Annotated in this window: 53 protein-coding genes and 2 pseudogenes (2 of these 55 only partly in view); 18 read left to right on the plus strand and 37 right to left on the minus strand. The window is 73.7% G+C overall.

What is annotated here, in order from left to right:
* Positions 1 to 795 carry the 3' portion of a TolB family protein gene (locus B073_RS0108695; protein WP_018537698.1) on the plus strand. It extends 228 nt beyond the left edge of the window, so only the last 795 of its 1,023 coding nucleotides appear in the window; its start codon lies off the left edge, out of view; it ends in the stop codon at positions 793 to 795.
* Between the two features lie 45 nt (positions 796 to 840).
* On the opposite strand, the gene B073_RS0108700 is transcribed toward B073_RS0108695, so the two are convergent.
* Positions 841 to 1,734 carry a DMT family transporter gene (locus B073_RS0108700; RefSeq protein ID WP_018537699.1) on the minus strand — a complete coding sequence of 298 codons (894 nt, stop codon included), beginning with the start codon at positions 1,732 to 1,734 and terminating at the stop codon, positions 841 to 843.
* 159 nt (positions 1,735 to 1,893) lie between these two features.
* Between B073_RS0108700 and B073_RS0108705 the strand changes: the two genes are divergently transcribed.
* A complete protein-coding gene (locus B073_RS0108705; RefSeq protein ID WP_018537700.1) occupies positions 1,894 to 2,082 on the plus strand; it encodes a hypothetical protein in 189 nt (62 codons plus the stop codon).
* A gap of 528 nt (positions 2,083 to 2,610) precedes the next feature.
* Here B073_RS0108705 and B073_RS0108710 read toward each other — a convergent pair.
* Together B073_RS0108710 and B073_RS0108715 are read right to left on the minus strand one after the other, a co-directional pair.
* Complete coding sequence (locus B073_RS0108710) at positions 2,611 to 3,519, minus strand: SDR family oxidoreductase (RefSeq protein ID WP_018537701.1); 909 nt, start codon at positions 3,517 to 3,519, stop codon at positions 2,611 to 2,613.
* A gap of 1 nt (position 3,520) precedes the next feature.
* On the minus strand, positions 3,521 to 4,309 hold the full coding sequence (locus B073_RS0108715) for an SDR family oxidoreductase (protein WP_018537702.1): 789 nt from the start codon (positions 4,307 to 4,309) through the stop codon (positions 3,521 to 3,523).
* A 79-nt stretch (positions 4,310 to 4,388) separates the two neighbouring features.
* Here B073_RS0108715 and B073_RS0108720 point away from each other — a divergent pair, with 79 nt between their 5' ends.
* From B073_RS0108720 to B073_RS47640, 5 genes are read left to right on the plus strand one after another with little or no spacing between them, the layout of a single operon-like run.
* The gene (locus B073_RS0108720; protein WP_018537703.1) at positions 4,389 to 5,168 is read left to right on the plus strand and encodes an enoyl-CoA hydratase family protein; all 780 of its coding nucleotides are present in this window, start codon (positions 4,389 to 4,391) and stop codon (positions 5,166 to 5,168) included.
* Positions 5,165 to 6,004: a CoA transferase subunit A gene (locus tag B073_RS0108725; protein ID WP_018537704.1), complete on the plus strand. Its 840-nt coding sequence runs from the start codon at positions 5,165 to 5,167 to the stop codon at positions 6,002 to 6,004. Before B073_RS0108720 ends, B073_RS0108725 begins: the two co-directional genes overlap by 4 nt.
* Complete coding sequence (locus B073_RS0108730) at positions 6,001 to 6,729, plus strand: CoA-transferase subunit beta (protein ID WP_018537705.1); 729 nt, start codon at positions 6,001 to 6,003, stop codon at positions 6,727 to 6,729. Before B073_RS0108725 ends, B073_RS0108730 begins: the two co-directional genes overlap by 4 nt.
* A 56-nt stretch (positions 6,730 to 6,785) precedes the next feature.
* Positions 6,786 to 7,829 carry an NAD(P)H-dependent flavin oxidoreductase gene (locus B073_RS0108735; RefSeq protein ID WP_026247200.1) on the plus strand — a complete coding sequence of 348 codons (1,044 nt, stop codon included), beginning with the start codon at positions 6,786 to 6,788 and terminating at the stop codon, positions 7,827 to 7,829.
* A 17-nt stretch (positions 7,830 to 7,846) separates the two neighbouring features.
* Positions 7,847 to 7,978, plus strand: a complete 132-nt coding sequence (locus B073_RS47640) for a tyrosine-protein phosphatase (protein ID WP_267881384.1) — start codon at positions 7,847 to 7,849, stop codon at positions 7,976 to 7,978.
* A 35-nt stretch (positions 7,979 to 8,013) separates the two neighbouring features.
* On the opposite strand, the gene B073_RS0108740 is transcribed toward B073_RS47640, so the two are convergent.
* The 4 genes and pseudogenes from B073_RS0108740 to B073_RS0108755 all read right to left on the minus strand — a co-directional run bounded on the left by B073_RS0108740 (position 8,014) and on the right by B073_RS0108755 (position 11,303).
* Positions 8,014 to 9,171: an acetyl-CoA C-acetyltransferase gene (locus B073_RS0108740; protein WP_018537707.1), complete on the minus strand. Its 1,158-nt coding sequence runs from the start codon at positions 9,169 to 9,171 to the stop codon at positions 8,014 to 8,016.
* Between the two features lie 43 nt (positions 9,172 to 9,214).
* Positions 9,215 to 9,319, minus strand: a pseudogene (locus B073_RS47645) (TetR family transcriptional regulator); the annotation flags it as partial.
* A 20-nt stretch (positions 9,320 to 9,339) separates the two neighbouring features.
* The gene (locus B073_RS0108750; protein ID WP_018537708.1) at positions 9,340 to 10,122 is read right to left on the minus strand and encodes an SDR family oxidoreductase; all 783 of its coding nucleotides are present in this window, start codon (positions 10,120 to 10,122) and stop codon (positions 9,340 to 9,342) included.
* Positions 10,119 to 11,303, minus strand: coding sequence for an acyl-CoA dehydrogenase family protein (locus tag B073_RS0108755; protein ID WP_018537709.1), 1,185 nt, complete (start codon positions 11,301 to 11,303; stop codon positions 10,119 to 10,121). Before B073_RS0108755 ends, B073_RS0108750 begins: the two co-directional genes overlap by 4 nt.
* Before the next feature lie 47 nt (positions 11,304 to 11,350).
* Between B073_RS0108755 and B073_RS0108760 the strand changes: the two genes are divergently transcribed.
* Genes B073_RS0108760 through B073_RS0108770 form a run of 3 tightly spaced genes read left to right on the plus strand, consistent with a single transcriptional unit; the run spans position 11,351 to position 14,452 of the window.
* Positions 11,351 to 12,202, plus strand: a complete 852-nt coding sequence (locus B073_RS0108760; protein ID WP_018537710.1) for an enoyl-CoA hydratase — start codon at positions 11,351 to 11,353, stop codon at positions 12,200 to 12,202.
* Positions 12,202 to 13,410 (plus strand): acyl-CoA dehydrogenase family protein, encoded by a 1,209-nt coding sequence (locus B073_RS0108765; protein WP_018537711.1) that lies wholly within the window; start codon positions 12,202 to 12,204, stop codon positions 13,408 to 13,410. The genes B073_RS0108760 and B073_RS0108765 overlap by 1 nt, the downstream gene beginning before the upstream one ends.
* A 58-nt stretch (positions 13,411 to 13,468) precedes the next feature.
* Positions 13,469 to 14,452 (plus strand): acyl-CoA dehydrogenase family protein, encoded by a 984-nt coding sequence (locus B073_RS0108770; RefSeq protein ID WP_018537712.1) that lies wholly within the window; start codon positions 13,469 to 13,471, stop codon positions 14,450 to 14,452.
* Positions 14,453 to 14,587: 135 nt separating this feature from the next.
* Here the strand turns inward: B073_RS0108770 and B073_RS0108775 are convergent, their stop codons facing one another.
* Both B073_RS0108775 and B073_RS39450 read right to left on the minus strand, forming a co-directional pair.
* Complete coding sequence (locus B073_RS0108775; RefSeq protein WP_018537713.1) at positions 14,588 to 15,658, minus strand: acyl-CoA dehydrogenase family protein; 1,071 nt, start codon at positions 15,656 to 15,658, stop codon at positions 14,588 to 14,590.
* Complete coding sequence (locus tag B073_RS39450) at positions 15,655 to 16,047, minus strand: AMP-binding enzyme (protein ID WP_018537714.1); 393 nt, start codon at positions 16,045 to 16,047, stop codon at positions 15,655 to 15,657. Before B073_RS39450 ends, B073_RS0108775 begins: the two co-directional genes overlap by 4 nt.
* A gap of 173 nt (positions 16,048 to 16,220) precedes the next feature.
* On the opposite strand from B073_RS39450, the gene B073_RS0108785 reads away from it, so the two are divergent.
* The 4 genes and pseudogenes from B073_RS0108785 to B073_RS47650 all read left to right on the plus strand — a co-directional run.
* Entirely contained in the window at positions 16,221 to 16,514 is a 294-nt protein-coding gene (locus tag B073_RS0108785; RefSeq protein WP_037811269.1) for a hypothetical protein, read from the plus strand.
* Between the two features lie 140 nt (positions 16,515 to 16,654).
* Complete coding sequence (locus B073_RS0108790; RefSeq protein WP_018537716.1) at positions 16,655 to 17,605, plus strand: META domain-containing protein; 951 nt, start codon at positions 16,655 to 16,657, stop codon at positions 17,603 to 17,605.
* Between the two features lie 331 nt (positions 17,606 to 17,936).
* Positions 17,937 to 19,712 carry a M4 family metallopeptidase gene (locus B073_RS0108795; RefSeq protein WP_026247201.1) on the plus strand — a complete coding sequence of 592 codons (1,776 nt, stop codon included), beginning with the start codon at positions 17,937 to 17,939 and terminating at the stop codon, positions 19,710 to 19,712.
* Between the two features lie 113 nt (positions 19,713 to 19,825).
* Positions 19,826 to 20,014: pseudogene (locus B073_RS47650) on the plus strand (MFS transporter); the annotation flags it as partial.
* 658 nt (positions 20,015 to 20,672) lie between these two features.
* Here B073_RS47650 and B073_RS0108805 read toward each other — a convergent pair.
* Positions 20,673 to 21,992 (minus strand): MFS transporter, encoded by a 1,320-nt coding sequence (locus B073_RS0108805; RefSeq protein WP_018537719.1) that lies wholly within the window; start codon positions 21,990 to 21,992, stop codon positions 20,673 to 20,675.
* A gap of 96 nt (positions 21,993 to 22,088) precedes the next feature.
* Entirely contained in the window at positions 22,089 to 24,821 is a 2,733-nt protein-coding gene (locus B073_RS0108810; RefSeq protein WP_037811236.1) for a SpoIIE family protein phosphatase/ATP-binding protein, read from the minus strand.
* A 330-nt stretch (positions 24,822 to 25,151) separates the two neighbouring features.
* Between B073_RS0108810 and B073_RS0108815 the strand changes: the two genes are divergently transcribed.
* Positions 25,152 to 25,493, plus strand: a complete 342-nt coding sequence (locus B073_RS0108815) for a hypothetical protein (RefSeq protein WP_026247202.1) — start codon at positions 25,152 to 25,154, stop codon at positions 25,491 to 25,493.
* A 13-nt stretch (positions 25,494 to 25,506) separates the two neighbouring features.
* On the opposite strand, the gene B073_RS0108820 is transcribed toward B073_RS0108815, so the two are convergent.
* The gene (locus tag B073_RS0108820; RefSeq protein ID WP_018537722.1) at positions 25,507 to 26,949 is read right to left on the minus strand and encodes an APC family permease; all 1,443 of its coding nucleotides are present in this window, start codon (positions 26,947 to 26,949) and stop codon (positions 25,507 to 25,509) included.
* A gap of 306 nt (positions 26,950 to 27,255) precedes the next feature.
* A complete protein-coding gene (locus B073_RS0108825; protein WP_018537723.1) occupies positions 27,256 to 29,334 on the minus strand; it encodes a SpoIIE family protein phosphatase in 2,079 nt (692 codons plus the stop codon).
* 368 nt (positions 29,335 to 29,702) lie between these two features.
* On the opposite strand from B073_RS0108825, the gene B073_RS0108830 reads away from it, so the two are divergent.
* Positions 29,703 to 31,247 (plus strand): AMP-binding protein, encoded by a 1,545-nt coding sequence (locus B073_RS0108830; RefSeq protein WP_018537724.1) that lies wholly within the window; start codon positions 29,703 to 29,705, stop codon positions 31,245 to 31,247.
* 85 nt (positions 31,248 to 31,332) lie between these two features.
* On the opposite strand, the gene B073_RS39455 is transcribed toward B073_RS0108830, so the two are convergent.
* Positions 31,333 to 31,671, minus strand: a complete 339-nt coding sequence (locus B073_RS39455; protein ID WP_051093955.1) for a hypothetical protein — start codon at positions 31,669 to 31,671, stop codon at positions 31,333 to 31,335.
* Positions 31,672 to 31,796: 125 nt separating this feature from the next.
* A complete protein-coding gene (gene ligD / locus B073_RS0108840; protein ID WP_199788119.1) occupies positions 31,797 to 32,810 on the minus strand; it encodes a non-homologous end-joining DNA ligase in 1,014 nt (337 codons plus the stop codon).
* Between the two features lie 107 nt (positions 32,811 to 32,917).
* Between ligD and B073_RS0108845 the strand changes: the two genes are divergently transcribed.
* On the plus strand, positions 32,918 to 33,985 hold the full coding sequence (locus tag B073_RS0108845; protein WP_018537726.1) for an ATP-dependent DNA ligase: 1,068 nt from the start codon (positions 32,918 to 32,920) through the stop codon (positions 33,983 to 33,985).
* Between the two features lie 16 nt (positions 33,986 to 34,001).
* On the opposite strand, the gene B073_RS0108850 is transcribed toward B073_RS0108845, so the two are convergent.
* From B073_RS0108850 to B073_RS0108870, 5 genes are all read right to left on the minus strand, one after another.
* Positions 34,002 to 34,979, minus strand: a complete 978-nt coding sequence (locus B073_RS0108850; RefSeq protein ID WP_018537727.1) for an MASE1 domain-containing protein — start codon at positions 34,977 to 34,979, stop codon at positions 34,002 to 34,004.
* 63 nt (positions 34,980 to 35,042) lie between these two features.
* A complete protein-coding gene (locus B073_RS0108855) occupies positions 35,043 to 35,876 on the minus strand; it encodes a PP2C family protein-serine/threonine phosphatase (protein WP_018537728.1) in 834 nt (277 codons plus the stop codon).
* Positions 35,877 to 35,945: 69 nt separating this feature from the next.
* Positions 35,946 to 37,505 carry an APC family permease gene (locus tag B073_RS0108860; RefSeq protein WP_018537729.1) on the minus strand — a complete coding sequence of 520 codons (1,560 nt, stop codon included), beginning with the start codon at positions 37,503 to 37,505 and terminating at the stop codon, positions 35,946 to 35,948.
* 438 nt (positions 37,506 to 37,943) lie between these two features.
* Complete coding sequence (locus B073_RS0108865; RefSeq protein WP_018537730.1) at positions 37,944 to 38,198, minus strand: hypothetical protein; 255 nt, start codon at positions 38,196 to 38,198, stop codon at positions 37,944 to 37,946.
* A 105-nt stretch (positions 38,199 to 38,303) separates the two neighbouring features.
* Positions 38,304 to 38,540, minus strand: a complete 237-nt coding sequence (locus tag B073_RS0108870; protein WP_106731805.1) for an acyl-CoA carboxylase subunit epsilon — start codon at positions 38,538 to 38,540, stop codon at positions 38,304 to 38,306.
* 195 nt (positions 38,541 to 38,735) lie between these two features.
* Here B073_RS0108870 and B073_RS0108875 point away from each other — a divergent pair, with 195 nt between their 5' ends.
* The gene (locus B073_RS0108875; protein WP_018537732.1) at positions 38,736 to 40,016 is read left to right on the plus strand and encodes a Dyp-type peroxidase; all 1,281 of its coding nucleotides are present in this window, start codon (positions 38,736 to 38,738) and stop codon (positions 40,014 to 40,016) included.
* Between the two features lie 29 nt (positions 40,017 to 40,045).
* On the opposite strand, the gene B073_RS0108880 is transcribed toward B073_RS0108875, so the two are convergent.
* The 17 genes from B073_RS0108880 to B073_RS0108960 form a co-directional block, all read right to left on the minus strand.
* Positions 40,046 to 40,804 (minus strand): chitinase, encoded by a 759-nt coding sequence (locus tag B073_RS0108880; protein WP_018537733.1) that lies wholly within the window; start codon positions 40,802 to 40,804, stop codon positions 40,046 to 40,048.
* Positions 40,805 to 41,060: 256 nt separating this feature from the next.
* A complete protein-coding gene (locus B073_RS0108885) occupies positions 41,061 to 42,221 on the minus strand; it encodes a lipase family protein (protein ID WP_018537734.1) in 1,161 nt (386 codons plus the stop codon).
* An 84-nt stretch (positions 42,222 to 42,305) separates the two neighbouring features.
* Positions 42,306 to 43,379 carry an AraC family transcriptional regulator gene (locus B073_RS0108890; protein ID WP_037811238.1) on the minus strand — a complete coding sequence of 358 codons (1,074 nt, stop codon included), beginning with the start codon at positions 43,377 to 43,379 and terminating at the stop codon, positions 42,306 to 42,308.
* Between the two features lie 92 nt (positions 43,380 to 43,471).
* The gene (gene hypE / locus B073_RS0108895; protein ID WP_078507939.1) at positions 43,472 to 44,569 is read right to left on the minus strand and encodes a hydrogenase expression/formation protein HypE; all 1,098 of its coding nucleotides are present in this window, start codon (positions 44,567 to 44,569) and stop codon (positions 43,472 to 43,474) included.
* A 1-nt stretch (position 44,570) separates the two neighbouring features.
* On the minus strand, positions 44,571 to 45,695 hold the full coding sequence (gene hypD / locus B073_RS0108900) for a hydrogenase formation protein HypD (protein WP_018537737.1): 1,125 nt from the start codon (positions 45,693 to 45,695) through the stop codon (positions 44,571 to 44,573).
* Positions 45,692 to 45,991: a HypC/HybG/HupF family hydrogenase formation chaperone gene (locus B073_RS0108905; RefSeq protein ID WP_018537738.1), complete on the minus strand. Its 300-nt coding sequence runs from the start codon at positions 45,989 to 45,991 to the stop codon at positions 45,692 to 45,694. The genes hypD and B073_RS0108905 overlap by 4 nt, the downstream gene beginning before the upstream one ends.
* A 39-nt stretch (positions 45,992 to 46,030) precedes the next feature.
* Positions 46,031 to 48,463, minus strand: a complete 2,433-nt coding sequence (gene hypF / locus B073_RS0108910) for a carbamoyltransferase HypF (RefSeq protein WP_018537739.1) — start codon at positions 48,461 to 48,463, stop codon at positions 46,031 to 46,033.
* On the minus strand, positions 48,460 to 49,218 hold the full coding sequence (gene hypB / locus B073_RS0108915; RefSeq protein WP_018537740.1) for a hydrogenase nickel incorporation protein HypB: 759 nt from the start codon (positions 49,216 to 49,218) through the stop codon (positions 48,460 to 48,462). The genes hypF and hypB overlap by 4 nt, the downstream gene beginning before the upstream one ends.
* Before the next feature lie 4 nt (positions 49,219 to 49,222).
* The gene (locus B073_RS0108920; protein WP_018537741.1) at positions 49,223 to 49,606 is read right to left on the minus strand and encodes a hydrogenase maturation nickel metallochaperone HypA; all 384 of its coding nucleotides are present in this window, start codon (positions 49,604 to 49,606) and stop codon (positions 49,223 to 49,225) included.
* A gap of 145 nt (positions 49,607 to 49,751) precedes the next feature.
* On the minus strand, positions 49,752 to 49,853 hold the full coding sequence (locus B073_RS49255) for a DUF6893 family small protein (RefSeq protein WP_018537742.1): 102 nt from the start codon (positions 49,851 to 49,853) through the stop codon (positions 49,752 to 49,754).
* Entirely contained in the window at positions 49,847 to 50,407 is a 561-nt protein-coding gene (locus B073_RS0108930) for a hydrogenase maturation protease (RefSeq protein WP_037811279.1), read from the minus strand. Before B073_RS0108930 ends, B073_RS49255 begins: the two co-directional genes overlap by 7 nt.
* 71 nt (positions 50,408 to 50,478) lie before the next feature.
* Complete coding sequence (locus B073_RS0108935) at positions 50,479 to 51,870, minus strand: hypothetical protein (protein ID WP_018537744.1); 1,392 nt, start codon at positions 51,868 to 51,870, stop codon at positions 50,479 to 50,481.
* Positions 51,867 to 52,565, minus strand: a complete 699-nt coding sequence (locus tag B073_RS0108940) for a DUF6084 family protein (RefSeq protein ID WP_018537745.1) — start codon at positions 52,563 to 52,565, stop codon at positions 51,867 to 51,869. Before B073_RS0108940 ends, B073_RS0108935 begins: the two co-directional genes overlap by 4 nt.
* Positions 52,562 to 53,206, minus strand: a complete 645-nt coding sequence (locus tag B073_RS0108945) for a DUF5947 family protein (protein ID WP_026247204.1) — start codon at positions 53,204 to 53,206, stop codon at positions 52,562 to 52,564. Before B073_RS0108945 ends, B073_RS0108940 begins: the two co-directional genes overlap by 4 nt.
* Entirely contained in the window at positions 53,203 to 53,751 is a 549-nt protein-coding gene (locus B073_RS0108950; RefSeq protein ID WP_018537747.1) for a hypothetical protein, read from the minus strand. Before B073_RS0108950 ends, B073_RS0108945 begins: the two co-directional genes overlap by 4 nt.
* Entirely contained in the window at positions 53,748 to 55,529 is a 1,782-nt protein-coding gene (locus B073_RS0108955; RefSeq protein ID WP_018537748.1) for a nickel-dependent hydrogenase large subunit, read from the minus strand. The genes B073_RS0108950 and B073_RS0108955 overlap by 4 nt, the downstream gene beginning before the upstream one ends.
* Before the next feature lie 67 nt (positions 55,530 to 55,596).
* Positions 55,597 to 55,954, minus strand: the final stretch of a protein-coding gene (locus B073_RS0108960; RefSeq protein WP_018537749.1) for a hydrogenase expression protein HypE. It continues 725 nt past the right edge of the window; the window shows 358 of its 1,083 coding nt (coding positions 726-1,083); the start codon falls outside the window, past its right edge; the stop codon is at positions 55,597 to 55,599.

Genomic DNA, 55,954 nt, shown 5'->3' on the forward strand with positions numbered 1-55,954 from the left:
GTCCCGGCCGGACACCCCGACGCACCGCGCACCGCCTCCGGTGTGAAATGCCTGCGCTTCCACGCCGCCGCCGGCACCGCCATCTGCCTCCAGGCCGAGCGCGGCACACTCACCGACACCTACCGGGCGGTGGTGCTCGACTCCCACCTCCACATACGCCACAGCTTCCCGGCACCCGGCATCCCGACCCGGTCCCGGGTCTCCCCCTCCGGCCACCTGGTCGCCTGGACCGTCTTCGTCAGCGGCGACTCGTACGCCGGCACCGCCTTCTCCACCCGCACGGCGATCGCCGACATCCGCACCGGGGCGCTGGACGACAACCTGGAGGAGTACGCCGTCACCAAGGACGGCCACCCGTACCACGCCTCCGACCTCAACATCTGGGGCGTCACCTTCGCCGACGACACCCACTTCTACGCCACCCTCGCCACCGGCGGCCGCACCTACCTCGTCCGCGGCGACCGCACCACCCGCACCCTCACCACCCTCCACGGCAACGTCGAATGCCCCTCGCTCTCCCCCGACGGCACCCGTATCGCCTACAAGAAACGCGTCCCCGGCGCCTCCCCGGACGCCCCCTGGCGGCTCTACGTCCTCGACCTCGCCACCATGAAGGAGACCGCCACCGCCGAGCACCGCAACATCGACGACCAGGCCCTCTGGTCCGGCAGCGGCACCCTGGTCTACGCGATGCCCGGCGACTACGGCTCGGACCTGTGGACGGTCCCCGCCGACGGCTCCGGCACCGCCCACCGCCTGATGACGTCGGCGGTCGCCCCCGCCTATACGGGCTGACGCCCGGCCACCGCAACGACCGGCCCGGGTGTGCTGTCCGATGGATCAGGACCGTGCCGGCCGCTCACCGGTCTGACCCGTCGCCAGATCCTGGGCGAGCGAGACCCGGGACATCAGGACCGCGCCCCACAGGACCAGGCCGACGCCCAGCGCCTCGGGCAGCAGCCACCACCCGGCCCGGACCCGCTCGTCGAACAGCGTCACCCCCAGCGACAGACTGATCAGCGCGTCACCGAGGGTGAGCACCGGCTGAGAGGCGGTCAACGGGCCGGACTGCATGGCGTTCTCCATCATGAACAGCGCCAGGGCCCCGGTCAGCGCGAAACCATATGCCTGCCAGGAGGTGAAGAACTCGGCCGGGCCGCCGCTCGCCCAGGCATGCGTGGCGTCCTTGAGCAGGGCGGCGGTGAGCGCATAGCCGATCGCGGTCGCCGCGCCGAAACAGGCGGCGCGGACACTGCCGGCCCCGCGCCGCAGCCCGGCGCCGACCACCGTGGCGATCACCGAGTAGCACACGATCAGCGCGGGGATCCAGCGGCTCAACGGAGCGTGGTCGCGCCCGGCGGTGGGCGCGGCGGCGCCCAGCGCGGTGCCCAGCCCGACGACCAGCAGCCCCACCCCGGCCCAGCCGCGCCCGGAGACCCGCCTGCCCAGCACCGCTCGCGCCATGAGCAGGGCCAGCGGCAACTCCAGCACGAACAGCGGCTGGACCACCGACAGCGGGCCCATCAGCAGCGCCAGTGCCTGGAACGCGGCGGCCGGCAGCACCATCAGCATCCCGGCGAGCCACGCCGCACGGTGCAGCAGGTCGGCGATCAGCCCGATCCGCAGCCGGCCGGAGACCGGCACGGTGCGCGCGGCACGGCGCTGCAGCACTGTGGACAGCGCGTTGCTCGCCGCCGCGAGCACCGCGAACACGACGGCCGCCCAGATGGCCACGCGCCCACCTCTCCGTCGCCGGACCCCGCCCCGACGCTAACCGCAGCCCGCCCGAGCCGCCCGGCACGGTCGTACAGGAGGGTCCGCCGCTGTCGTTCTTCCGCGTGACACCCCGGCGCGTCGCTTGGCCAGCCGGCGGACCTCCCGCACGGTGAGACGGTGCGCCGCTTCGCTCCCTTCCTCGCCACCACGCTGGCCGCCGCGGCCTTGGCTGCGGCCGGCTGTGCGGTCGTTCTGACGTCCGGGCCCGACGCCGTCTCGCCGGGGGCCGGCGGGACCGCCCCCCGTACGGTGGCTCCGGGGCCGCCGGGCCTGTTCGCCCGCACGTTGTCGGCGTTCCCGCCGTAGGGTTCGCCTTTCTTGCGCCCGGCGGCGCTCGCCTTTGCGCCTGACGGCGCGTTTGCCGGCCCGCTTCGCGGGCGTTGTTGGTCCGCTGCGCGGGCTTGTTCTCCGCTGCGCGGGGCTGTCGGGTGCGGTGGCGGGTCTGCGGGGTAGGGGTGTGCCGGACTGCTTCGCTTTACGTCCGGCACACCCCTACCCCGCAGCCCCGCCACCTCCCGTTGAGGGTTGGATTTCAGGCCGGTTGAAGCTCATGCCCGGTGGGCCAGTACAGGCCCCGGACTGAGGGGTGACCGTCGATGATCAGCGACCCGCACGGGACCACTCACGCCAGCCCCACCCACCGTCTTCCATGACTACCCACGGGAGGGGACGGGTCGGAGGGGCAGGGGGTGTGTCCGGACGTAAAGCGAAGCAGTCCGGACACACCCCCTGCCCCGCAGACCCGGCACCGCGGCCGAACAGCCCCGCGCAGCGGACCCGCGCCGCCAGGCGCAAAAAGGCGAACCCCCGCGGCGGGGAAACCGGGAGCGGCGATCAGCTGACGCCGTACACCAACCGCATCGGCTCCGCCGCTGCAAGCAACTCGCGGGCCACGGCGCCCGCCTCCGCGGGATCCCAGCGGGCGCCCTTGTCGCGCGTCGGTCCGGGCCGCCACCCTTCCATCACCGTGATGCGGCCTCCCTCGGCCTCGAAGACCCGGCCGGTGACGCCGGCGCTGTCCGCCGCGGCGAGCCAGACGACGAGCGGGGAGACGTTCTCCGGGGCCATGGCGTCGAAGGCACCCTCCACGGGGGCCATCGCCGACGCGAACGCCCGCTCCGTCATCCGGGTGCGGGCCGCCGGGGCGAGGGCGTTGACCTGGACGCCGTAGCGGGCCAGTTCGGCGGCGGCGACGAGGGTCAGGCCGAGGATGCCGGCCTTGGCTGCCGAGTAGTTGGCCTGGCCGACGCTGCCCAGCAGGCCGGCGCCGGAGCTGGTGTTGACGACCCGGGCGTCGGGCGTCCGCCCGGCCTTGGTCTCGGCCCGCCAGTGCGCGGCGGCGTGCTTGAGGGGCAGGAAGTGGCCCTTGAGATGGACCCGCAGCACCGCGTCCCAGTCGTCCTCGCCGAGGTTGACCAGCATCCGGTCGCGCAGGAACCCGGCGTTGTTGACCAGCGCGTCCAGGCGGCCGAAGGTGTCCAGGGCGGCGGTGACGAGGGAGCGGGCGCCGTCGTCGGTGGTGATGTCGCCGGTGTGTGCGACGGCCCGGCCGCCGTGTGCCCGGATCTCGTCGACGACCTGCTGGGCGGGCCCGGTGGAGCCGCCGGTGCCGTCGGCCGCCACACCGAGGTCGTTGACGACGACGACGGCGCCCTCGGCGGCTAGCGCGAGGGCGTGGGCGCGGCCCAGGCCCCGGCCGGCCCCGGTGACGGCGGCGACGCGTCCGGTGCAGATTCCGGTCATCTCATGACTCCTCGGGGTGGTTGACGGTGGCGGCGTCGAGGAAGGCGGGGCGTTCCCCGCCGCCGTGGACGAGCAGGCTGGCGCCGCTGACGTAGCCGGCGCGGACGGAGGCGAGGAAGACGCAGGCGGCGCCGATCTCGGCGGGTTCGGCGAGCCGGCCGAGCGGGACGGTGGCGGCGACCGCGGCGACGCCGGCCTCGTCGCCGTAGTGGAGGGCGCTCCGTTCGGTGCGGACCATGCCGGGGACGACGGTGTTGACGCGGACGTGCGGCGCCCACTCGACGGCCATCGAGCGGGCGAGGTGGTCCAGGCCGGCCTTGGCGGCGCCGTAGGCGGCGGTGCCGGGCGAGGGCCGGGTGCCGCTGACACTGCCGATCATGATCACCGAGCCGCCGTCCGGCTGGCCGCGCATCACCTCGTAGGCTGCGAGCGAGGCGGTCATCGGGGCGGTCAGATTGAGTTCGACGACCCGGGCGTGGCGTTCCGCCGCGGTCGCGCCGAGCAGCCGGTAGGGGGTGCCGCCGGCGTTGTTGACCAGGCAGTCCAGGCGGCCGTGGTCGGCCGCGACGGCGCCGAAGAAGTTCCGGACGTCAGCGGGTTGGCGCAGGTCGAGGGGGTGGAAGCGGGCGGTGCGGCCGTCCGCGGCGACGGGGGTGTCCGGGGGGCGTCGGGCGCAGACGACGACCTCCGCGCCGGCCTGGAGGAAGGCGCGGGCGATGCCGGCGCCGACGCCCCGGGTGCCGCCGGTGACGACGGCGACCCGTCCGGACAGATCGAGGTTCAGGGACAACTGGTACCTCCCGCGGCGGGCGATCCGCTGCTAACTTCCTACCTAACAAACGCTTGGTGGAAAGGTAGCTGATCTGCTCATGGGTGTCTCCACCTCCGCACCCGACCAGGGCGTCACGGTCGTCACCGTGGACTTCCCCCCGGTCAACGCCCTCCCCGTACAGGGCTGGTACGACCTCGCCGACGCGGTACGGACCGCCGGCCGCGCTCCCGAGGTCCGCTGTGTGGTGCTCACCGCCGCGGGCCGCGGGTTCAACGCCGGCGTCGACATCAAGGAGATGCAGCGGGACACCGCGGCCGGCGGCCACGGGGCACTGATCGGCGCCAACCACGGCTGCGCCGAGGCGTTCACCGCGGTCTACGAGTGCGAGGTGCCGGTGGTCGCCGCCGTGCACGGCCACTGCCTGGGCGGCGGGATCGGCCTGGTGGGCAACGCGGACGCGATCGTGGCGAGCGACGACGCCACCTTCGGCCTGCCGGAACTGGACCGCGGCGCGCTCGGCGCCGCCACCCATCTGGCCCGGCTGGTCCCCCAGCACCTGATGCGGGCGCTGTACTACACCTCGCGGACCGCCACCGCACGGGAGCTGCATGCGCACGGCTCGGTGTGGAGAGTGGTACCGCGCGATGAACTGGAGGGTGTGGCAAGGGAGTTGGGGCGCGAGATCGCGCGCAAGGACGGCTCCCTCCTGCGGCTCGCCAAGGCTGCCCTCAACGGTATCGACCCGGTCGACGTGCGCCGCAGCTACCGCTTCGAGCAGGGCTTCACCTTCGAGGCCAATCTCAGCGGGGTCGCGGACCGGGTCCGCGACACCTTCGGGAGCCGGAACGCCGGGGACGGCAAGGAGGAGCGATCGTGACCGACAAGACCATGACTCCGGACGAGGTCGTCGCGCGGCTGCGCAGCGGGATGACCCTGGGCATCGGCGGCTGGGGCTCCCGCCGCAAGCCGATGGCACTGGTGCGGGCGCTGCTCCGCTCCGACGTCACCGACCTGACCGTGGTCTCCTACGGCGGCCCGGACGTGGGACTGCTGGCCGCCGCCGGGAAGATCCGCGAACTGGTCACCGCGTTCGTCACCCTCGACTCGATCCCCCTGGAGCCGCACTTCCGGACGGCCCGCCAGTCGGGCGGATTCGAGCTGAGCGAGATCGACGAGGCGATGTTCATGTGGGGGTTGCGGGCCGCCGCCAACCGGCTGCCGTTCCTCCCGGTCCGGGCCGGTCTGGGCTCGGACGTGATGCGGGTCAACCCCGGGCTGCGGACGGTCACCTCGCCGTACGAGGACGGGGAGACCTTCGTCGCGATGCCGGCGCTGCGGATGGACGCGGCGCTGGTCCACGTCAACCGCGCCGACCGGCTCGGCAACGGCCAGTACCTGGGCCCCGACCCGTACTTCGACGACCTGTTCTGCGAGGCCGCGGAGCGCGCGTATGTCTCGTGCGAGGAGTTGGTGGACGGCTTCGGGGCCGCCGTCCCGCAGACCCTGCTGGTCAAGCGCCATACGGTGACCGGCGTGGTGGAGACGCCGCGCGGTGCGCACTTCACCTCGTGCGTCCCGGACTACGACCGCGACGAGGCGTTCCAGAAGCTCTATGCGACCACGCCCTGGCCGGAGTTCGCCGCGCGGTTCCTGCACGGGGACGAGAAGAGCTACCAGTCGGCCGTCCAGACCTGGCACGAGGAGATGCGATGACCAGCCGCGCCGAATACTGCGTGCTCGCCTGCGCCGACACCTGGCGCGACAGCGGCGAGGTGCTCGCCAGCCCGATGGGCACCGTGCCGTCCCTCGGCGCCCGGCTAGCCAAGCGCACCTTCTCCCCCGATCTGCTGCTCACCGACGGCGAGGCGCTGCTGGTCGGCCTCGACGGGCGGGCCGAGGGCTGGCTTCCCTACCGTCAGCACCTGGCCATGGTCACCGGCGGCCGGCGGCATGTGATGATGGGCGCCAGTCAGCTCGACCGCTTCGGCAACCAGAACATCTCCTGCATCGGTGACTGGCAGCGGCCCGCCAGGCAGCTGCTCGGCGTGCGCGGCGCGCCCGTCAACACCCTGAACAATCCGACGAGTTACTGGGTTCCGCGGCACTCCCGGCGGGTCTTCGTCGAGAAGGTCGACATGGTCTGCGGGGTCGGCTACGACAACGCGGCCGCCGCCGGCCCGTCCGCCACCCGCTACCACCGCATTCCGCGGGTGGTCAGCAACCTCGGCGTCCTCGACTTCGCCACCCCGGACCACACCATGCGGCTGGTCTCGCGGCACCCGGGCGTCACCGTCGAGGAGGTGCAGGACGCCACCGGCTTCCCGCTGGCCCGCGCCGACGAGGTCCCGTACACCCGGGAACCCACCGACGAGGAGCTGCGGTTGATCCGCGAGGTGCTCGATCCGCAGGGGCTGCGCGACCGCGAGGTGCCGTCGTGAGCGCCGGCGTCGCCCGGGCCGATGACCGGACCCCGTCCGCCGGGGACGGCCCGCTCCTGCGCACCCCGCTGACCGAGCTGACCGGCGTGCGGCATCCGATCGTGCAGACCGGGATGGGCTGGGTGGCCGGCCCGCGCCTGGTGTCCGCCGCCGCCGACGCCGGCGCGCTGGGCATCCTGGCCTCCGCCACCATGACGCCGGACCAACTACGGGCGGCGGTCCGCGAGGTGAGGTCCCGTACGGACCGGCCGTTCGGGGTCAATCTGCGGGCGGACGCCGGGGATGCGGCCGAGCGGGTGCGGATCGTCGTCGACGAGGGCGTCCGGGTCGCCTCCTTCGCACTGGCGCCCTCGCGGGAGCTGATCGCCCGGCTCAAGGACGCCGGGGTGGTGGTGATCCCGTCCGTCGGGGCCCGGCGGCACGCCGAGAAGGTCGCCGCCTGGGGCGCCGACGCGGTGATCGTCCAGGGCGGCGAGGGCGGCGGCCACACCGGGAGCGTCGCCACCACCGTGCTGCTGCCGCAGGTGGTGGACGCGGTCGACATCCCGGTGATCGCCGCGGGCGGGTTCTTCGACGGCCGGGGGCTGGTGGCCGCGCTCGCCTACGGCGCGGCCGGGATCGCCATGGGCACCCGTTTCCTGCTGACGTCGGACAGCACTGTGCCGCCGGCCGTCCAGGACCGCTATCTGGCGGCCGCGGTCGCCGATGTCGTCGTCACCACCAAGGTGGACGGGCTGCCGCACCGGATGCTGCGCAGTGAGCTGGTCCGGGCGCTGGAGCGGTCCGGGCGGGCCGCGGCGCTGGTCAGGGCGGTGCGGCACGCCGCGTCGTTCCGGAAGCTGTCCGGTCTGAGCTGGGCCGGGATGGTCCGCGACGGGCTGGCGATGAAGCACGGCACGGACCTGACATGGAGTCAGGTGCTGCTGGCGGCCAACACCCCGATGCTGCTGAAGGCGTCGATGGTGGACGGCCGCACCGACCTCGGCGTGATGGCCTCCGGGCAGGTCGCCGGGGTGATCGAGGACCTTCCGTCCTGTGCCGACCTGGTCGACCGGATCATGGCCGGGGCACAGCGGACACTGGCGGGCCTGCCCCACTGAACGACCGCCGCGTCCCGCTGCACGGCGCGGTCAACTGCCGTGACCTGGGCGGCTGTCGGGCCGAGGACGGCCGGCGGCTGCGCCACGGCCGGCTGTACCGCTCGGACGCCCTCGCCGAGCTGACCCCAGGCAGAACCCGGACCTGCTGATCCCGCTCCATCTGACCTACTGGCGTACCGGCGCCTCAGAGACACTCGACGATGGTGACGTTGGCCTGGCCGCCGCCCTCGCACATGGTCTGCAGGCCGAACCGGCCGCCGGTGCGCTCCAGTTCGTTCAGCAGCGTGGTCATCAGCCGGACACCGGTGGCGCCCAGCGGATGGCCGAGGGCGATGGCGCCGCCGTTGACGTTGACCCGCTCCGGATCGGCGCCGGTCTCCTTCAGCCAGGCCAGCACCACCGGCGCGAACGCCTCGTTGATCTCGACCAGGTCGATCTCGTCGAGCGTCATCCCGGCCTTCTTCAGTGCGTGGGCGGTGGCGGGGATCGGCGCGGACAGCATCCGGATCGGGTCCTCGCCGCGGACCGAGAGGTGGTGTATCCGGGCGCGCGGCGTCAGCCCGTGCGCGGCCACCGCCCGCTCGGAGGCGAGCAGCATCGCGGCGGCCCCGTCGGAGACCTGCGAGGAGACCGCGGCGGTCAGCCGGCCGCCCTCGACGACCGGCGCCAGCGCCGCCATCTTCTCCAGCGAGGTGTTCCGGCGCGGCCCCTCGTCGGCGGTGACCTCGCCGTACGCGACGATCTCCCGGTCGAAGCGGCCCTCGTCGATGGCCCGCACCGCCCGCTGGTGGGAGCGGAGCGCGAACTCCTCCATCTCCCGGCGGGAGATGTCCCATTCGGTGGCGATCAGCTCGGCGCCGTGGAACTGGTTGACCGGCAAGTCGCCGTAGCGGGCCCGCCAGCCCTCGGAGCCGGCGTACGGGCCCTGGGTGAGCCCCAGCGGCTCGGCGGCCTGGCGGCTGGCGAAGGCGATCGGGATCTGCGACATGTTCTGCACCCCGCCCGCCACGACCAGGTCCTGGGTGCCGGAGAGCACCCCCTGGGCGGCGAAGTGCAGGGCCTGCTGCGAGGAGCCGCACTGCCGGTCGACGGTGACGCCGGGCACCTCCTCCGGCAGCCCGGCGGCCAGCCAGCAGGTCCGGGCGATGTCCCCGGCCTGCGGTCCGACGGTGTCCAGGCAGCCGAAGACGACGTCCGCCACGGCGGCCGGATCGATCCCGGTGCGCCCCATCAGCGCGGTCAGCACATGTGCGCCCAGGTCGGCCGGGTGGACGGCGGAGAGCCCGCCGCCCTTCTTCCCCACCGGGGTGCGGACGGCATCGACGATGTACGCCTCGGACATGGTGAACTCCTCGGTCCTCGGTCAGATTCTGCGGATGAGCCGGTCAGTCCCGCAAGGCGATGCCGTCCGGCACCATCGAGAGGTACTGGCGGGCGATCTCCTCGGGGCTGTGCTGTGCGCCCGGCCGGTACCAGGAGGCGGCGGCCCAGGCCAGGAGTTCGCCGCTCCTCAGGCATGCTGCGAGCTGACCGAGACGGTCTCCCCGGTCATGTACGAGGCGTAGTCGCCGGCCAGGAAGACGATCACGTTGGCCACCTCCCAGGGCTCGGCGTAGCGGCCGAACGCCTCCTTCTCGGTCAGCTCGGCCAGCAGCTCGGGGGTGGTGACCTTCACCAGGTGCGGATGCATGGCCAGGCTGGGCGAGACCGCGTTGACCCGCACCCCGTACGCGGCGGCCTCGATCGCGGCGCAGCGGGTCAGCGCCATCACCCCGGCCTTGGCTGCGGCGTAGTGCGCCTGGCCGCGCTGGGCGCGCCAGCCCACCACGGAGGCGTTGTTGACGATCACGCCGCCGGCGCCCGTGGCCCGCATCCGGCGCAGCGCGGCGCGGGTGCAGCGGAAGGTGCCGCCCAGGGTGACGTCGATGACCTTCGCCCACTGCTCGTCGGTCATCTCGACGAGGTCGGCGGTGCCGCCGAGCCCGGCGTTGTTGACCACGATGTCGAGCCGGCCGTGCCGCTCCTCGGCGAGCGCGTACAGGGCGGCCACCTGCGCCTCGTCGGTCACGTCGCACGGCAGTCCGGCGACCCGGTCGGCGCCGAACTCCGCGGCCAGCGCGGCCGTGCTCTCGGCCAGCCGCCGGGCGTGCGCGTCCCCGACGACGATCCGGGCGCCCTCCTCCAGGAACCGCCGGGCGGTGGCCCCGCCGATCCCGGCGCCGGCGGCGGCGGTGATCACCGCCGTCCGCCCCTTGAGCAGGTCGTGACCGGGCACGTAGGCCGGTGCCGTCATGCCTTCGCCTCCTTGGGAAGGCCGAGCACCCGCTCGGCGATGATGTTCCGCTGGATCTCGTTGGAGCCCGCGTAGAGGGTGTCGGCGCGGGAGAAGAGGAAGAGCCGCTGCCAGTCGTCGAGTTCGTACGGCGCGCCGGCGGCGAGCATGCCGCCCGCGCCGCAGACGTCCATGGCGAGTTCGCCCAGCTCGCGGTGCCAGGTCGCCCAGTAGATCTTCCCGATGGACGCCTCGGGGCCGGGGGCGCCGGCGGCGACGCCCTCCAGCATCCGCAGGGCGTTGCAGCGGATGATCTCCAGGCCGATCCAGGCCCGGGTAAGCCGGTCGCGGATCAGGGGGTCGTCGACCGCCCCGTTCCGTCGCGCCAGGTCCCTGAGCGCCTCCCACTCCCTTGTGAAGCCGACCTGTTGGCCGAGGGTGGAGACGCCGCGCTCGAAGCCCAGGGTGGCCATCGCGACCCGCCAGCCGTCGCCGGGCGCGCCGACCACGTGCGGGGCCCGGGCGCCGTCGAAGAACACCTCGTTGAACTCGGCGGTGCCGGTGAGCTGGGTGATCGGCCGGATGTCGACGCCGGGCCGGTCGAGCGGGACGAGGAGGTAGGAGAGCCCTCGGTGGCGGGCGGAGCCCGGTTCGGTGCGGGCGAGGACGAAGCACCACTGGGACTCCTGGGCGAGCGAGGTCCAGATCTTCTGGCCGTCGACGACCCAGTCGCCGCGCTCCTCGTCGAAGGCCGCCCGGGTCCGGACGTTGGCCAGGTCGGAACCGGCGTCCGGCTCACTGTAGCCCTGGCACCACAGTTCCCGTACGGCCGCGATCTCCGGCAGGAAGCGGGCCCGCTGTGCCTCGGTGCCGAAGGCGATGAGGGTGGGGCCGAGCAGCTGCTCGCCGATGTGGTTGACCCGGGCCGGGGCGTCGGCGAGCGCATACTCCTCGTGGAAGGCGACCTGTTGCTCCAGGGTCGCGCCGCGCCCGCCGTGCTCCACGGGCCAGCCGACGCAGGTCCAGCCCGCGGCGGCCATGTGCCGCTCCCAGGCCAGGCGTTCGGCGAACGCCTCGTGCTCCCGGCCGGGGCCGCCGCGGCCGCGCAGGGCCGCGAACTCCCCGGTGAGGTTGGCCCGCAGCCAGCTGCGGATCTCGGTGCGGAAGCTCTCGACGGTGGTGGGGGCCTCGACGCTGCTCATGACCGTACCGTAATCTACCAAACACTTGTTAGGGAAGGAGGTCGCCGATGACCGCCGGCGAGGAAACGCCCGTGGTGCGCTACGCCCGGCAGGGCCCGGTCGCCACCGTCACGATGAACCGCCCGGAGTACCGCAACGCCCAGAACTCCGCGATGACCTACGCCCTGGACCGCGCCTTCTACCGCGCCGCGGACGACGACGAGGTCAAGGTCGTGGTGCTGGCCGGTGAGGGCCGGCACTTCTCCGCGGGCCACGACATCGGCACCCCCGGCCGGGACGCCCATCTCCCTTTCGACCGCCGGGCCGGACTGTGGTGGGACCACTCGGACAAGGCCGGCGCGGAGAGTCGCTACGCCCGCGAGTCGGAGGTCTACCTGGGGATGTGCCGCCGCTGGCGGGAGCTGCCCAAGCCGGTGATCGCCGCGGTTCAAGGCGCCTGTGTGGCGGGCGGGTTGATGCTCGCCTGGATCTGCGATCTGATCGTCGCCGCCGATGACGCCTTCTTCGCCGACCCGGTCGTGCGGATGGGCATCCCCGGCGTGGAGTACTTCGCCCACCCGTGGGTGATGCCGCCGCGGATCGCCAGGGAGTTCCTCTACACCGGCGACCGCATGCCGGTGCAGCGGGCGTACGAACTGGGCATGGTCAACCGCGTCGTCCCGCGCGACGAACTCCACGACCACACACGGGAGTTGGCGGAGCACATCGCCGGGATGCCGCGGATGGGCCTGGCCCTGACCAAGCGCGCCGTCAACCAGGCCGAGGACCTCCAGGGCCTGCACCCCGGCCTGGACTCGGTCTTCGGCCTGCACCACCTCGCCCACGCCCACAACGCCGAGACCGCCCGGGACCCGCTCGGCGGGATGGACATCGCCAAGATGAAGGAGGCCGGTTCCTGATGGACCTGGACGCAAGCGGTGCCGATGCCGCGTTCCGGGCCGAGGCCCGTGCCTGGCTCGCCGCGCACGTCCCCGCGAGGCCGCTGCCGTCGCTGGAGACCCGCGAGGGCTTCGCAGCCCACCGTGCCTGGGAGGCCCGACTGGCCGCGGACCGCTGGTCGGTGGTCTCCTGGCCGGCCGAGTACGGCGGCCGGGACGCCTCCCTCTTCCAGTGGCTGATCTTCGAGGAGGAGTACTACGCCGCGGGTGCCCCCGGCCGGGTCGGCCAGAACGGCATCAGCCTCCTGGCCCCCACCCTCTTCGAGCACGGCACCCCGGAGCAGCGCGCCCGCGTTCTCGCCCCGATGGCCACCGGCGAGGTCGTCTGGGCGCAGGCGTGGTCCGAGCCGGAGGCCGGATCCGACCTGGCGTCACTGCGCTCGACGGCCGTCCGCACCGACGGCGGCTGGCGCTTGCGCGGCCAGAAGACCTGGTCGTCCCGGGCCGCCTTCGCCGACCGCGCGTTCGGCCTGTTCCGCAGCGAGCCCGGCACCCCGCGCCCGCACCAGGGACTGACGTACCTGATGTTCCCGCTGGACGCACCGGGGGTGACGGTGCGTCCGATCGGCCGGCTGGACGGCAAGCCCGCCTTCGCCGAGCTGTTCCTCGACGACGTCTTCGTCCCGGACGCGGACGTCATCGGCGAACCCGGCCAGGGCTGGCGGGTGGCGATGAGCACCGCCGGCAACGAACGCGGCCTGACCCTGCGCAGCCCCGGCCGCTTCTGCGCCGCCGCCGAACGGCTCACCGCACTGTGGCGGGAGACCGCCGACCCGGCCGACACCGCACTGCGCGACCGGGTGGCCGACGCGGTGATCGGCGCCCGCGCCTACCAGCTGTTCGCCTACGCCAACGCCTCCCGGATCGCCGCTGGAGAGGGGGGTCCCCCCGGTCGAGCGCAGTCGAGAGCGGGGGACTTGGGCGCCGAGTCCAGCCTCAACAAGGTCTTCTGGTCGGAGCTGGACATCGCCCTCCACGAGACCGCCCTGGACCTGCTCGGCCCCTACGGCGCGCTCGCCGACGACGCCGACGACGCGCCCGCCCACGGCAGCTGGGCCGACGGCTACACCTTCTCCCTCGCCGGCCCCCTCTACGCCGGCACCAACGAGATCCAGCGCAACATCGTCGCCGAGCGGCTGCTCGGGCTGCCGAAGGAGGTCAGGGGATGAGCACCCGCACGTACCGGGACGGCGCGGCGCGGCCCGTGCCGCGGGAAGGGAACCGTCGATGCGCTTCCTGCTGACCGACGAGCAACGGGACTTCGCCCGTACGCTGGACTCCCTGCTGGGCGCGGCCGGCACCCCGTCCGCCGTCCGGTCCTGGGCCGCCGGGGAGCATCAGCCGGGCCGCGACCTGTGGGCCCGGCTCGCGAAGGCCGGGGTGTTCGCCCTCGCGGTCCCCGAGGAGCACGACGGCATGGGCCCGCTCCCCCTCGAACTCGCCCTCGCCTTTGTCGAATTGGGACGGTACGCGGTACCTGGCCCGCTGGTCGAGACCGCCGCCGCGGCGGCCTTCCTGCACCGGCTGGGCGACGCCGAGGCGGCCACCGCCTGGCTGCCGCGGATCGCCGCCGGCGACGCGCTCGTCGGCCTGTGCCCGGACGGCGCCCCGTTCGCTCTGGACGCCGACGCCGCCGACACCGTCCTGGTCGTCCGGGACGACACGGTGTGCCGGACCGAGACGCACGGCCCGGTCCAGCCCGCCCTCGATCCGGCCCGGCGGCTCGCCCGTCCGCTGGGCGGCACCGTCCTCGCCCGCGGCCCGGCGGTCACCGCGGCCGCCCGCCATGCCACCGACCTCGCCCGGCTGCTCACCGCCGCCCAGGCAGTCGGTCTGGGCCGGGCCCTGCTGGCCGGCACCGTCGAACACGTCAAGCAGCGTACCCAGTTCGGACGGGCGATCGGCTCCTTCCAGGCGGTCAAGCACCGGCTGGCCGACACCCTGATCGGCCTGGAGTTCGCCCAGCCGCTGGTGCACGCGGCGGGCCTGGCACTGGCCGCGGACGCCCCGTCGGCCGGCGCGGAGGCCGCGGCGGCGAAGGTGGCGGCGGGCGAGGCGTGCTACGCCGCCGCACGCACCGCCCTCCAACTGCACGGCGCGGTCGGCTACACCGACGAGCCGGACCTCTCCCTCTGGATCCGCAAGGCCCGCCCCCTGCGGGACGCCTGGGGCACCCCCGCCGAGTGCCGCGCCCGAGTCCTGGCCGGCTGACCGGCCGCCGGACTCCACCCGGTCACCAACCAGACGCCGGCCCAACGCCGCGGCCCTGTACCTCCGGATCACCTCCTGGGGTACAGGGCAGCGGCACCCACTTTTACTACTTCGCCACGTCAAACCCCTGACATCTCAACCTACGTGACGCGACATCAACTCCAACTCACCCGCCAGCCGCCGCCGATGTTCGGCCGGTGTCCCGAGAAGCTGGGCGCTTCCATGCGCGCGTTTGAAGTAGCGGTGGGCGTCGTGCTCCCAGGTGACGCCGATCCCGCCGTGCAGCTGGATCGTCTCCCCGGCCACCGCCGAGAACGCCTCCGAACAGGCGGACTTGGCGGCCGCGGCGAACCGGGGCAGGTCCGGCGCGCCCGCCGCGGCGGTGTGCGCGGCGCCCAACGCGATCGACCGGGCCGCCTCCACCTGCACATACGCGTCCGCCAGCCGGTGCTTGACGGCCTGGAAGGATCCGATGGGGCGGCCGAACTGGACCCGCTCGCGGGCGTAGGCGACGGTCAGTTCCAGGCAGCGTCCGGCCGCGCCGACCTGCTCGGCGGCGAGTGCCAGGCACCCCAGGTCCCGCACCTGGGCCAGCGCCCGGCCGCCGTCCCCGTCCGCGCCCAGCAGCCGGCCCGCGGCGCCGTCCAGTACCACGCGCGCCTGGGGGCGGGTGGCGTCCATCGGTACCAGCCGCTCCCGGCGGACGCCGGGCCCGTCCACCGGGACCTGGAAGAGCGAGATTCCGGTGTCGGTCCGGGCGGCCACCACCAGCAGGTCGGCGTCCGCGCCGTCCAGGACGTGGTCCTTGACACCGGTCAGCCGCCAGTCACCGTCCGGGGCCCGGCGGGCCGCGGCGCGGACGGCGGACGGCTCCCAGGAGCCGTTCTCGGCCCAGGCCAGCGCGCCCACCGCGGACCCCTCCGCGAGCGCGCGGAGCGGTGCGGTGCCGCCGCAGGCGAGCAGGGCCTGGGTGGTCAGCACCGCGGACCCCAGGTACGGCACGGGGGAAAGTGCCCGCCCCAACTCCTCCATCACCACATGGACTTCGAGCGGGCCGCAGCCGGCCCCACCGTGCTCCTCCGGCACCGCCAGCCCGGCCGCGCCGATCTGCCCGGTGAGCGGCCCCCAGGCGTCCGGTCCGGGCTGCCTGGCCAGCAACTGCCGTACCGCAGCCCGCAGTTCCTCCTGCTCGTCGGTCGGTCTCATCCGCCGTTCCTCCCTTCGCTCCCGGCCGTCCGGCGCAGTTCGCCCTTGCGGACCTTGCCGCCGGCGTTGCGCGGCAGTTCCGGTACGAGGTGGTAGCGCCGGGGCACCTTGAAGTCGGCCAGCCGTGCGCGGGCCCACTCCGTCAGTTCCCCGGGGTCGGGCGCGCTACCGTCCGCGGGCACGACGAACGCCACCCCGACCTCGCCCAGCCGCTCGTCGGGGGCGCCGACGTCCCCGGTGCGCCGCCGGCCGTCGGGGTCCACGGCGGCGGCGGTGGCGGCCGGGGCGTCGAGGTAGCCGGGCACCTTCCACGGGTTCCTCGGCAGGGCCGGACTGCTGCCCGCCGCGGACACCGCGCCGGCGGCGACCGCGGACCGGCTGACCGACACCCTGCGTGACGGCGGCGTGACGAGTGGGTGAGGGCCGGGTGGCGAGGAGGGTGACAGTATGCGGGGGAGCCGTGTCGGCCGGTCGATGCGGTGCGCCGCCGCACGGCGAGTGCCAGACTTGAATCATCCGCGCCCGGCCGCCGGCCGGGGCCCTTGTGACCGAGGGGAACGACATGACCTGGGCATCTTGGACCACGGTGGGGATCCACGCCCGCCCCGGCGCGGTGCAGACCGAGGAGATCGGCCCGATGCAGGGCGATCTCACCATTCACACCACGTGGTCGGAGGACGAGGCGCACGTCGCCGTCCAGTACACCGGCTCCTCGGACTGGTACACCATGACCGGCAGCCCGGTTCCCTGCCACTCCGAGGCGGACAGCCGCGCCTTCCACCAGGCCGTCGTCGAGGCCGTCCGCGGCGGCGAGAAGGCCCACGCCTCCCTGGAGGAGCTCTTCCGCACCGGCTAGCACCAGGCCCGCACCCTGCCCCTCCGGCCGGGACGGCATCCGCCGCCCGGCCGTCGGCATGTCGCAGGACCGGCCGTGCCCGGCTCCGGAACCGCATTCGGCGATCTTGCGTCTCCCTGCCCATGCCCACACCTCGAAGAGTGCCCCTCCGCTTCCTCGCCGCCGGGATGACGGCGCTCCTCGCGCTGGCGGCGTGCGACAGCGCGCCTGCCACGCCCGGCGCGCGGAACGGCGGCGCCTCGACTTCCCCGTCACCGGCGAGGCCGAGACCGGCCGGTGCCGGCGGACTGCTGTCGGGCGGCGTCTGGGCGATCCGGAAGGTCGAGGTCGCAGGCCGTCAAGAGAACCTGCCGCCCGAGGCCCGGGGATGGATCGCGCTGGGCAACGACGGTACGGCGTCCGGGAGTTACGGGTGCACGCCGTTCCACCGGAAGGCCGAGGTGACGGCGGGCCACCTGACGCTGGGCCAGGAGCTGGCTCCCCTCCCCGCCCCCTCCCTCTCCCCTGCCCCGCCGACGGACGGACCGGGCCCGTGCCGTCCGGAGGACGTGGCCGGCGCACCGGCGCTGGCGGACTTCGAGAAGAAGGTACAGGCCGCCTTCGACGGAGAGCTTTCGCTCGGCACGAAGCAGACCAGCGGCTACCCCCTCGAACTGCACGTCAGGAACCGGCAGGGCGACGACATCCAGCTCGCGCAGGCCAGGGGTGACGACTTCTTCGGGATCAGGTGGCAGCTGGTCGGCACCACCTTCGCCGACGAGCACGGCCCGGCGTTCACCGCCGGTGACCGGATGTACCTCGATTTCCACGACGACGGCTCGATGAGCGGGAAACTCGGCTGCAACGACGTCACCGCCAAGGTCACCTTCGCCGGCACCCACCTCTACTTCAACGACGCGGCGCTGACGACGCAGCGCAGCTGCAGCGCCGAGATCATGAAGGAGGAGGCGAGCGTCCTCGCGACCCTGAAGAAGTCGCTCAACTACTCCTACTGGGCCGAACCGGGCACCCTCAGCATGTCCCTCGACGAGGACCTGGCGTTCCCCGCGAGGGAACACGGTTTCATGTTGACCGGGAAGCCGCGCCCGTAGGCATGGACGCGCACCCGTAGGCGAAGAGGCGCACCGGTCGACGGAGACGCGGACCCGCGGGCGAAGAGGCGCACCGGCCCGGGGCAACCTCGTCGCCGTCTTTTGAGTCTCCCCGGTCGGAACACGATTGGTCATCTTCCGACTACCTAAAGCTGATCAATTATCAATTTTTGGCTACCTGGCACCGAAAATTGATCATTTCTCTTTACATGCCCATGCCGGGCAGATCAGGGTCTGTGCGGGGCCGGACGGCCCCCGCGGTGTGCAACGCCACCGCGTGTACGGGCGGTTGGTGCAGTCCGCCGCTCACAGCACATAAGGACGCAGAACTGTGCGTAGACCCCACATACGCAGCCGCCACCTGGCGATAGCCCTGGCCGTGACCACGGCCGCCACCCTCGCCGCCGGCTCCGCCGTCGCGGCCCCCGCCTCCTCCCCCACCCCCTCGGCCGCCGCCACCCCCTCGATCGTGGACGCGGCCCGCGCCGCCGCCTACGCCCACGCGGCCACCACCGGCGTCGGCCCGCAGGACACCCTCAAGGCCACCGACACCCTGGTCGACCCCGACGGCCGCCGGCATGTGCGGTTCGTCCGGACCCATCGCGGTATGCCGGTGCTCGGCGGCGACCTCGTCGTCCACCTCGGCGCGGACTCCTCGTACCAGGGCGTGACCCGGGCCGCCCGCCACCAGGTCGAGCCGCCCGCCACCGACCCGAAGCTGTCGGGCCGTCAGGCCGCCGCCAGGGCCGCCGCGGCGGCGCAGGGCACGGCCGGCGAACCCCGCCTCGTCGTCGACGCCCGCGACGGCCGCAGCGCGCTGGCCTACGAAGTGCAGGTCGACGGCAGCCGCACCGACGAGGCCGGCGGCGCCCGGACCGTGGTCGTCGACGCCACCACGGGCCAGGTCCTCAGCAACGTCCCGGTCAACGAGCCGTTCCTGTCGCCGTCCGTCCTGCACAAGCTCCAGCAGCGCGGCGAGCGCCTCACCCCGCGCACCGCGGCCGCCGCCACCCCGCCCGCCCCGCACCGGCCCGCCGCCGGCCGCTACCCGGCCCCGGCGAGCGGCACCGGCGCGTCCCTCTTCGTCGGCACGGTGCCGCTGTCCACCACGCAGACCGCCAAGAACGCCTACGTCCTCCGGGACGCCACTCGCGGCAACACCGAGACCCGCGACGCCGGCGGCAAGGAACTCAACACGTTCCGCACCGGCAAGCCCCTGACCAGCGGCACCAACCGCTGGGGCAACGGCACCACCGCGGACCGGGCCACCGCCGCGGTCGACGCCCAGTTCGGCATCACCAGCACCCTGGACTTCTACAAGAAGACCTTCGGCCGCAAGGGCATCAAGAACGACGGCGCCGGCGCACACGCCCTGGTCCACTTCGGCACCAACGTCGGCAACGCCTTCTGGTCCTCGGACTGCGGCTGCATGCTCTACGGCGACGGGGACGGCAAGCTGTTCGGCAAACCGCTGGTCGTCCTGGACGTCACCGGCCACGAGCTGACCCACGGCGTGGTCGACGCCACCGCCAACCTCCAGCCCACCCGCGTCGACGGCGAGGGACGCCAGTACGGCGAACCGGGGGCGCTCAACGAGTCCCTGGCCGACATCTTCGGCAGCGCGGTGGAGTTCGCCGCGAACAACCCGAAGAACCCGCCGAACTACCTCATCGGCGAGAAGCTCGGCCTGCCCCAGAAGTTCCTGCGACGCCTGGACAAGCCGTCCCTGGACAAGCTCGAAGGGGCCGTCGACTACTGGTCGAAGGAAACCCACGACACCGAGGTCCACGCCGGCTCCGGCGTCTCCTCGCACGCCTTCTACCTGCTGGCCGAAGGCAGCGGCAGCAGGACCGTCGGCGGGGTCGCCTACGACTCCCCCACCCACGACGGCGCCAAGGTGACCGGCATCGGCCGGGACAAGGCCGTAGCGATCTTCTACCGGGCGCTCACCCGCTACATGGTCTCCACGACCGACTTCCACGACGCTCGCACCGCCACCCTCCAGGCCGCCAAGGACCTCTACGGCGCGGGCAGCGCGGCGTACCGGACGGTCGACCGTGCCTGGGCGGCGGTCAACGTCACCGCCGCCAACGCGCCCCGGCGTTGACCCGGTGCTGACCCGACGCTGACCCCGCGTCGCCCCGGTCGGAGCGGTGCCCCCTGCCACGCGCGGGGCACCGCCTCCTGGCCCGGCCGGGGACCGCCGCCTACGTTGACGCCATGACCGTGCGCACCGGCCGGCGGCGCCGCCCGGGCAGCCCCGCCGCGGCGGGGGTCTTCGCGATCGGCATGGCGGGAACGACCCTGCCCACCCCGCGCTACGCGCTCTACCGCCACCAACTGGGCTTCTCCGAGCTGATGGTGACAGTGGGCTTCGCCACCTACGCCCTCGGGGTGATCGCGGTCCTCTTCGGCTTCTTCCTCATCGCCTACCTCGGCATCTCGCTCCCGGTGGTGGGCGTCGGCGCGCTCACCATGACGCTGGGACTGCGAAACGCGGGGCTCGCCTTCGCCGGGTGCGTCGTCGCGGTGGCGGTAGCGGTCGGCGGCTACGTGCTGCGGCGCCCGCTGTCGGCTGCCCCGCCGTAGGGGTTCGCCTTGCTTGCGCCCGGCGGCGCGGGTCCGCTGCGCGGGGCATTGCCGATCCGCTGCGCGGGGCTTATCGGCCGCGGTGCCGGGTCTGCGGGGCAGGGGGTGTGTCCGGACTGCTTCGCTTTACGTCCGGACACACCCCCTGCCCCGCAGACCCGTCCCCTTCCGTGGGTGGTCATAGAGACGGTAGGTGGGGGCCGACGTGAGTGGTCCGGTGCGGGTCGCTCATCAGTGCCGGTCACCCGTCAGTCCAGAACCGGCACTGGCCCACAGACAGATGGTGCAACTGGCCTGAAATCCGTCCCCCAACGGGAGGGGACGGGCCGGAGGGGGTGGTGTGCCGGACGTAAAGCGAAGCAGTCCGGCACACCACCCCCGCAGGCCCGTCACCGCACCCAACAGCCCCGCGCAGCGGAGCGGCAATGCCCGCGCAGCGGCAACGCAACGCGCCGCAGGCGCCGGGGCCACCCCGCCGTCAACTCCGGCTGTCGGCAGCCGAGTTGGCCGTAGACCCCGGCGCGACGCCGTCGTCGCCATCGCGGCGCGACAACGCCCCCGGCCGGAGGCCGACCATCACCAGAAGGACGGCCACCGCCAAGAAGCCCGCGAGCACCGCGAAGCCGGTCAAACTCGTGCCCGTGGCGTCGGTGAGCCAACCCACCACGTACGGGCCGGCGAAGCCGCCGAGGTTGCCCAGTGCGTTGACCAGGCCCATCGCCACGGCCACCACCTCGAAGCGGAGCAGTTCGCCGGGGATCGCCCAGAAGGGGCCGTAGGGTGCGTAGACCGCGGCGGCCGTGACGCACAGCAGCAGCATGCGGGGCAGTGCGCCGTGCACCGCCTGGCCCAGCAGGAGGGCGACGATGCCCACGGCCAGAGGGACGGCGACCGCCTGCCGGCGGCGGCCGGTGCGGTCCGACCAGGCGGCGTTGGCGATCATCACCACCAGGGCGACGGCGAACGGGACCGCGGTCAGCAGCCCGACCTCGGTGGCGGAGCCGTCGTGGGTCAGCTCCTTGATGACGGACGGCAGCCACAGGCTGAAGCCGTAGAAGCCGGTGATCCAGAAGAAGTAGACGCCGATGAGGACCAGGACGGAGCGCTGGCGGACCGCGCCGAGGTAGGAGCCGCCGCCCGCCGGGGGCTTGGCGGCCTCGTCGGCGGCGATCGCCCGGGCCAGGTGGTCGGCCTCGGCGGCGGAGATCCAGCGGGCCCGGGCGGGGCGGTCGGCGACGGCGAACCACCAGACCACCGCCCACACCAGCGGCGGCACGCCCTGGAGGACGAGCACCCAGCGCCAGCTCGCGTGGTCCAGCATCCAGCCGGACAGCGGCGCCATCAGTACCGACGACAGCGGCAGGCAGGCCATCCACAGGGCGTTGGCGCGGGCGCGCTCGCGCAGCGGGAACCACGAGGCCAGCAGGATGAGGACGGCCGGCCAGACGCCGCCCTCGAAGAAGCCCAGCACGAACCGCGCGGCGTAGAACTGGGCCCGGGTCTGCACCAGGCCGGAGAGCACCGCCGACAGGCCCCAGGCGACCATCAGGATCAGGACGGTCTTCCGGGCGCTCCAGCGCTGGGCGAGGACCGCCGCGGGGATCTGCAGGAAGACGTAGCCGAGGAAGAAGATGCCGCCGGCCAGGCCCTTGTCGGCGTTGGAGAGGGCCAGGTCGCCGTGCATGTAGGGGAGGACGACGGAGACGTTGTTGCGGTCGAGGTACGCCAGCATGTACATGATCGCGGCGACCGGGATGACATAGAGCCAGCGCTTGGCCGGTATCGCCCCCGTGGTCATCTGACTGCACCCTCCCCGTTCGCGTGCTGCCGATTCCCCGCGGCCCGACGTCCCGGGGATCATGCAACCGGAGCGTAGCAGGCGGCAGTTGGCTGGTCAGGAGGCGTGACCAGCGGAATTCTCCGCGGCCCGGTCCGCGTCGGGCAGGGCCTGCTCGGTCCAGATGACCTTGCCGTCGCCGGTGTAGCGGGTGCCCCACCGCTCGGCCATCTGCGCGATCAGGAACAGGCCGCGGCCGCCCTCGTCGGTGGTGGCGGCGTGCCTCAGGTGCGGGGAGGTGCTGCTGTGGTCGGCGACCTCGCAGATCAGCGAGCGGTCGTGGATCAGCCGGACGCGGATCGGGCCGACGGCGTAGCGGATGGCGTTGGTGACCAGCTCGCTGAGGATCAGCTCGGTGGTGAACGCCTCCTCGGCAAGCCCCCATTCGGTCAGTTTGCGGACCGCCGCGGCGCGCACCGGCGCGACCGCGGACGGGTCGGCGGCCACGTCCCACTCGGCGACACACCCGGCGTCCAGGCAGCGGGTGCGGGCGACCAGCAGGGCGATGTCGTCGGCCGGGCGGTCCGGCAGCAGCGCGTCGAGCGCCGCCTCGCAGGTCTCCTCCGGGGTGCGTTCGGGGCGGCCGCGGAGGGCGGCGCGCAGCAGCGCCATGCCGGTGTCGATGTCGCGCTCGCGGTCCTCGACGAGCCCGTCGGTGTAGAGCACCAGGCGGCTGCCCTCGGGGAGTTCCAGCCGGCAGGTGTCGAAGGGCATACCGCCGAGGCCGAGTGGCGGGCCGCCGGGCACCTCGGCGAACTCCGCGCTGCCGTCGGGCCGCAGCACCAGCGGCTGGACGTGCCCGGCGCGGGCCATGGTGCATGCGCCGGTGACCGGGTCGTAGATGGCGTAGAGGCAGGTGGCGCCGGTGACCGGGGCCTTGGCGCCGTCACCGCCGCCGCCCGCGCCCGCGCCCTCGTCCTGGTCGATGCGGGTGACCAGCTCGTCAAGGTGCCACAGCAGTTCGTCGGGCGGGACGTCGAGGTTGGCGAAGTTGTGGATCGCGGTGCGCAGCCGGCCCATGGTGGCGGCGGCGTGCAGGCCGTGCCCGACGACGTCGCCGACGACCAGGGCGACCCGGGTGCCGGGCAGCGGGATGATGTCGAACCAGTCGCCGCCGACGCCGCCCAGGCCGCCGAGTCCGGCCTGTGCGGGCAGATAGCGGAAGGCGGCCTCGACGGCGTTCTGGTCGGGCAGGGCGCGCGGCAGCAGGCTGCGCTGGAGGGTGACCGCCATGGTGTGCTCGCGGGTGTAGCGGCGGGCGTTGTCGATGCTCACCGCGGCCCGGGCGACCAGCTCCTCGGCGAGCGAGAGGTCCTCCTCGTCGAACGGCTCGGGGGTGCGCGAACGCCAGAAGAGGACCACGCCGAGGATGACGCCGCGGGCCCGCAGCGGGACGGCGATCAGCGAGTGGATGCCCTGGGCGACGATCCGCCGGGCGCGTTCGGGGTCCTGCCGCTGCCAGCCGGAGAACGCGGCCAGGTCGGCCTCCAGGACCGGTTCGCCGGACGGCAGCCGGCTGCCGAGCGCGGTGACGGGCGCGAACCGCATCGGCTTGCCGACCGGGTGGAGCGATCCCTCGGGCACCTCGCCGGCGACAGCGGTGCGGCGCATCTCTATGGCCGGTCCGGCGACCTCGGGTTCCTCGCCGTTGAGGACGGAGACCGCCAGGTCGACGGTGACGAGGTCGCTGAACCGCTCGGCGCCGAAGCGGGCCAGCTCCTCGCATGTGCGCACCACGTCGAGGGTGGTGCCGATCTCGGCGCCGGCGTCGTAGAGGAGTTTCAGCCGCCCGCGGGCGATGTCGGCGCGGCCGGTGAGGGCCCGGAGCTCGGTGGTGTCGCGGAGGGTGGTGACGCTGCCGGGCGGGCCGCCGGCCCGTTCCGTGGAGCGCTGGTTGACCGCGAGCAGCCGCTCCCCCACCGGGTGCACCTCGTCGGTGACGACCCGGCCGGACTCCAGCAGCGCCGCGGTGTCCGGATCGAGTCCCAGGTCGGCGACCCGGCGGCCCTCGACGTCGGACGGCAGGGCAAGCAGCCGCCGGGCCTCGTCGTTGGCGAGCACCAGCCGCCCGTCGCCGCGCACGATGATCACGCCTTCCCGGACGGCGTGCAGCACCGCGTCGTGGTGCTCGTACATCCGCGTCATCTCCTCCGGCCCCAGCCCGTGGGTCTGGCGCCGCAGCCGGCGGCTGACCAGGGCGGTGCCGCCGGTGGTGAGCAGCAGCACGCCGGCCGCGGCGCCGAACAGCAGCGGGAACTGGTCGTCGACGACACCACTGACCCTGCTGAGGGTGACGCCGGCGGAGACCAGGCCGACGACCTTGCCGCCGTGGCCGAAGACGGGCACCACGGCCTGGACGAGCGGGCCGATGGTGCCGGTGATCTTCTCGGTGACCACTCCGCCGGCGAGCGCGGGCCCGATGGTGCCGACGAACTTCTTGCCGATCCGGTCGGTGAGCGGGTGGGTGTAGCGGATGCCGTGGGTGTTCATGACGACGATGAAGTCGACCTCGGAGGTCCTGCGGGCGGCCTGCGCGCGAGGCTGGAGCACGGCGGTGGGGTCGGGGCTCTTGAGTGCCGCTTCGATGCCGGGGGCGTTCGCGAAGGTCTGGGCCACGGCTACCGAGCGGTTCCGGGCCTCCCGTTCCGAGTCGGTCCCGGACTGCAGCACCAGGGCCGCGATGGCGGCGGCGACGAGCAAGACGACGATCGCCACTTGCAGGAGAAAGACCTGGCCAGCGACAGTTCGCATCCTCAGAACCGAACGCGGGCGGCCGTAGCGTCCGGCCATGTCCTCTTTCTACACCTCCCGCATACGGTGGGCGAGCCGCGTACTGCGCAGCGCAGCGGCGCCGGAGAGCATGCGCCGTGGCAGCGTCAGTAAAACCTGTCGGTATGTTTCCCGGCTACGGGCGTGCACTCCCCGGTGGTGTGCATGTAACTCTTCCCACAGCCCGGGACGGTTGCGAACGGACCGCCGATCTGCCGGGCGTCGCCGGGGCGGCGCGCAATGTGCCTGGTCAGCGGTGCTTACTCGGGAGTCGGGCGGGGCGTGGGGGCGCGCGGCGGGCGGCCGGGGGCGCTCCGGGGGCCGCCGGGCGCGTATGAGACGTTCGTGGGCATGCATGTTGCAGCAGAGGAGATCCGTGCCCGGGCGGCGGTGCTCATCGACCACCATGCGCGCGGGGCGTGGCAGCCGGACGACGCGGACCGCAGGACCGCCGTCGCGCTGTTCCGCTTCCTGGAGACGGGGCTGCCGCTCTCGGGCGAGCAGATCCGCGCCGCCCTCGCGGAGTCCGAGCCGGCGGCGCCGGAGGGCGCGGGTCTGCCGGCACTGCTGCGGGCCACCGCCGGGCTGCTGGACGAAACGGACGTGGCCGACGGCCCCGCCGGGCGGGACGCCGTCGACCACGTGTGTCTGCTGTTGGACGCGCTCGCGCTGGCCCGGCCGGACGGCCGGTGAGCCGCCGGGACGGCTAGGAACGGGCCGGTTCGGCGGCCGCCAGTTCGTTCTCGGGGACCGAGATGACCCAGTGGCTGTCCTGTCGCGGGCGGAGGTAGACGGCCCAGTAGACGGTGGCCACCGCGACCACCGCGCCGGTGATCAGCAGGCTCCTGGCGCTCTGCTGGCACAGCACCCAGGCCAGGACCAGGACTATCAGCGCGGGGACCACCGGCCACAGCGGCATCCGCCAGGCGAGCCGGTGCTTGTGCGCGCCGCGGCGGGAGACCAGGGCGCCCAGCGCGACGAAGACGTACATGCCGGCGACGGCCACGCCGGTGACCTCGTTCAGGGTGTCGAGGGTGACGAAGCACAGCGCGGCACCGGGGACGCCGACCGCGAGGGTGGCCACCCAGGGCGAGCCGAAGCGCTTGCCGACGTGCGAGAAGATCCGGTTGACCGGGGTGGGCCAGGCGGCGTCGCGGGCCGAGGAGAAGACCACCCGGGAGTTCTGGATCACCATCACGATCGCCGCGTTGACGATGGCCAGCGCGATGCAGAGGCTGACGAAGGTGCCGACGGCGGAGTTGCTCCAGCCCTGGACCATGCCGGCGACGTCGCCCGCGCCGAGGGTCTTCAGGTCGGGGGCGCCGAGGGTGATGGCGACAACCGGGACGAGGACCACGGCGGCGCCGATGGCGAGCGTCCACAGCACGGTGCGGGAGACGTTGCGCCGCGGGTTCTCCATCTCCTCGGCGAGGTACACCGCGGTGGAGAAGCCCTGGAGGATGAAGAGCGCGGTGGCGAGCCCGGTGACCATGAGCCCGCCGGTGACCGCGGTACTGGTGCCGTGCCCGGCGTCCATGACCGGGTGGATCAGGGTGGCCGCGGAGCGGTGGGGGTGACTGAAGCCGAGGAACGCCACGACGGCCGCGGCGATCACCTCAAGTACCAGGAAGATGCCGGTGATCCAGGCGTTGGCGCGCAGGTCGAGCAGGCCCATGGCGGTCGCCAGCAGCATCACCGCGGCGGCGGTCGGCTGCTTGTCCAGGTGCACGAGGGGGGCCAGGTAGTCGGCGGTGCCCAGGGCGATGATGGGCGGCACGATCAGGACGACGATCAGGGAGAGCACGAAGACCAGCCAGCCCGCGAGCCGGCCCATCAGGGTGCCGACCATGGCGTACTCGCCGCCGGAGCTGGGGATCAGGGTGCCCAGCTCGGAGTAGGTGAAGGCCACTCCCACGCACAGCACCGCCGCGATGGCGATGGTCAGTGCCGTACCGGTGCCCAGGCTGGCGAACGAGTCCGGCACGATGACGAACAGCGAGGACGCCGGGGTCAGGCAGGACAGGGTGAGCAGGGTGCCGCCGACCACACCGATCGACCGGGTGAGTTGGGGGCTGTCCGCCGGTGTCGCGGTCCGGGTCTCCGGGGCCGGGACGGCGGTGGCAACTGGCGTGGTGGGCGTATCGGTCATCCGGGTCCCATCGATGCTGGCGGGCAGGAGGGGCGGCACGTCACGGGGCGAGTGCCGCGAGCGGTCGCACCAGATGCACTGCGGGGCCGCTTCGGTGACCGGAATACAACCCCCGTCGGACCCTCTCGTCAAGGGTTCGTTAAAGGCGTGAGACAACGAAATCCGTAGCGTCTCCCGCTTCAACGATCGTTATCCACGCCGTCCCGGCACGGTTTACGCGGATTTCGCGGGGGCCTCGGCGGGCTGCGGATTCATCGGCCGGGCGGCCCGGCGACTTTCGCGGAGCGTCCCGCCGGCGGGCGGAAATCAGCCGTCGAGGCCCCGGATGCGGGCGATCAGCAGCGCGACGTCGTCGTGGTCGTTGCCGTGCCGCAGCTCGCCCAGGAGGCGGTCGCAGAGTTCCTCCAGCGGCCGTTCGGGCTCGGCGAGCAGCCCGAGGAGGAGGTCCAGGCGGGTGTCGATGGCCTGGTCGCGGGTCTCGATCAGCCCGTCGGTGTAGAGCACGAGTTGGTCGCCGGCGCGCAGCGGGACGGTGGTCTGCTCGAAGGTCACGCCGCCGACGCCGAGCGGTGCGCCGGTCGGCAGGTCGAGCAGCTCCGGCGGCCCGCCGGGCCGGACCAGGACGGGCGGGAGGTGGCCGGCGACGGCGATCCGGCACTCCTCCTTGTGCGGGTCGTGGACGGCGTAGAGGCAGGTCGCGAAGGCCGGGTCGAGGCCGCCGGCGATGTGGTCGAGGTGGTCGAGCACCTCGGCGGGCGCGAGGTCGAGGTCGGCCAGTGCGCGGGTGGTGGTGCGCAACTGGCCCATGGTGGCTGCCGCGTTGATGCCGCTGCCCATGACGTCGCCGACGACCAGTGCGGTCTTGTCGCCGGCGACCGGGATGACGTCGAACCAGTCGCCGCCCACCTCGCTGGCCGCCTGCGCGGGCTGGTAGCGGTAGGCGATGTCCATAGTGGTGGGCCGCGGCGGCCGGTGGTTCATCAGGTGCCGCTGGAGGGTGAGCGCGGTGCGCCGCTCGCTCTGGTAGGAGCGGGCGTTGTCGATGCAGACCGCCGCCCGGGCGGCCAGTTCGACGGCGAGCACCGCGTCGTCCTCGTCGAAGGGCACCGGGTTGTCCGTGCGGTAGAGCGACAGCGCGCCCAGCACCTCGCCGCGGGCGATCAGCGGCACCGCCAGATAGGAGTGCAGCCCGGCCTCCCGCAGCAGCTCGGCGCCCTGCGCGTCGGCGGCGATGTGCCGGCGCTGCTCCGGGCCCACCTCGCCGACCAGCACCGGCCGGGCCTCGGTGACACAGCGGGTGATCAGCCGCTCGGTCTCGTAGGCGGCGAGCTGCCCGGTGGGGTCGGCGGCGCCGACGGCCGGCGTCTCCCCGGCCGCCGCGACCGCCAGCGCCCGGAAGCGGGCCGGGCCGCCGCGGGCGCCGGGCCGGCGGCCGTCCAGGACGGCGTCGAGGACGTCGACGGCGGCCAGGTCGGCGAGCTCGGGCACGATGACGTCGGCCAACTCCTGCGCGGTGCGGCCGACGTCGAGGGTGGTGCCGACGGTCGCCGAGGCGTCCGCGATGACCGCCAGCCGCCGCCGGGCCCGGGCCGCCTCGGTCGCGGCCCGGTGCTGCTCGGTGACGTCCACGACCGAGGTCGCCACGCCCAGCACCCGGCCGTTGGCGTCCTCCAGCCGGTAGTACGAGACCGACCACGCCTGGTCGGCGTCGGGGTGGGTGGCGGTGGGGCCGACGGAGAACTGGTCGAGCAGCGGCCGGCCGGTGGCCAGTACCGAGCGCATCCGCTCCTCGATCGTGTCGGTCTCCAGGAAGGACAGGGCGTCCCTGACGTGCCGGCCGATGTGCTGCTCGGCGGGCAGGTCGTTGATCCGCTCCAGCGCCGGGTTGACCATCACGAACCGCAGATCGGCGTCGAGCACCGCCAGCCCGATCGGCGACTGGGCCACCAGCCGCACCGACAGCGCCAGGTCCCGCTCCACCTCCCGCAGCACGGCCTGGTCGGTGGCGATGCCCAGGGCGTAGGCGGCGCCGTGCTTGTCCTGGAGGCGCATGTTGCGGAATTCGACCAGTCGGGTGCTGCCGTCCTTGTGCCGGACGGGGAAGACCCCGGCCCAGCTCTCCCCACCGGACATCACCTCGGCGAACAGCCGCAGGACGAGACTGACATGCTCGGGCGGGACCAGCAGCCGGGCGGCGGACCGGCCGAGCGCCTCCTCGGCGGTCCAGCCGAAGAGTTCCTCGGCCTGGGGGCTCCACAGCGTGATCCGGCCCTTGGCGTCGAGCATCACGGCGGCCACGCCCAGTACGTCCAGCAGGCCGCCGGGGTGCGTCGGCCCGGCCCCGGCCTGGGCAGCACTCTCCGGGAACGCGTCGGTCGCACCCATGCAGGCACTCCTTCCGCCGGTCTCCGAGACCGACAGCCGTGGCGCTCCGTGCACGGCCAGGTCGTGCCGTGCTGCCGCTGCCCTCCATCATCTCTCGACACCGGACGGACCCGCAGGCAGAGCGGGGTCCACCAGGGGCGGGGACCGCACCGGAGGGAGCATTATGGGCCGCCGTCCCCCGACCGGGCGACCCGGTTGACGATATTGATCCACTGGGCGGTGGCCGGACAACGCCCGCGCACGGACGCCCGACTTGGAGATGTGGATCTCTTGGGACTACCCTAACTTAGTTGCTGGAGGCAACCAATAAAAGACACGCGCCACCGGCGTATCCCCGTACGCCGCCGGGGTACAGGAGGAAGTCCTCGATGCCGATATCCGACCAGCCGTTCCGCACATATGTGGAGGAGAACCTCGATGCACTTAACCTCGACCCGGGCCACGAGGTCCTGGTCCACCAGGGCCGCCGGGTCACCGCCGGCGAGTTCCGCTCGTTGGTCCTGCGGATGGCCCGCGCACTGCGTGAGCGGGGCGTCGGGCGCGGCAGCACCGTCACGCTGCTGAGCGGCAACCTCCCCGAGACCATCGCCGCCCGCTACGCCGCCAACCTCGTCGGCGCGCGGGTCAACCACCTCTACAACAAGCTCTCTGCCGACTCCCAGGCCGCGATCGTCCGCGACGTCGAGACCCGCGCCCTGATCGTCGACCCGCGGCTGGCCGAACGGGCCGCGGAACTGGTCGAGTCGGCGCCCGTCCCGGACGTCCTGGTGCTGGGGCCGGCCAAGTTGGGCACCGACCTGCTGGAGCTGGCGGCCGGCCAGAGCGACGAGCCGTTCGCCACCGACGCCCGGCCGGACGACATCTGCACCATCCGGCACACCGGCGGCACCACCGGCCACCCCAAGGGCATCTGCACCACCTTCGAGCAGGTGCGGTGGTTCACCGGCGCGCTCCCGGAGTTCGAGGGCGTGGTGCACCGCCAACTGGTCTGCACCACCCTCGCGCACGCGGCCGGCTACATGGCCGACACCGTCCTGCAGTCCGGCGGCACCGTCGTCCTGCTCGACGACTTCGACGCCCAAGAAGTGCTCGCCGCCATCGAGCGCGAGCGGATCACCGCCCTGTTCCTGCTGCCGCCGCTGCTGTACCAGCTGATGGACCACCCGGACCGGCCGGGCACCGACACCTCCAGCCTGCGCATGGTCACCTACGGCGGCTGCCAGGCGTCTCCGGCCCGACTGGCCGACGCGGTCCGGGCGTTCGGGCAGGTGCTGGTGCAGGGCTACGGCCAGAACGAGGCCGGCGGCATCAGCGTGCTCACCTCGGAGGACCACGACCCCGCGCGCCCCGACCGGCTGCGCTCGGCCGGCAAGGTGCTGCCCGACGTCGAGGTGGCGGTCCGCGACGAGTCCGGGCGCGATCTGCCCCCCGGCTCGCACGGCGAGATCTGCGTCCGCTCCGACATGATCATGCAGGGCTACTGGAAGCAGCCGGAGCTCACCGCCGAGGTACTGCGGGACGGCTGGCTGCACACCGGCGACGTCGGCTTCGTCGACGAGGAGGGCTACCTCACCATCGTCGACCGGCTCAAGGACATGATCGTCGTGGTCGGCGGCCATGTGTACACCACCGAGCTGGAGGACCTGCTCAACTCGCACCCGCAGGTGCTCCAGAGCGCCGTCTACGGCGTCCGCGACGCGGACCGGATGGAGCGGGTGCACGCGACGGTGGTGCGGACCCCCGGCGGCGACGTCGACGCGGAGCAGCTGTGCGCGATGGTGCGCGAGGTCCGCGGCGCGATGTACGAGCCGGCCCGGATCACCTTCGCGGAGGCGCTGCCGCTGACCGACGCGGGCAAGCCGGACAAGAAGGAACTCCGGCGCCGCGCCGAGGAGTCGGACGACGCGGCCTGATCCGGCCGGCCGGTCCGGCGCCCAGGACCCACGAAGGCGGGCCGCCGCAGTGCGCAACTGCGGCGGCCCGCCGGGCTGTTTGCGGTCAGATCAGCCAACCGAGCAGACTACGGAGAATGCGTCCGAGGAGCCCGATGTCTTCGTGGCGCTCGCAGCCCTCCCGCCCGAAGTGGCCGCGGCCGTGGTGGCCCTCGCGACCCTCGTGGCCGAAGCGGCCCTCATTGCCGAATCGGCCGAAGTCGCCGAAGCCGCAGTCGTCGTCCCGGTGACGGTGATGCCAGCGGCCGTGGTGACCACGGCCGTGGTCGCCGCTCATCGCGACCGTCTGGCCCTGAGGTGCGGCCTGGGCCATACCGGCTGCCGGGACGACCGTCGCGGCGGCGAGTGCCGCGGCGGCCAGGGTACGTCCTATGTACTTACGCATGCGCTTCTCCCGTTTGGCAGGAAATCGGACAAGACGATGGGTACCGCGCGGCGGCGGGTTCCTCGCGGGCACATGGGGCGGCCACTCCAACGGCCCCCGCATTTGCGCCGATAGAGGCAGTGCCGTCAGCGCTTGCGGGCCCGGCTGGGCTGGACCCGGGAGGGCTCGCCGGGCATCTTCGGGTGGTCCGGCGGATACGGCAGATCGCCCAGCCCCTCCTCGGCGGCGTACCGGTCGGCGAGTTCCAGCAGGGATTCCAGGCCGAAGGCGTGGTCGGCCATGTCGGCGTGCAGGTCGCCGAGTTCGGCGAACCGCGGCGGCATCGTGCGCAGGTCGAAGTCCTCGGGCTCGACGGCGGACAGCTCGTCCCAGCGCAGCGGGGCGGAGACGGTCGCCCGGGGGCGGGCGCGCAGCGAGTAGGGCGAGGCGATGGTGCGGTCGCGGGCCATCTGGTTGTAGTCCACGAACACCTTCGCGCCGCGCTCCTCCTTCCACCAGGCAGCCGTCACCCGCTGCGGCAGCCGCCGCTCCAACGTCCGGGCCACGGCGATCGCGGCCCGTCTGACCTCGGTGAACGTCCAGTGCGGGCGGATCGGCACATAGACGTGCACGCCGCGGCCGCCGGAGGTCTTCGGCCAGCCGCGCAGCCCGTGCTCGGCCAGCAGCGCGCGCAGTTCGTGGGCGACCGCGACGGCGTCGGCGAAGCCGGTGCCGGGCTGCGGGTCGAGGTCGATGCGCAGCTCGTCGGGGTGCTCGGTGTCCGTGCGGCGGACCGGCCAGGGGTGGAAGGTCAGACAGCCGAGGTTGGCCGCCCAGACCACGGCGGCGGGTTCGGCGGGGCAGATCTCGTCCGCGAACCGCCCGCTGGGGAAGGTGATCCGTGCGGTGGCCAGCCAGTCCGGCAGTCCCTTGGGCGCCCGTTTCTGGTAGAAGAACTCGCCCTCGACGCCGTCGGGGAACCGCTGCATGGTCGTCGGCCGGTCCCGCAGGCCGCGCAGCACCCCGTCCGCGACGGCGAGGTAGTACTGGGCGACGTCCAACTTGGTGAAACCGCGCTCGGGGTAGTACGTCTTGTCCGGGTTCGAGACGCGCACCGTGCGCCCCGCGACATCCAGTTCCACAGCTCGGGCTCCGGCCATGCCACCACGCTAGGTTCCGCCGGGTGACCCCGCGCGCCGGGTGTGCCGGCGGTGGACCGGCCGTTCCCGGCGCGCGGGAAGGGGCGACGGCCCGCAGGATCGGGAGCATGGACCTGCCCGTGATGCCCCCGGTGTCCCCGATGCTCGCCAAGCCGGTGGCGAAGATCCCCGACGGCATGCAGTACGAAGCGAAGTGGGACGGCTTCCGCGTCATCGTGTTCCGGGACGGCGACGAGGTCGAGATCGCCAGCCGCACCACCAAGTCGCTCAGCCGCTACTTCCCCGAGGTGCTGGCGGCGGCGCGGGCCCAACTGCCGCCGCGCTGCGTGCTGGACGGCGAGATCGTCATCGCGCACGAGGGCCGGCTGCACTTCGAGGAACTGCTGGAGCGGATCCACCCGGCCGACTCCCGGGTGCGGACGCTGGCCGCCCGCACCCCCGCCTCGCTGGTCGCCTTCGACCTGCTGGCGCTGGACTCCGCGTCCCTGCTGGCCGAGCCGCAGACGGCCCGGCGGGAGGCCCTGGTCGAGGCGCTGCGGCCGGCCCGGCCGCCGGTGCACACCGCGCCGGCCACCACCGACCGGGAGATGGCGCAGCGGTGGTTCGCGCAGTTCGAGGGGGCCGGGCTGGACGGGGTGATCGCCAAGCCGCTCGACCTGCCGTACCGGCCGGGCGAGCGGGTGATGTACAAGGTCAAGCACGCGCGTACCGCCGACTGCGTGGTCGCGGGCTACCGCCTGCACAAGAGCGGGCCGGTGGTCGGCTCGCTGCTGCTCGGGCTGCACGACGAGGCCGGGCACCTCCAACACGTCGGGGTGTGCGCCTCGTTCCCGATGGCGCGGCGGCGCGCCCTGGTCGAGGAGTTGGCGCCGCTGCGGATGTCGGCGGACGAGGCCGGCGGCCACCCCTGGGGCGACTGGGCCGACGAGGCGGCGCACGCGGCCCGCCGGATGCCGGGCGGGCCGAGCCGCTGGAGCGGCGGCAAGGACCTGTCGTGGGTGCCGCTGCGCCCGGAGCTGGTGTGCGAGGTGGGCTACGACCACATGGAGGGCAGCCGGTTCCGGCACACCGCGCAGTTCCGCCGCTGGCGGCCCGACCGCACACCGGAAAGCTGCACCTACGCACAGCTGGAGGAGCCGGTCGGCTACGACCTGGGCGAGCTGCTGGGCGACTGACCGGGCGGGCCGACCCTCACCGCTCGGGCGGCCAGCGGCGCCGGCTCTCCCCCGGCGCCAGCCGGTCCACCACCTCGGCGAGCTCCTGGCAGACCTGCTCGATCTTCCGGCGGATGGTGTTCTGCTCGGTGACGATCGCCGAGAGCAGCAGCGCGGTGAGTGCGGCGGAGGCGTTGAGGGCCTGGAGGTTGACCATCGACTCCAGCAGGCTGTGCCCGGTGAACGGGCCGTAGCGGCCGGTCGCCGCGCTGATCGCGAACACCGACAGCACCAGGACGCAGGGCGCCGCCCCCACCAGCTGGAACCGCAGCGCCGCCCACACGATCAACGGGAAGACCAGGAACAGCACCGACAGCGAGGTCCGGGTGCTCACCAGCGAGACCACCACCGTGGCCGCCAGCAGCGCCGCCGCCTCGGCCCACCGGTACAGCGGCACGTCCCGCAGCGGCCGGATCGTCCGGCAGGCCAGCAGCAGCGGGGCGACCACCAGGACACCCATCGCGTCGCCCACCCACCAGGCCGCCCAGGTCCGCCAGAAGTCCCCGGCGGGCAGTGCCCCGGTGAGCACCTGGGTGCCGCTGCCCAGCGTCGCGCTGATCACCATCGCGGCGAAGGCGCCGAGGGCGACCAGGGCGACCCCGTCGCGCAGCCGGTCCAGTTCGGTGCGGAAGCCGACCCGCCGGAGCATCAGGCAGGCGCAGACCGGTGCGAGGGTGTTGCCCGCGACCACGCCGAAGCCCGCCAGGTCCGGCCTGGTGAGCGTCCAGATGACCAGTACGGTGCCGAGCGCGATGCCCGGCCACAGCCATAGGCCCAGCAGGAGCAGGCAGCTCAGGGCGATGCCCGTGGGCGGCCACAGGGGGGTGACCACCGCACCCGCGATCACCACCTGCTCCAGCAGACCGACCTTCGCGGCGCCGTAGTAGACGGCGGCGAGCGCGAGGTTCCCCAGGACTGCCGGCGCCGGCCGACGGATTACCCCGGTGCGCACCACATCTGCCATCAGACAATGCCCCCGGCCGGCCGCCGGACGCGACACGCGCTGGCGGCCCGCGCTTCACCCGGCCCCGCGCCGCGCCGCGTCGTGGCTCAGCACGATCACCGCGGCGTCGTCGGTGTGGCCGGTCAGCTCCGCCACGCACATCACCGCGCCGGCGATCTCGGCCGGCGCGTCCCCGGCCTTGGCGGTGACGAGCCGGGCCACCTGCGCCAGCCCGGCCTCGATGGGGAACGACGGGCCCTCGATCACCCCGTCGGTGAGCAGCACGAACGCACCCGCCGCGGTGAGCCGCCGGCGGGTGACCGGATACCGCTGACCGGGCAGCACCCCGAGCGGGATGCCGCCGGGGTCCTCCACCAGGCCCCAGCGCCGGTCGGTGGTGGCCCAGACACCGGGGACGTGTCCGGCGCGGGCGCTGGTCAGCTCCCAGGACCGCGGGTCGAAGCGGACGAAGGTGCAGGTCGCGAAGAGTTCGCAGTCGATGGACAGCAGCAGGTCGTTGGCGCGGCTGAGGACCTCGCCGGGGTCGGCGGCGTGGGCGGCGACGGCCCGCAGCCCGATCCGGATCTGCCCCATGAACGCGGCGGCCTCGACGTCGTGTCCCTGGACGTCGCCGACGGAGAAGGCCAGCGCCCCGTCCGGCAGTGGGAACCCGTCGTACCAGTCGCCCCCGATGGCGAGGCCGTGCCGGGCGGGGGCGTAGGTGGCGGCGGTGCGCAGACCGGGCAGCTCCGGCAGGGCGGTCGGCAGCATCTCGCGCTGCAGGACCTCGGCCAGCTCCACTCTGGCCCGCTGGAGCTCCGCGCCTTCCCGCGCCTGGGCGGTCAGCCGCCCCAGCGTGGTGAGCAGATCGTCGGCGCTCGCCGCCCGCGGGGGACGACGCCGAAGCATGGGCCCATCATATTTCGGGGGTCCGGCATCCGCTTGACGGCCGCCGGGGCGGGGCCGGGCTCACTCGTCTCAGCCGGCCGGCTGCCGGGCCGCGGTCAGATGGCCGACGCCGGAGCGCACCGCCCAGAAGAAGACCGCCAGTGCGACGGCGGCCACGGCGAGCGAGTCGTAGGGGGCGGGCAGGTGCCCGGAGCCCTTGAAGGTGCCCAGCCAGGACAGCGCGGTGAGCGCGAGCAGGTAGACCACCAGCCAGGCGCCGGTGCGGAGTTCGGCCGCGAGCGGGCGGCGGGGGCCGGCGCCGTCGCTCTTTGCGGCCCGGGCGCCGGGCCGCCGCATCCCCAGGAACAGCAGCAGTCCGACGAGGACCAGCGGCAGCGCCAGCCGCAGGTCGTGCCAGCCCGACCAGTAGACGAACTCGCTGGCCACCACGAAGCTCAGCGGGGCGATCCAGCGCAGCCCGCGGACCCAGCCGGCGGTCCCGCCGCCCGCCCCGGTGCGGAAGACCGCGACGGCGACCGCGGACGCGGCGTAGATCAGCAGGTACATGTCGCCCATCACGCTCACGATGTCCTGCCAGCCGCCGAACGGCAGCAGGAACAGCACGATCACCACGAGGTTGATCACCAGTGCCCGGCGCGGCATGCCGGAGCCCTCGTGGACCTTCATGAAGTAGCGCGGGATGGTGCCGTTCTTGGCCAGCGCGTAGGTGTGCCGGGCGTCGATCGCGACGCCGACGTAGGCCGAACCGCCGGGCGAGAGCACCGCGTCGGCGTAGAGCAGGCTGGAGAGCCAGTGCAGGTTGAGGACCAGGGCCAACTGCCCGAAGGGGGAGTCGAAGGAGACGCCCTTCCAGCCACCGCCGAGCAGGTGCTCGGGGACGGTGAAGAGGTAGGCGACCTGGAGGGCCAGGTACATCAGCAGGGCCAGGCCGATGCCGGCCAGGACGGCCCAGGGGAGGGTGCGGCGAGGATTGCGGGTCTCGCCGGAGAAGTCCAGCGGGGCCTGGAAGCCGTTGACGGAGTAGACGATGCCGCCGCCGGCCAGCGCGCTCAGGCAGGCCACATAGCCGTACGGGGCGAAGCCGCCGTGGTCGGTGAGCCGGCCGGAGTGCCAGCCGGAGGCCAGCAGCGCGAGGACGGTGACGATCGGGACCGCGATCTTGAAGATCGAGATCAGGTTGTTCATCCGCGCGAACATCCGCACCGCGAACCAGTTCAGCGCGGTCAGCAGCACACTGAGCCCGGCGGCCAGGCCGAGCCCGCCGAGGGTGAGGGTGTGGCCGTTGTAGAGGCCCGGGACGTAGTGCGCGGTGTACTGCATGATCGCGCTGATCTCGGCGGCGGTGCCGCCCACGGACAGCAGGGTCGACCAGCCGACGAGGGTGCCGACCAGCCGGCCGTTGGCCAGCAGCGGCCAGCGGACGGTGCCGCCGCCCTCCGGCCGGGACGCGCCCAGCTCGATCATCACCAGGGCGACCAGTCCGCACAGCAGGCCCGCGCCCACCCAGGACAGCAGCGAGGCCGGGCCGGCGGTCTGCGCGGCGTACATCGCGGCGAACAGCCAGCCGGAGCCGACGATGTTGGAGAAGCCGATCCCGGTCAGCCCCCAGAACCCCAGGTCGCGCCGCAACCGGCGCTCCTGCGCCCGCACTTCGGACCCGGCGCTCCCGGCGGGCTCGTCCGCCCTCTGTCGCTCCGCCACGGAACGGCCTCCTCGACTCGCTGTCTGCGCTGGTCAGGACCCTACTCGACAGGTTCGCGACAGAAGGTGGCCGAATGTTGCGGCAATGTGAAGAGTATGGCTGCGCTTGGCCTTCGCCCCACGTCGTCGGCTGTCCCGCCGTGGGGGTTGTTGCTGTTGCGCCTGCGGCGCCGGTCCGCTGCGCGGGACTGTTCGGCAGCGGTGCCGGGGCTGTGGGATGGGGGGTGTCCCGGACGTACAGCGAAGCCGTCCGGACACCCCCTGCCCCTCCGGCCCGTCACCGCACCCGAAAGCCCCGCGCAGCGGACCGGCTTTGCGGCGTTCGCGGCGGCCTCGGCCGGGCCCGACCGGCCGCCGGGGCCGGTCTCATCCGAAGGCGATCAGCCCGGCCGCGACCACCGCGACCGTCAGCGCGCCGATCACGAACGCGGTGATCACCTTCCGCTGCCAGGGCGCCACCCAGCCGCCCCGCAGGGCGCCGCCCATCCGCCCGTACTGCTCGATCCGCCCCATCGGCGTCAGCGGCTCGGTGGTGCCCTGCGGCATCCCGCCGGTCCAGTCGGGGCCGGGTTGCGGATAGCGGCGGCGCCAGCTCTCGTCCTCCCGCCACGGCAAGGTCATACGGCTGCTCCTCACGGTCGTTTCCGCCTGCCGCCTGCCCCCGATCCGCGGTCGCACACCCGTATGTGCCGTGCAGGAGAGGACCGGCCCGGGCCCCGGGTGCCGTCAGCCGCAGGTCCAGCAGCCCGCCCAGCACGCCGAGCGGGCACGGTGGTTGCGCAGCTGGAGCTTGGTGAGCCCGTCGGCGCCGTCCCCCTGGTCGCTGCCGTCGGCGAGCGCCCGGGCCAGGGCGAGCCGGCCGCACACGACGACGGTGAGCGCGGCCAGCTCCTCGGGTTCGGCACTCCCCCGGACGATGCGCAGCGGCATCTCGACGGCGGGTTCCTCGGGCGGGCGGGTCACACGGCCGACGCTAGGAGCGGGCGGGGGCGGCGGCGCGGCGGCCTGCGCCGTTCGGCGGCCGGGCGGCCTCCCCAGGCGTGATTTCGGTGGGCCCGGCCGTGTTGTTCCCCGGCGGGGCCGGGCTGGCGGCAAGGATCTCGCGCAAGCAGGGGCACGCACACCGGCGGCCGAGGCCGCAGTGGGGATGGCTGGGCGATGAGATCTGAGCGGACCGGCGACGAGGCGGTCCCGGCGCAGGACGGCGGGCGCCGGGGGTTCCTCAAGTACGCGGCGGGGATCGCGGGAGTGGCGGCCGGCACCGGACTGGGCGGCGGCACCGCGGCGGCCGTACCGGCGGGCCGGGCGGCGGAGCGCTCCCCGGCCCCGTCCGCGGACGGCCGCCACCTGCCGCCGGACCGGGTCCCGTTCCACGGCCGCCACCAGGCCGGCATCCTCACTCCGCAGCAGCTGTTCGCCGGCTTCGCCGCGTTCGACGTGCTGGTGCAGGACCGGGCGGACCTGATCCGGCTGCTGAAGAAGCTGACCGAGCGGTCCCGGGTGCTGTCCGCCGGGGTGAAGCCGAAGGACGAGCGGACGGCCTCGGAGCCGCAGACCCCGGACTCGCTGACCGTCACGGTGGGCCTGGGGGCGTCCCTCTTCGACGACCGGTTCGGGCTGGCCGGGCACAAGCCGCGGCATCTGAAGGCGATGCCGGCGTTCCCCGACGACCGGCTGGACCCGGCGCGTTGCCACGGCGACCTGTCGATCCAGGTGTGTGCGGAGCATCCGGACGCGATCGTGCACGTGCTGCGCGACCTGGGGCGGGCGACGCACGGGATGATCCGGCCGCGGTGGCGGATGGACGCGTTCATGAACCCGTCCCGGCCCTCGGGGTCGCCGCGGAACTTCCTGGGCTTCAAGGACGGCATCGTCAACCCCGACACCGCCTCGGACGCGGAGATGGACCGGCTGATCTGGGTGACCCCGCCGTGCGGGGAGCCGGACTGGGCCGAGGGCGGCAGCTACCAGGTGCTGCGGCTGATCCGTTTCCACAGCGATGCCTGGGACGACGTACCGGTGCACGACCAGGAGAGGATCTTCGGCCGGCGCAAGGCCAGCGGCGCGCCCCTGGGTGGCGAACGGGAGGACGAGGCACCGGACTACGGCGACGACCCCGACGGGCGGATCGTCCCCCTCGACTCGCACATGCGGCTCGCCAATCCGCGCACGCCGCGCTCCGACAAGTCCCGCTTCCTGCGCCGGAGTTACAACTACGACCAGGGGTACGACCGGCAGGGCCGGATGAACCTCGGGCTGGTCTTCTGCGGCTACCAGCAGAACGTGCAGCGGCAGTTCGCCACCGTGCAGCGCCGGCTGCGGCACGAACCGCTGTCCCGCTTCGTCACCCCCGAGGGCGGCGGCTACTTCTTCGTCCCGCCCGGCATCCGGGACGAGGAGGACTGGTTCGGCTCCCGGCTGATGCGGGACACCCACTAAGGACGCACCCGGCGCCGGCGGCTGCCGGGTCAGCAGCTCAGATGGTCCCCGGGTGTGGTGCCGAGGATCTGGACGAAGCGCTGGTAGTTGTCGATCCGGTTCTGTACCTGGCCGGGGTTGCCGCCGTTGCATTCGAGGGAGCCGTTGATGCTGCGGATGGTCTCTCCGAAGCCGGCGCCGTCGACCATGGCGCGGTGCGGGGTCATGGTGCCGGGGCCGGTCTGGGTGTTCCAGTACCAGAGCGCGGTCTTCCAGGCGACGGCGGCGTCCCGCTCCACCAGGTACGGGTTGTCGAGCAGGTCGATCCCCAACGCGTCGCCGGCGGCCTTGTAGTTGAAGTTCCAGCTGAGCTGGAGGGGGCCGCGGCCGTAGTAGGCGGCCTGGCCGGCCGGGCACCCGTAGGGGCGGGTGGCGTCGCAGTAGTGCGGGTAGTTGCCGGTGTCCTGTTCCACGACGTAGACCAGGCCGCCGGTCTCGTGGCCCACGTTGGCGAGGAAGGCCGCGGCCTCCTGGCGCTTGACGGTGTCGCTGCCGGTGTTCGCGAACTCCGGGTAGGCGCTCAGCGCAGCGACCAGGCCGTCGTAGGTGTAGAACGGGTTCCGGTTCGGGAACATCTGGGCGAACTGCGCCTCGCTGACGACGAATCCCTCCGCTCGGGCGCCGGCGCGGGCCGGGGCCGTACAGGAGGCGCAGTCCGGTGCGGCCGCCGCGGGCCCCGCCGGGACGACGAGGGCGAGACCGGCGGCCAGGGCGGTGGCACCCAGCAGGGCGGCGAGGCGGGATCTCATGGCGGTGGCTCCTTCGCGCGGCCGGGCTCCCGCGGACGGGCCGGGGCGGCCGCTGTGGGGGGAAGTTCCGTACGGGAGTGGCGCGTTGACGCACGGGCGGCAGGTGGGGCCGCCGCGACCGGGCGGCGGCCGGCGGTCTAGACCAGGTCACCTTACGGGCGACCGCGCGGGCATGTCCATACCAAGGGGCGCACATGCTCGGGCCCGCGCCGCCGCGAGGCGGAAGCGCGGGCCCGGTGCATCAACCTCCTTGAAGTCAGCCGCAGTTGTCGGGTGCCGGGCGGCCGGCGAAGCGGGCGGNGAGCCACTCGGCGGCCGGGGTGGCACCGACGATCGCGCCGAGGACGTGCTCGCCGAGCGGGATCGAGGACCACTGGACGCGGGCGCCCCGGGCGCACCAGTCGGCGCGCAACTGCCGGCCGACGGCGTACGGGATCAGCTCGTCGGCGGTGCCGTGGTAGAGGTACACGGGCGCGTCCGGGGCGCGGGTGCCGAGCGTGGACTCCCGCAGCCGGGCCTGCCAGTCGGGCTGGTCCAGCGGGTTGCGGACGGTCACGTCGGAGATCCGCTTGAAGAGCCCGGCGGCGACGTCGACGACGACGCAGTGCTCGCGCAGGTAGGAGACGTAGTGCCGGCCGCGGTCGTTGAGGTACTGGTCCAGGCGCAGTTCGGGGAAGGCGGCGTTCTGTCCGATGGCGGCCATCAGGATCAGGCCGGCGCCGATGTTGCCGTTGTTGGCGTCCGCGACCTTGCGCAGATCGGCCGGTACGCCGCCGGTGGCGGTGCCCCTGACCTTGAGTTCGGGGGCGTAGCTGTGGTGGAGTTCGGCGGCCCAGCTGGTGGCCTGGCCGCCCTGGGAGTAGCCCATGATGCCGACCGGGGAGTCCTCGGTGACGCCGGCGGCGGCCGCTTCGGGGAGCCGTTCGGCGGCCCGGGCGGCGTCCAGGACGGCCTGTCCCTCGGCGCGTCCGACGGTGTAGGTGTGGTCGCCGGGGGTGCCCAGTCCCTCGTAGTCGGTGACCGCCACCGCCCAGCCGCGGGCGGTGAGTTGCTGGATGAGGTTGGCCTCCATGGTGGTGCCCTTGGGGAAGCCTGCCGAGGGGGCGCAGGAGTCGGCGAGGCCGACGGTGCCGACGGCGTAGGTGACGAGCGGGCGGGGGCCGGTGCGGCCGTCGTCGGGCACGATGACGGTGCCGGAGACGGTGTTGGGCGTGCCCTTGGCGGTGGTGGAGCGGTAGGTGAGGTGCCAGGCCCGGGTGCGGGTGGGCTGGCCGGGCAGCGGGTGGAACGCGGTCGGGGTGGCGGTGACGATGTCGCCGGGGCGGCCGGCCGCGGCCGGTGACGGGCCCGCGGCGGCGGTGCCGAGCGTCAGTGCCAGCGCGGCGGCGGTGCCCAGGGCGGTGGCGCGAAGGTGCATGCGGCTCTCCCAACTGACCTGTGGGCAGGGGTGGTCGGGCCGACCGTAGTGACCGCCGGGCGGGGCGGGCGCTGACCGGAACGCTCAGCTTTGCTGGCCGCGCGGGACGGCCGGCGAGTGTCCGCCGGGCGGCGGGGCGGCGCCGGCCAGCCGGTAGGCGCCGGGCGTGGTGCCGGTCCAGCGGCGGAAGGCGCGGTGGAAGGCGGTGTCCTCGGAGAAGCCGATCCGGGCGGCGAGCGCGGCGATCGGCTCCTGCCCGGCGGCCAGCGCGGTGAGCGCGGCATCCCGGCGCACCGCGTCCTTGAGCCGCTGGTACGAGGTGCCCTCGGCGCGCAGCCGGCGCCGCAGGGTGGCCGGGCTGACCGCCAGCCGGGCCGCGATGTCGGCGGCTTCCGGCAGCCGGGCCGGCGCCGGGGCCCGCAGCGCCTGGGCGAGGGCGCGGCGCACCTGCTCGGCGACGGTGGTGCCGTAGTCGCGGCGGGCCAGCAGGTCGGCCGGGGCCCGTCGTAACAGCGCGGCCAGCGCGGGCTGGTCGCGGACGACCGGCGCGGTGAGCCAGTGGGCGTCCCAGCCGGCCGCGGTCTGCGGGGCGCCGAAGCGGACCGGGCAGCCGAACAGGGCGGGGTACTCCTCGGCGTGCGCGGGGGCCGGGTGGGCGAACCGCACCCAGTGCAGCGGGATCCGGCGCCCGATCAGCCAGCCGGCGAGCCGGTGCCAGATGAGCAGCAGGCAGGCGGCGAGGAAGACGGCCTCGTCGTGCCGGTGCAGCTCGCTGCGGACGGTGAGGACGGCGAGCCCGTCGTCCGGGCCGGCCGCCACGGCCAGGTCGGGGCCGCCGGGGAAGAGCCGGTAGAAGCGCGTGGCCCGGTCCAGGGCGGCGCCGAGGTCCGGGCAGCCCAGGCAGGTCTGGCACATCATGGCGAAGGTGCCGCGGCGGCTGGGGGCCGGGCCCAGGCCCAGGAACTCATCGTCGGTGGCCCGGTGCAGGGCCCGGACCAGGCGGGCGAACTGCTCCCCGGTGACCCGGGCCCGGTCGTCGGCGAGCAGCAGCGGCGGGATGCCCGCGCCCTGGAGCAGCGGCACGGTGTCGATGCCCAGCCGCCGCGCCCCGCCCAGCGCCGCCCGCACATGGTGCACCGCGATCGTCAACCGACTCATGTGCGCACCGTAGCGGCGCCGGGCGGAGAGGTCAGCGGCCCGGACGGCACCGGTCGCCGCAGGCGCGCCCGACGGCCGGTGCGGCGGCCGGCTCAGCAGATGCGGGGCAGCTGCTCGCCCATCGGCAGATCGACCACCCGCGTACCGCCGAGCGAGGTGCGGGCCACCACCATGCCGGGGTGGGCGGCGACCGCCTCGCCGATCACCGCGGCCCCGGCGCCCAGCGGGTGGGCGCGCATCGCGTCGAGCACCGCGTCGGCGTGCTCGCGGGGGACGAACGCCACCAGCTTGCCCTCGTTGGCGACGTACATCGGGTCGAGGCCGAGGATGGCGCAGGCGTTGGCGACGGGCGGCGGGACGGGGACGGCGCGCTCGTCGATGACCACACCGGTGGCGGAGGCGGTGGCGATCTCGTTGAGCGCGGCGGCCAGTCCTCCGCGGGTGGGGTCGCGCAGCACGTGCAGGTCGGGGGTGACCGCGAGCATCGTCTGGACGAGGCCGCCCAGCGCCGCGCAGTCGCTCTCGATCTCCACGCCGAACTCCAGGCCCTCGCGGACGCTCATGATGGCCACGCCGTGCACGCCGATGTCGCCGCTGACGATCACCACGTCGCCGGGCACCACCCGCTGCGGCCGCAGATCGACGCCGGGCGGGATCACGCCGATGCCGGCGGTGTTGAGGTAGACGCCGTCGCCGCGGCCGGCCTCGACGACCTTGGTGTCGCCGGTGGCCACCTCCACGCCGGCGGCCCGGGCGGCGGCGCCCATCGCGTCGGCGACCCCGGCGACCACCGGCATCTCCACGCCCTCCTCCAGGATGAAGCCGCAGGAGAGGTAGGCGGCCCGCGCGCCGCTCATGGCGAGGTCGTTGACGGTGCCGTTGACGGCGAGGTCGCCGATGCTGCCGCCGGGGAAGAACAGCGGCCGGACGACGTAGGAGTCGGTGGAGAACGCCAGGCGCTGCCCGCCGAGCGAGAAGACCGCGGAGTCGCCGAGCTGGGCGAGGAGTTCGCCGCCGAAGGCCGGCACGAAGATCTGCTGGACGAGTTCGGCGGAGAGCACCCCGCCCCCGCCGTGGCCCATGACGACGCGGGGGGTCTCGCGCAGCGGGGTGGGACAGGCCCAGCCGGAGATGTCCACGGTGGGCAGGCCGCGGGGGCCCTGGGCCGTGGCGGGGGTCGGGGAGGTGATGTCAGACAACGGGGGTCGCCTCCAAGGGGGTCGGCGCGCTGCCGAGCCGGCGGTACAGGTAGTAGGCGGCGCAGGCGCCCTCGCTGGAGACCATGGTGGCGCCGAGCGGGGTGCGCGGGGTGCAGGTGGTGCCGAAGGCCTCGCACTCGTGGGGTTTGAGCAGCCCTTGCAGGACCTCGCCGCTGCGGCAGGCGGCGGGTTCGCGGGTGGTGATGCCCTCGACCGAGAAGCGGTGTTCGGCGTCGTGGTCGCGGTAGCGGTCGGAGAGCCGCCAGCCGCTGGCCGGGATGGTGCCGATGCCCCGCCAGGCCCGGTCGGCGACCTCGAAGACGTCGGCCAGCATGGCTCGGGCGGCCGGGTTGCCGGCGGCGCGGACGGCGCGCGGGTAGGCGTTGTCGACGGTGTGCTCGCCGCGCTCCAGCTGGCGGACGGTGCGGCGGATGCCCTCCAGGATGTCCAGCGGCTCGAAGCCGGTGATGACGATCGGCACCCCGAAGCGGTCGGCGAGCGCCGGGTACTCGTCGGTGCCCATCACGCTGCACACATGGCCGGCGGCGAGGAAGCCCTGGACCCGGCAGCTCGGCGAGGTCATGATCGCCTCGATGGCGGGGGGCACCCGGACGTGCGAGACCAGCATGCTGAAGTTGCGGACGCCCAGCCTGCGGGCCTGATGGACGGTCATGGCGTTGGGCGGGGCGGTGGTCTCGAAGCCGATGCCGAAGAAGACCACCTCGCGGTCCGGGTTCTGCTGGGCGATCTTCAGCGCGTCCAGCGGGGAGTAGACCACCCGGACGTCGCCGCCCTCGCCGCGCACCCGGAACAGGTCGCGGTCGGTGCCGGGGACCCGCAGCATGTCGCCGAACGAGCAGAAGATCACCCCGGGGCGGGACGCGATCTCCAGTGCCTGGTCGATGACCGCCAGCGGTGTGACGCACACCGGGCAGCCCGGCCCGTGGATCAACTCGACCTCTTCGGGCAGGAGTTGGTCGATGCCGTGCCGGATGATGCTGTGTGTCTGGCCGCCGCAGACCTCCATCAGCGCCCACGGCCGGGTCACCGTGGCGCGGATGTCGTCCAGCAGCCGGCGGGCCAGCTCGGGGTTGTGGAACTCCTCGATGTACTTCACTGCCGGGCCTCCTGTGCCTGCGGTCGGTCCTGTTCGGCGGCCGCTTCCCACGGGTCGCCGAACTCCTCCTGGAGCAGCCCGAGTTCCTCGAAGAGGGCCAGGGTCCGGCGGGCCGACTCCTCGTCGAGCCGCTGCAGCGCGAAGCCCACGTGGACGATGGCGTACTCGCCGACCGCGAGGTCCGGCAGGTATTCCAGGCACACCTCCTTGACCACCCCGCCGAAGTCGACGGTGGCCATCCGGGTGCCGTCCCGTTCCTCGATCTCCATCACTTTGCCGGGCACCGCCAGGCACATGGCTCCTCCTCGTCGTGCGGATGCGGGTGGATACGGGGGTCAGGCACCGCGCCTCCGCGCCGCGACCAGCAGTTGGCCGAGGGCCAGTCCGCCGTCGTTGGGCGGGACCAGGCGGTGCCGCAGCACGGTGAAGCCGTCCTCGCGCAGCGTCCGGGCGGCGGACTCGGCCAGCAGGGTGTTGACGAACACCCCGCCGGTCAGTGCGACCGTCGACAGCCCGGTGCGCTCCCGGGCCAGTCCGCACACCCGCCGGACCAGCCCGGCGACCGCGGAATGGAAACGGGCCGCGACCCGTTCCGGGCGGGCGCCGGCGCGGACGTCCTCGGCGGCCGCGGCCAGGACGGGTGCGGGGTCGGCGACCAGCGCGCCGCCGGCGGTGGGGGCGTCGGTGCGCACCGCGAAGGCGTAGCCGGGCCCGTCGTCGCCGCCGGCGGCGCGGGCGGCGGCCTCCAGCGCGGCGGCGGCCTGGGCCTCGTAGCCGGCGTGATGGCAGATCCCGGCGAGCGAGGAGACCGCGTCGAAGAGCCGGCCCATGCTGGAGGTCGGCGCGCAGTTGAGGTCGCGCTCCAACTGCCGTGCCAGCAGCCGCAGTTCGTCGGGCGGGCAAATGGCGACGGGCGGCAGCTCGGGGGTCCAGGGGAGACCCGCGGCGTGCAGGTGGGCCAGGGCCATCCGGTAGGGGCGGCGGACGGAGGTGTCGCCGCCGGGCAGCGGGACGTACCCGAGGTGGGCGAAGCGGCGGTAGCCGGCGTAGTCGGCGAGGAGGACTTCGCCGCCCCAGATGGCGCCGTCGTCGCCGTAGCCGGTGCCGTCGAAGGCGACGCCGATCACCGGCTGCCGGCCGTCCAGGCCGTGTTCGGCCATGGCGGCGGCGATGTGCGCGTGGTGGTGCTGGACCCGGACCAGCGGCCGGCCGCGGGTGTGCCGGCGGGCCCACTGGCCGGTGCGGTAGCCGGGGTGCCGGTCGGTGGCGAGCAGCCGCGGCCGGACCCCGGTGATGGTCTCCAGGTGCTCGCCGGCCCGCTCGAACGCCAGCTGGGTGGCCAGGTCGTCCATGTCGCCGATGTGCGCCGACAGCCAGGCCCGGCGCCCCTCCCCCAGACACAGCACGGTCTTCAGGTCGCCGCCGGTGGCCAGCGCGGGCCGGACCGGCACCGGCAGCGGCACCGGGTACGGGGCGCAGCCGCGCGAGCGCCGGACGTACAGCGGTTCGCCGTCGCTGACCCGGACCACCGAGTCGTCGCAGGGGACCTGGATCGCCCGGTCGTGGGCGAGCCAGGCGTCCGCCAGGTGCGCCAGCCGCTCCAGGGCGTCGGTGTCGTCGGTGACGAGCGGGTCGCCGGACACGTTGCCGCTGGTCATCACCAGCAGCCGGGGCCCCTCGGGGTCGCCCGGCAGGCCGAGGAGCAGGTGGTGCAGCGGGGTGTAGGGCAGCATCACCCCCAGGTCGGGGCAGCCGGGGGCGACGGCCTCGGAGACGGCGGGCGCCCCGGGCCCGGGCCCGCCGGGCCGCCGGCGCAGCAGCACGATCGGCCGCACCGGCCCGGTGAGCAGCGCCCGCTCCGCCGGTCCGATCTCCACCAGTCCGGCCACGTCGTCGAGTTGACGGGCCATCAGGGCGAACGGCTTGTCGCCGCGGGCCTTCCGGCGGCGCAGTTCGGCCACCGCGCGGTCGTCGCCGGCGTCGCACACCAGGTGGTAGCCGCCGAGCCCCTTGACGGCGACGATCGCGCCCGCGGCGAGCAGCCGCCGGGCACCGTCCACCGGGTCGCCGGGCACCGCACGGGGCGGTCCTCCGGGCGTGTCCGGGTGGTGGGCCAGCAGGCTCAGCCGGGGCCCGCAGTCGTGGCAGGCGACGGGCTGGGCGTGGAACCGCCGGTCGGCCGGGTCGGCGTACTCGGCCGCGCAGCGCGGGCACATCGGGAAGCCGGCCATGGTGGTCTGGGCGCGGTCGTAGGGCAGCGCGCGGACGATGGTGAAGCGCGGTCCGCAGTGCGTGCAGGTGACGAAGGGGTGGCGGTAGCGGCGGTCGGCGGGGTCGGTCAGCTCGGCCAGGCAGGCGTCGCAGGTGGCGGCGTCCGGGGCGACCAGGGTGCGGGCGGGGCCGCCGGTGCGGGAGGGCAGGATGGTGAAGCCGGTGCCGCCGGCGGCCGGGATGTCCTCGCCGTCCACCGTCTCCACGACCGCCAGCGGCGGCGCCTCGGCACTCAGCCGCGTCTCGAAGCGGCGCAGCGCCGCGGGCGGCCCCTCGACCTCGGTGACCACGCCCTCGCCGGTGTTGCTGACATGGCCGGACAGGCCCGACTCGGTGGCGAGGCCGTGGACGAACGGGCGGAAGCCCACGCCCTGGACGATGCCGCGGACGGTGATCCGGCGGCGGGTGCCGTCCGGCGCGGGGCGCTCGGTGCACACCGCGGTGGCGGTCGGCGCCTCGTCGGCGGGCGGAGCGGCGCCGGGCTGCCCGCCGGTCATGAGCGGCTCGACCCCACCGTGCCGCGGAGGCCGGCCCGGTCCGCCGGGCCGTCGTGGACATGGTGCGACTGACGGGTCATCACCGGGATGTGCGCCGGCCCGCCCTCCCGGGCCGCCAGCGCCCGGTCCAGCAGCGCGCCGATGCCCTCGCGGCCGCGGACCGAGGTACGGACGACCTCGGCGCCGGGGTTGACCCGTTCCACGTTGCCGCGGAACGCCGCCTCGTCGAAGTCCACCGCCGCGGCGATGTCGGACTTGGTGATCAGGACCAGGTGGGCCAGGCCGAAAGCGGTGGGGTACTTCAGCGGTTTGTCCTCGCCCTCGGTCACCGAAGCCAGCACCACCCGCAGGGTCTCCCCCAGGTCGTAGGAGGCCGGGCAGACGAGGTTGCCGACGTTCTCGACGAACAGCAGCCGGGTGTCGGTGGGGAGCCAGCCGTCCAGGTGCCCGCCGAGCATCTCGGCCTCCAGGTGGCACAGCCCGTCGGTGAGCACCTGTTTGACGGGGACTCCGGAGCGGCCCAGTCGCACCGCGTCGTTCTCGGTGGCCAGGTCGGCGGTGAGCGCCGCGACCGGCACCCCACGCTCCCGCGCCAGCGTCAACTCCCGTTCCAGCAGGGCGGTCTTGCCGCTGCCGGGGCTGGAGAGCAGGTTGACGACCGCGGTGCCGCGGGCCGCCAGCTCCTCGCGCAGGGTGTGGGCGCAGGCGTCGTTCTTGGCGAGCACCGCCTGCTGCAGGTCAAGGACACGGCACATGGGATCAGCGCTCCTCGTGCGTCGGTGTGGGTACCGGGGCGTCGTCGTGCCAGCTGACGTCGGCGATCCGCAGTTCGCGGCCGGAGAGCAGCTCGACGCCCACCCCGCCGCACCCGGGACAGCTCAGGCGCGGCGGCAGGCCCGTCGGCCAGGTGCGGTCGCAGGATCCGCAGCGGGCACGGGCCGGGACCGGTTCGGTCAGCAGCTCGGCGCCGGCCAGCACCGTGCCCTCGCAGGCGAGCTGGAAGGAGAAGGCCAGGGCGTCGGGGACCACGCCGGCCAGTTCGCCGATCTCCAGGCGGACGCTGCGGACCGCGGTCGCGCCGGCCGGCCGGACCGCGCTCTCCACCTGGTCGATGACCGCCAGCGCGATGGACATCTCGTGCATCGGTCCGTCTCTCTCGGGTGTGACGACCGGTTGCCGCTGGCTTCATTAGACGGCGCGGCACCGGGGCCTCCCTGGTGCCTCGCCGGGGCGGCGCGGCGGCGTACACCGTTCGGTGCAGCGCGCCCGCCGCACGTGGGGCGGCGGGTCACATGGCGCGCATCCGCAGATAGCGCTTGAGGTCGGGCAGGTTGCGCAGGGCGAGGGCGAGGGCGGCGGCCAGGGCGCCGCCGAGGGCGAGCTTCAGCATGGTGTCGGGTTCCTCTCACTGGTGGCGGGGGGCGTACCGGCGGCGGCCGGCTCGGGTTCGTCCGCGCCGACCAGCCGCAGCACGAGCCGGACGGCCTCGTCGACGGCGGCGGCGACGGGCGCGCTCAGGCCCATGCCCTCGGCGGTGTCGGCGGGTTCGCAGCCGACGACCAGGACGCGTTCCGGGCGGCGGGCGCCGGTGCCGGCACTGAGTGTGTCCAGCAGCGCCAGGACGGCGTCCGGGGTCATGTGGTGGGCGTCGATCGGGGTGCTGCCGGGGCGGCCGGCGGCGTCGGCGGGGTCGGTGGCGTCGAGGAGGTAGAGCGAGCCGGGCTCGCCGCCGCGCGCCGCGGCGTCCACCAGCAGCACCGTCGTATAGCCGTCCAGCATCCGGTAGGCGAGGTGGACGCCGCGGACGCCGGCGTCGACCAGTTCCACGCCGTCGGGCAGGGGGTGCGCCCCGAGCGCGCGGACGGTCTCGACGCCGAAGCCGTCGTCGCCGAGGAAGATGTTGCCGACGCCGGCAATCAGGGTGCGGCCGGGTGGGAGAGACACGGTGCGGCCGGGCGGGAGAGACACTGTGCGGCCGGGTGGGAGAGACACCGTGCGGCCGGGGGGCTGGCTGCTCACTCGTCCTCCAGGGGCGCGAGTTCGTCGGGTTGGAAGTAGAGGAAGCGGCCCTGTTCGCGCCGGATGTCGGCGCCCGGGTCGCCCTCGACGGTGACCGCGAGGTGCACCCCGCCGTCGACGTCGTACAGCACGGCCTCGACGAGGGCGGTGCGTCCGTGCAGGAAGAGGTCCTGGGCGTCGGTGCGGCGGCGGCCGGGGCGCAGGGCCACCCGGCTGCCGGCGCCGACCGAGCGGCCGTCGAGGGTGATCCGGTCGGTCAGCGGGTCCACGTCGCGGTCGCCGCCCGGGTCCCACCAGGGGGTGTCCGGCCGGGCCGGTTGCGGGTCCGGGCCGGTGACCTCGCGCAGGGCCCGTACGGCGCCGTGCAGCCGCTCCAGGACCTCGGGCGGCATCCCGTCGGCGAGGTCGATCACCTCGGCGGCCCGGGGGTCGGTGCCGCGGGCCTCGCGCTTCTCCTGGTCGGTGAGGGTGGCGGTGCGCAGGGCGAGGATCTCGTCGATCTCCAGGGCGTCGTAGAGGGCGCCGGGGCTCTCCGGGGCGAGGGCGGGGTGGTCCTCCAGGATGATCGGGGCGGACAGCATGACCGCGGCACTGCCGGGCGGGCCGGCCAGCACCGGCCAGGTGTGCTCGTTGCGGCAGCCGGCGGCCGCGCCCCGGGCCCATTCGGGCGGGTCGGTCTGGGAGAGGAACCGGCCGGCGCTCAGGCCGAGGAGGAGGTGCGCGGCGACCAGCGAGCGGGGCAGCGCCGCGTCCCGGTCGGCGGCCTCCGGGTCCGGGGTCCAGGTGCTGGTGTTCTCCACCGTCGCGGTCAGTTTCAGCACCGCGTACGGGCCGTCGATCTCCCGTGCGGTCAGCCGGAGTACGCCGCTGATCTCCTCGCGGCGGCGCACCAGCCGGCCCACCGGCCGGCCGGCCGCGTCGTGCACCGGCTCGGTCTCCTCGCCGGCGGGCCGGGTGAACGGGACGGTGACGCCGTCGCCCGCCAGCTCGGCCACGGGTACGTCGACCGGGCAGCGCTCCTCGGTGCCCTCGTCCCAGGGGACCAGCACCCGGTCGGGCAGTTCCAGTTCCGTCACGGTGGTGAACTCGCCGTCGGGGCCGGGGCGTTGGACGGTCCGGCGCCGGGTGCGCAGGAACCGCAGTTCGGCGGTGAGCCGGGCGCCGGAGCGGGGCTCCATGAGGCATTCGGTGCGCTGGTGGGAGTGCTCGGCGCGGTCGGCGCCCCAGCGGGGCGGGACGAGGACGCCGAACTGCCAGCGCAGCCGGTTCTTGGCGGCCGAGGCCCGGTAGGGGTAGAGGACATAGCCCTCGAACAGCACGGCGTCCGCGACCTGCCGGGCGGCGGCGAACCGTTCCGTCAGGGTGTCGGTGGGCGCGGGCGTCGTCACGGCGCGGTCCTCTCGGTGGTGGTGGGACGGGCGCCGGCGGCGGGGAAGCCGCGGGTGGCGGGTCCGGCGCCGTCCGCGGCGGCCAGCAGCGCCCGGACGGTGGCCTCCCAGGACGGCAGGGCGTGCCGGGAGCGGAACGCCAGCAGGGCGTCCAGGGTTTCGCGCGGGAGCCGCAGCCAGCCGCAGCCGGGGAAGTGGGTGTCGGTCATCTCCCGCCACACGGCGGTCGGGAGCCGGCACTCGGCCTCCTTGTGCCAGGGCACCGGGAAGACCTGGAAGCCGCCCGGGCCGGCGAAGACGGTGCCGGAGAAGAGCAGCAGCAGCGGCACCTCGCCGTCGCACAGCGCGTGGAAGTAGCGGCCTGCGGCCACCTCCAGGTCGTAGCTGCACGGCACCGGCAGGTCCACCTCGGTCTCGCCGGTGAAGCCGGGGACGACGTGCGAGACCTGGGCGAACTGCAGGGGTTTGAGGGTGCTGCCCCAGCGGGACCGGGTGCCGAAGAGGTCGGCCAGCGCGGCGGCCTCCTCGGGGTCGTAGTCGCGCCGGGCCGGTTCGATGCGCAGTTGGCAGCGCAGGGCCAGGGCGTGCACCCGGGTCTCCGGGGCGGCGGTGATCCGCAGGCGGAACAGGAGGGTGGGGGCGGCGGCGTAGCGGTCGGCGCGGACGCCGGTGCAGACGAAGGACAGCTCGGTCACGGCCGGTGGGCCTCCTCCCGGGGTTTCCGGGCGCGGCGGGCGATCTCGGCGAAGAAGTCCGCGAGGGCGGCGTGGGCCTCGGCGCCACCGTCGAAGCCGCGCCACAACAGCCTCAGCCGGCCGGTGAGTTCGTAGGCGAGGTCGACCGGGATCAGATGGCAGTCGGTGCGGCCGTCGTCGCGGTGCAGCAGTAGGGCCTCGACGTCGGGGGCGAGCAGCCCGGCCAGCCGGGTGGCGTCGCGGACGGACTGCCAGGCGGCCGGGTCCAGTTCGCTCTCGGTGGCGCCGGCCGGGCTGGGGTAGAGCGCCACCACCCGGCCCAGCGCGGAGTTGTCCAGCAGGAAGGCGACGCCGACGGGGATCCGCAGCCGGTCCCAGATCGCGTCGTCGAGGCGGTGGCCGGGGTCGGTCAGACAGCGGTCGGGGACGGTGCGGAACTGCCCGGCGCCGGCACCGGGCCGCTCGAAGAGCAGCGCGCAGGGCGGGCAGGCGCAGGCCAGCCCGCGGTTCCTGGTGTCGACCAGGTGCCGGTGCCGGCCGCTGAGTTCGGTGCCGCACAGTTCGCAGCGTTCGGGCGGCGGCGGCGCGGGTGCCCTGAAGCGCCGCAGGCCACGGTGGGCGGCGGCCGGCCGGGTGCTCACGAGGCCGTGGCGGCGGTCGGCGGCCGGCGGGAGATCTGCAGCAGCGGCGGCGCCGGCGCGGCGCTGTACGCCTCCCACTCGACGGAGGTCACCTCCGGCGCGAAGCAGGACAGCGCGCCCTCCACCGCGGGCCGGTCGGTGGCACCGCCGCCGCAGCAGCCGCCGGAGCCGCTCTCCCGCAGCCGCAGCGCCCCGGTCTCCGGCGCGAACTCCGCGACCTCGACCGCGTCCTGGGCCCGGACGCTCGCCAGGGCCCGGCCGATGCGGGTGGCGGCGTCCTCCGGGTGCAGGTCGTGCAGCACCAGCAGGCTGCTGACCAGCGCGTCGGCCAGCAGCGCCGGGCGCGGCCCGTCGGCGCCGGTGCGCCGTTCGACCAGGTGCATGATGCGGGTGAGCCCCGCGCCGTAGAAGTCCATCAGGACCCGGACGAGTTCCTCGGCGGCCGCGGCGGTCGCGGCGTCGCCGTGCTCGGTCAGCCGGGCCAGCAGTTCCTCGACCCGGCGGCCGGTCAGCTCGGCGTCGGGTGCGGTGGCCGGGGCGGTCATCCGGCCAGCCCGCTCAGCCCGGTGGGGACGTGCAGGGTCTTCAGGGTCCGGCCGCCGCCGTACATGTGGACGCCGCAGGGCAGGCACGGGTCGAAGCTGCGCACCGCCCGCATGATGTCGATGCCCTTGAAGTTCTCCGGGGTGTTCTCCTCGAAGATGGGGGTGTTCTGGACGGCGTCCTCGTAGGGGCCGGGGGTGCCGTAGGAGTCGCGGGTGCTGGCGTTCCAGGGCGTCGGCGGGTACGGGTGGTAGTTGGCGATCTTCCCGTCGCGGATGACCATGTGGTGGGAGAGGACGCCGCGCACCGCCTCGGTGAAGCCGCAGCCGATGGACTCGTCGGGCACCTCGAACTTCTCCCAGGTCTGGGTGCGTCCGGCGCGGACCTCCTCCAGTCCCTGCTCGGCGAAGTGCAGTGCCATGGCCGCCGCGTACGCCTGGAAGTAGGTGCGGGCGCGGTTGCGTTCCAGGGCGTTGCTCCACTTCGGGATCTGCCACTCGAAGCGGGCCTCGGGCCGGGTCATGCTGCGCGGCAGGTCGATGACGACGCTGTTGCCGGTGGCCTTGACGTAGGGGGTGTCCACGAGGCCGGAGAGGGCGGTGGACCACAGGCGGGCGATCGGGCCGCCGCCGGTGTCCAGCGCCAGGTGCTCCTTGCCGTCGAACCAGCGCGGGGACATCACCCAGCTGTACTTGTCGTTGAAGTCCCGCTTCTGCGGGGCGGGGATGGTGTGCTGGTTCCAGGGGTGGCGGGCGTCGACGGGGTTGCCGAGCGGGTCGTGGGTGACGAACTTCTCCTGGCCCTCCCAGTCCTGGTAGTAGGAGCTGCCGAGCAGGATGCGGATACCGAGGTTGATCTCGGTGAGGTCGTTGGTGACGAGCTTGCCGTCGACGATGATGCCCGGGGTGACGAACATCCGCCGGCCCCAGTCCGTCATGTTGCGGTAGGTGAAGTCGCAGTGCTCGGGGTCGTTGAGGGCGCCCCAGCAGCCGAGCAGCACCCGCCGCCGGCCGACCTCCTCGTAGCCGGGCAGCGCCTCGTAGAAGAAGTCGAAGAGGTCGTCGTGGAGCGGCACCACGCGCTTCATGAACTCGACGTAGCGCATCAGCCGGCTGAGGTAGTCGGTGAAGAGCTGGACGCTGGCGACGGTGCCGACGCCGCCCGGGTAGAGCGTGGAGGGGTGCACATGGCGGCCCTCCATCAGGCAGAACATCTCCCGGGTGTAGCGGCTGACCTGCAGGGCCTCGCGGTAGAACTCGCCCTCGATGGGGTTGAGGGCGGTCATGATGTCGGCGATGGTGCGGTAGCCGTGGTCGCCGGCGTGCGGGGCCTCGGTGCGCTGGGCCAGTTCCCAGACGCCCGGGTTGGTCTCGCGGACCATCTTCTCGCAGTAGTCGACCCCGACCAGGTTCTCCTGGAAGATGTTGTGGTCGAACATGTACTCCGCGGACTCGCCGAGGTTGATGATCCACTCGCCGAGGTGCGGGGGCTTCACCCCGTAGGCCATGTTCTGGGTGTAGACGGAGCAGGTGGCGTGGTTGTCGCCGCAGATGCCGCAGATCCGGCTGGTGATGAAGTGCGCGTCGCGCGGGTCCTTGCCGCGCATGAAGACGCTGTAGCCGCGGAAGACGGACGAGGTGCTGTAGCACTCGGCGACCCGCTTCTGCTTGAAGTCGATCTTGGTGTGGATGCCCAGGCTGCCCACGATCCGGGTGATCGGGTCCCAGGACATCTCCGTCAGACCGCTGCCGTCACCGGCCGTCTTGGTCTTCGCTGCCATTGTCTGTGCCATGCCCTTCTTCGCTTGCCGGAGAGGTGATCTGACGGAGCGTCAAGGAGGGGGGCGGTCACCAGGGGCGGCGGTAGCCGGTGGTCAGCTTCTCACCGCGGTGCCGCCACCGGGGTTCGTGGTCGACGGTGCGGGCCGTGATGTCGCGCAGCCGGCGGACGACGGTGCCGTACGCGGAGCTGGCGGTGCTGGAGAGCTTGGCGCCGGGCGGCTCGTCCATGAACGGCATGAACTTGTCGGGGAAGCCGGGCATGGTGCAGGCGATGCAGATCCCGCCGACGTTCGGACAGCCGCCGATACCGTCCATCCAGCCCCGCTTGGGCACATTGCATTTGACCACGGGACCCCAGCAGCCGACCTTCACCAGACACGTGGGCGAGTCGTAACTGGTGGCGAACTCGCCCTGTTCGTAGTAG

The organism is Streptomyces sp. MspMP-M5, from assembly GCF_000373585.1.
Taxonomy (GTDB): Bacteria; Actinomycetota; Actinomycetes; order Streptomycetales; family Streptomycetaceae; genus Streptomyces.

Bases quoted from the DNA above. Each gene is read 5' to 3' on its own strand.
- B073_RS0108785 (WP_037811269.1), top strand. From the start codon at position 16,221: ATGACCTGGGCATCTTGGACCACGGTGGGGATCCACGCCCGCCCCGGC.
- B073_RS0108755 (WP_018537709.1), bottom strand. From the start codon at position 11,303: ATGAGCAGCGTCGAGGCCCCCACCACCGTCGAGAGCTTCCGCACCGAG.
- B073_RS0108820 (WP_018537722.1), bottom strand. From the start codon at position 26,949: ATGACCGATACGCCCACCACGCCAGTTGCCACCGCCGTCCCGGCCCCG.
- B073_RS0108750 (WP_018537708.1), bottom strand. From the start codon at position 10,122: ATGACGGCACCGGCCTACGTGCCCGGTCACGACCTGCTCAAGGGGCGG.
- B073_RS0108760 (WP_018537710.1), top strand. From the start codon at position 11,351: ATGACCGCCGGCGAGGAAACGCCCGTGGTGCGCTACGCCCGGCAGGGC.
- B073_RS49255 (WP_018537742.1), bottom strand. From the start codon at position 49,853: ATGCTGAAGCTCGCCCTCGGCGGCGCCCTGGCCGCCGCCCTCGCCCTC.
- B073_RS0108855 (WP_018537728.1), bottom strand. From the start codon at position 35,876: ATGCTTCGGCGTCGTCCCCCGCGGGCGGCGAGCGCCGACGATCTGCTC.
- B073_RS0108950 (WP_018537747.1), bottom strand. From the start codon at position 53,751: ATGACCGCCCCGGCCACCGCACCCGACGCCGAGCTGACCGGCCGCCGG.
- B073_RS0108815 (WP_026247202.1), top strand. From the start codon at position 25,152: ATGCATGTTGCAGCAGAGGAGATCCGTGCCCGGGCGGCGGTGCTCATC.
- B073_RS0108825 (WP_018537723.1), bottom strand. From the start codon at position 29,334: ATGGGTGCGACCGACGCGTTCCCGGAGAGTGCTGCCCAGGCCGGGGCC.
- B073_RS0108710 (WP_018537701.1), bottom strand. From the start codon at position 3,519: ATGACCGGAATCTGCACCGGACGCGTCGCCGCCGTCACCGGGGCCGGC.
- B073_RS0108770 (WP_018537712.1), top strand. From the start codon at position 13,469: ATGCGCTTCCTGCTGACCGACGAGCAACGGGACTTCGCCCGTACGCTG.
- B073_RS0108805 (WP_018537719.1), bottom strand. From the start codon at position 21,992: ATGACCACGGGGGCGATACCGGCCAAGCGCTGGCTCTATGTCATCCCG.
- B073_RS0108845 (WP_018537726.1), top strand. From the start codon at position 32,918: ATGGACCTGCCCGTGATGCCCCCGGTGTCCCCGATGCTCGCCAAGCCG.
- B073_RS0108720 (WP_018537703.1), top strand. From the start codon at position 4,389: ATGGGTGTCTCCACCTCCGCACCCGACCAGGGCGTCACGGTCGTCACC.
- B073_RS0108890 (WP_037811238.1), bottom strand. From the start codon at position 43,379: ATGAGTCGGTTGACGATCGCGGTGCACCATGTGCGGGCGGCGCTGGGC.
- hypB (WP_018537740.1), bottom strand. From the start codon at position 49,218: ATGTGCCGTGTCCTTGACCTGCAGCAGGCGGTGCTCGCCAAGAACGAC.
- ligD (WP_199788119.1), bottom strand. From the start codon at position 32,810: ATGGCCGGAGCCCGAGCTGTGGAACTGGATGTCGCGGGGCGCACGGTG.
- B073_RS0108920 (WP_018537741.1), bottom strand. From the start codon at position 49,606: ATGCACGAGATGTCCATCGCGCTGGCGGTCATCGACCAGGTGGAGAGC.
- B073_RS39455 (WP_051093955.1), bottom strand. From the start codon at position 31,671: ATGCGTAAGTACATAGGACGTACCCTGGCCGCCGCGGCACTCGCCGCC.
- B073_RS0108775 (WP_018537713.1), bottom strand. From the start codon at position 15,658: ATGAGACCGACCGACGAGCAGGAGGAACTGCGGGCTGCGGTACGGCAG.
- B073_RS0108880 (WP_018537733.1), bottom strand. From the start codon at position 40,804: ATGAGATCCCGCCTCGCCGCCCTGCTGGGTGCCACCGCCCTGGCCGCC.
- hypF (WP_018537739.1), bottom strand. From the start codon at position 48,463: ATGACCGGCGGGCAGCCCGGCGCCGCTCCGCCCGCCGACGAGGCGCCG.
- B073_RS0108875 (WP_018537732.1), top strand. From the start codon at position 38,736: ATGAGATCTGAGCGGACCGGCGACGAGGCGGTCCCGGCGCAGGACGGC.
- B073_RS0108740 (WP_018537707.1), bottom strand. From the start codon at position 9,171: ATGTCCGAGGCGTACATCGTCGATGCCGTCCGCACCCCGGTGGGGAAG.
- B073_RS0108905 (WP_018537738.1), bottom strand. From the start codon at position 45,991: ATGTGCCTGGCGGTGCCCGGCAAAGTGATGGAGATCGAGGAACGGGAC.
- B073_RS0108810 (WP_037811236.1), bottom strand. From the start codon at position 24,821: ATGGCCGGACGCTACGGCCGCCCGCGTTCGGTTCTGAGGATGCGAACT.
- B073_RS0108730 (WP_018537705.1), top strand. From the start codon at position 6,001: ATGACCAGCCGCGCCGAATACTGCGTGCTCGCCTGCGCCGACACCTGG.
- B073_RS0108830 (WP_018537724.1), top strand. From the start codon at position 29,703: ATGCCGATATCCGACCAGCCGTTCCGCACATATGTGGAGGAGAACCTC.
- B073_RS0108865 (WP_018537730.1), bottom strand. From the start codon at position 38,198: ATGACCTTGCCGTGGCGGGAGGACGAGAGCTGGCGCCGCCGCTATCCG.
- B073_RS0108955 (WP_018537748.1), bottom strand. From the start codon at position 55,529: ATGGCAGCGAAGACCAAGACGGCCGGTGACGGCAGCGGTCTGACGGAG.
- B073_RS0108765 (WP_018537711.1), top strand. From the start codon at position 12,202: ATGGACCTGGACGCAAGCGGTGCCGATGCCGCGTTCCGGGCCGAGGCC.